This window comes from Cellulomonas sp. URHD0024, from assembly GCF_000426185.1.
Lineage (GTDB): Bacteria > Actinomycetota > Actinomycetes > Actinomycetales > Cellulomonadaceae > Cellulomonas.
The window spans coordinates 57108-113215 of sequence record NZ_AUEW01000011.1 but is presented as its reverse complement, the minus strand read 5'-3'; the positions used below and the strand labels follow the sequence as shown (position 1 = coordinate 113215).

General features: G+C 72.0%; 57 protein-coding genes and 2 riboswitches (2 of these 59 cut by a window edge). Of the genes, 22 read left to right on the top strand and 35 right to left on the bottom strand.

Translation table 11 applies throughout. The features are described from left to right. The 3 genes from I847_RS23615 to I847_RS26230 all read right to left on the bottom strand — a co-directional run. Positions 1–5: the 5' portion of an ATP-dependent DNA helicase gene (locus I847_RS23615; RefSeq protein ID WP_081680910.1), read on the bottom strand. It extends 3586 nt beyond the left edge of the window; only the first 5 of its 3591 coding nucleotides appear in the window; its start codon is at positions 3–5; its stop codon lies beyond the left edge, outside the window. Next, positions 2–3202: an ATP-dependent DNA helicase gene (locus I847_RS0112890; RefSeq protein ID WP_081680876.1), complete on the bottom strand. Its 3201-nt coding sequence runs from the start codon at positions 3200–3202 to the stop codon at positions 2–4. Before I847_RS0112890 ends, I847_RS23615 begins: the two co-directional genes overlap by 4 nt. A gap of 68 nt (positions 3203–3270) precedes the next feature. Next, positions 3271–4122 carry a DUF3152 domain-containing protein gene (locus I847_RS26230; protein ID WP_081680874.1) on the bottom strand — a complete coding sequence of 284 codons (852 nt, stop codon included), beginning with the start codon at positions 4120–4122 and terminating at the stop codon, positions 3271–3273. A 167-nt stretch (positions 4123–4289) separates the two neighbouring features. Here I847_RS26230 and I847_RS0112880 point away from each other — a divergent pair, with 167 nt between their 5' ends. Further along, positions 4290–4958, top strand: a complete 669-nt coding sequence (locus tag I847_RS0112880) for a TetR/AcrR family transcriptional regulator (protein ID WP_028050028.1) — start codon at positions 4290–4292, stop codon at positions 4956–4958. 78 nt (positions 4959–5036) lie between these two features. Beyond that, positions 5037–5267 (top strand): DUF3107 domain-containing protein, encoded by a 231-nt coding sequence (locus I847_RS0112875; RefSeq protein ID WP_369751732.1) that lies wholly within the window; start codon positions 5037–5039, stop codon positions 5265–5267. 69 nt (positions 5268–5336) lie between these two features. Here I847_RS0112875 and I847_RS0112870 read toward each other — a convergent pair whose 3' ends face one another. Further along, the gene (locus tag I847_RS0112870; RefSeq protein WP_028050026.1) at positions 5337–6074 is read right to left on the bottom strand and encodes a ferritin-like fold-containing protein; all 738 of its coding nucleotides are present in this window, start codon (positions 6072–6074) and stop codon (positions 5337–5339) included. Positions 6075–6472: 398 nt separating this feature from the next. On the opposite strand from I847_RS0112870, the gene I847_RS0112865 reads away from it, so the two are divergent. Then, positions 6473–8179 (top strand): DEAD/DEAH box helicase, encoded by a 1707-nt coding sequence (locus I847_RS0112865; RefSeq protein WP_231384215.1) that lies wholly within the window; start codon positions 6473–6475, stop codon positions 8177–8179. 92 nt (positions 8180–8271) lie between these two features. Here I847_RS0112865 and I847_RS0112860 read toward each other — a convergent pair whose 3' ends face one another. Together I847_RS0112860 and I847_RS0112855 are read right to left on the bottom strand one after the other, a co-directional pair. Then, on the bottom strand, positions 8272–8895 hold the full coding sequence (locus I847_RS0112860) for a MarC family protein (protein WP_028050024.1): 624 nt from the start codon (positions 8893–8895) through the stop codon (positions 8272–8274). A gap of 5 nt (positions 8896–8900) precedes the next feature. Then, positions 8901–9743 carry a PHP domain-containing protein gene (locus tag I847_RS0112855; RefSeq protein WP_028050023.1) on the bottom strand — a complete coding sequence of 281 codons (843 nt, stop codon included), beginning with the start codon at positions 9741–9743 and terminating at the stop codon, positions 8901–8903. Positions 9744–9785: 42 nt separating this feature from the next. Between I847_RS0112855 and I847_RS0112850 the strand changes: the two genes are divergently transcribed. Beyond that, a complete protein-coding gene (locus I847_RS0112850; protein WP_028050022.1) occupies positions 9786–11300 on the top strand; it encodes an aminopeptidase P family protein in 1515 nt (504 codons plus the stop codon). Between the two features lie 213 nt (positions 11301–11513). Here the strand turns inward: I847_RS0112850 and I847_RS0112845 are convergent, their stop codons facing one another. Further along, positions 11514–12164: a general stress protein gene (locus I847_RS0112845; RefSeq protein ID WP_028050021.1), complete on the bottom strand. Its 651-nt coding sequence runs from the start codon at positions 12162–12164 to the stop codon at positions 11514–11516. Positions 12165–12273: 109 nt separating this feature from the next. Between I847_RS0112845 and I847_RS0112840 the strand changes: the two genes are divergently transcribed. The 9 genes from I847_RS0112840 to I847_RS0112800 all read left to right on the top strand — a co-directional run bounded on the left by I847_RS0112840 (position 12274) and on the right by I847_RS0112800 (position 21863). After that, positions 12274–13548, top strand: a complete 1275-nt coding sequence (locus I847_RS0112840; RefSeq protein ID WP_028050020.1) for a magnesium transporter MgtE N-terminal domain-containing protein — start codon at positions 12274–12276, stop codon at positions 13546–13548. Continuing rightward, the gene (locus tag I847_RS0112835) at positions 13541–14101 is read left to right on the top strand and encodes a DUF1003 domain-containing protein (RefSeq protein ID WP_028050019.1); all 561 of its coding nucleotides are present in this window, start codon (positions 13541–13543) and stop codon (positions 14099–14101) included. Before I847_RS0112840 ends, I847_RS0112835 begins: the two co-directional genes overlap by 8 nt. A 28-nt stretch (positions 14102–14129) precedes the next feature. Further along, the gene (locus I847_RS0112830) at positions 14130–15260 is read left to right on the top strand and encodes an Mrp/NBP35 family ATP-binding protein (RefSeq protein ID WP_028050018.1); all 1131 of its coding nucleotides are present in this window, start codon (positions 14130–14132) and stop codon (positions 15258–15260) included. Between the two features lie 79 nt (positions 15261–15339). Beyond that, positions 15340–16155, top strand: a complete 816-nt coding sequence (locus tag I847_RS0112825; protein ID WP_028050017.1) for a DeoR/GlpR family DNA-binding transcription regulator — start codon at positions 15340–15342, stop codon at positions 16153–16155. An 8-nt stretch (positions 16156–16163) separates the two neighbouring features. Then, complete coding sequence (gene galT, locus I847_RS0112820) at positions 16164–17345, top strand: galactose-1-phosphate uridylyltransferase (protein ID WP_028050016.1); 1182 nt, start codon at positions 16164–16166, stop codon at positions 17343–17345. Next, on the top strand, positions 17342–18562 hold the full coding sequence (gene galK, locus I847_RS0112815; protein ID WP_051274866.1) for a galactokinase: 1221 nt from the start codon (positions 17342–17344) through the stop codon (positions 18560–18562). The genes galT and galK overlap by 4 nt, the downstream gene beginning before the upstream one ends. 219 nt (positions 18563–18781) lie before the next feature. Continuing rightward, positions 18782–19816: an efflux RND transporter periplasmic adaptor subunit gene (locus I847_RS0112810; RefSeq protein WP_028050014.1), complete on the top strand. Its 1035-nt coding sequence runs from the start codon at positions 18782–18784 to the stop codon at positions 19814–19816. Continuing rightward, positions 19813–20616, top strand: coding sequence for an ABC transporter ATP-binding protein (locus tag I847_RS23605; protein ID WP_051274882.1), 804 nt, complete (start codon positions 19813–19815; stop codon positions 20614–20616). Before I847_RS0112810 ends, I847_RS23605 begins: the two co-directional genes overlap by 4 nt. Further along, on the top strand, positions 20613–21863 hold the full coding sequence (locus I847_RS0112800) for an ABC transporter permease (protein ID WP_028050013.1): 1251 nt from the start codon (positions 20613–20615) through the stop codon (positions 21861–21863). Before I847_RS23605 ends, I847_RS0112800 begins: the two co-directional genes overlap by 4 nt. Here I847_RS0112800 and I847_RS0112795 read toward each other — a convergent pair. Next, positions 21860–22381, bottom strand: a complete 522-nt coding sequence (locus tag I847_RS0112795) for a helix-turn-helix domain-containing protein (protein WP_034610184.1) — start codon at positions 22379–22381, stop codon at positions 21860–21862. The genes I847_RS0112800 and I847_RS0112795 overlap by 4 nt on opposite strands. A 56-nt stretch (positions 22382–22437) precedes the next feature. On the opposite strand from I847_RS0112795, the gene I847_RS23600 reads away from it, so the two are divergent. Continuing rightward, complete coding sequence (locus tag I847_RS23600; RefSeq protein ID WP_231384211.1) at positions 22438–23703, top strand: MFS transporter; 1266 nt, start codon at positions 22438–22440, stop codon at positions 23701–23703. Positions 23704–23744: 41 nt separating this feature from the next. Here I847_RS23600 and I847_RS0112785 read toward each other — a convergent pair whose 3' ends face one another. From I847_RS0112785 to I847_RS0112750, 8 genes are all read right to left on the bottom strand, one after another. Next, positions 23745–24050, bottom strand: coding sequence for an SHOCT domain-containing protein (locus I847_RS0112785; RefSeq protein ID WP_028050011.1), 306 nt, complete (start codon positions 24048–24050; stop codon positions 23745–23747). 117 nt (positions 24051–24167) lie between these two features. After that, on the bottom strand, positions 24168–24830 hold the full coding sequence (locus I847_RS0112780; protein WP_028050010.1) for a response regulator transcription factor: 663 nt from the start codon (positions 24828–24830) through the stop codon (positions 24168–24170). Next, positions 24827–26029: a sensor histidine kinase gene (locus I847_RS23595; RefSeq protein ID WP_051274865.1), complete on the bottom strand. Its 1203-nt coding sequence runs from the start codon at positions 26027–26029 to the stop codon at positions 24827–24829. Before I847_RS23595 ends, I847_RS0112780 begins: the two co-directional genes overlap by 4 nt. Positions 26030–26127: 98 nt before the next feature. Further along, positions 26128–26940, bottom strand: coding sequence for an exodeoxyribonuclease III (locus tag I847_RS0112770; protein WP_028050009.1), 813 nt, complete (start codon positions 26938–26940; stop codon positions 26128–26130). Between the two features lie 60 nt (positions 26941–27000). Further along, the gene (locus I847_RS0112765; RefSeq protein ID WP_028050008.1) at positions 27001–27480 is read right to left on the bottom strand and encodes a VOC family protein; all 480 of its coding nucleotides are present in this window, start codon (positions 27478–27480) and stop codon (positions 27001–27003) included. 63 nt (positions 27481–27543) lie between these two features. Then, positions 27544–28428, bottom strand: a complete 885-nt coding sequence (locus I847_RS0112760) for a bifunctional methylenetetrahydrofolate dehydrogenase/methenyltetrahydrofolate cyclohydrolase (protein WP_028050007.1) — start codon at positions 28426–28428, stop codon at positions 27544–27546. Further along, positions 28428–29711, bottom strand: a complete 1284-nt coding sequence (gene glyA, locus I847_RS0112755) for a serine hydroxymethyltransferase (protein ID WP_028050006.1) — start codon at positions 29709–29711, stop codon at positions 28428–28430. The genes I847_RS0112760 and glyA overlap by 1 nt, the downstream gene beginning before the upstream one ends. Positions 29712–29775: 64 nt before the next feature. Next, positions 29776–29866: riboswitch (ZMP/ZTP riboswitch) on the bottom strand. Positions 29867–29972: 106 nt separating this feature from the next. Beyond that, complete coding sequence (locus tag I847_RS0112750; protein WP_028050005.1) at positions 29973–30470, bottom strand: GNAT family N-acetyltransferase; 498 nt, start codon at positions 30468–30470, stop codon at positions 29973–29975. A 48-nt stretch (positions 30471–30518) separates the two neighbouring features. On the opposite strand from I847_RS0112750, the gene purU reads away from it, so the two are divergent. After that, complete coding sequence (gene purU, locus I847_RS0112745) at positions 30519–31382, top strand: formyltetrahydrofolate deformylase (RefSeq protein WP_028050004.1); 864 nt, start codon at positions 30519–30521, stop codon at positions 31380–31382. A gap of 3 nt (positions 31383–31385) precedes the next feature. On the opposite strand, the gene I847_RS0112740 is transcribed toward purU, so the two are convergent. The 6 genes from I847_RS0112740 to I847_RS23585 all read right to left on the bottom strand — a co-directional run bounded on the left by I847_RS0112740 (position 31386) and on the right by I847_RS23585 (position 37614). Continuing rightward, positions 31386–32111: a cysteine hydrolase family protein gene (locus I847_RS0112740; RefSeq protein WP_028050003.1), complete on the bottom strand. Its 726-nt coding sequence runs from the start codon at positions 32109–32111 to the stop codon at positions 31386–31388. Continuing rightward, a complete protein-coding gene (locus tag I847_RS0112735; protein ID WP_028050002.1) occupies positions 32111–32704 on the bottom strand; it encodes a cysteine hydrolase family protein in 594 nt (197 codons plus the stop codon). Before I847_RS0112735 ends, I847_RS0112740 begins: the two co-directional genes overlap by 1 nt. Positions 32705–32769: 65 nt before the next feature. Further along, entirely contained in the window at positions 32770–33930 is a 1161-nt protein-coding gene (locus tag I847_RS0112730) for a BMP family ABC transporter substrate-binding protein (protein ID WP_028050001.1), read from the bottom strand. A 35-nt stretch (positions 33931–33965) separates the two neighbouring features. Beyond that, a complete protein-coding gene (locus I847_RS0112725; protein WP_028050000.1) occupies positions 33966–34877 on the bottom strand; it encodes an ABC transporter permease in 912 nt (303 codons plus the stop codon). Beyond that, positions 34874–36067, bottom strand: a complete 1194-nt coding sequence (locus tag I847_RS23590) for an ABC transporter permease (protein WP_081680872.1) — start codon at positions 36065–36067, stop codon at positions 34874–34876. Before I847_RS23590 ends, I847_RS0112725 begins: the two co-directional genes overlap by 4 nt. Further along, positions 36064–37614, bottom strand: coding sequence for an ABC transporter ATP-binding protein (locus tag I847_RS23585; protein WP_051274864.1), 1551 nt, complete (start codon positions 37612–37614; stop codon positions 36064–36066). The genes I847_RS23590 and I847_RS23585 overlap by 4 nt, the downstream gene beginning before the upstream one ends. A gap of 165 nt (positions 37615–37779) precedes the next feature. Between I847_RS23585 and I847_RS0112710 the strand changes: the two genes are divergently transcribed. After that, complete coding sequence (locus tag I847_RS0112710) at positions 37780–38415, top strand: alpha/beta fold hydrolase (protein ID WP_028049999.1); 636 nt, start codon at positions 37780–37782, stop codon at positions 38413–38415. A 43-nt stretch (positions 38416–38458) separates the two neighbouring features. On the opposite strand, the gene I847_RS23580 is transcribed toward I847_RS0112710, so the two are convergent. The 3 genes from I847_RS23580 to I847_RS0112695 form a co-directional block, all read right to left on the bottom strand. After that, positions 38459–38887, bottom strand: a complete 429-nt coding sequence (locus tag I847_RS23580; RefSeq protein WP_051274863.1) for a hypothetical protein — start codon at positions 38885–38887, stop codon at positions 38459–38461. 15 nt (positions 38888–38902) lie between these two features. Then, entirely contained in the window at positions 38903–39892 is a 990-nt protein-coding gene (locus tag I847_RS0112700; protein WP_028049998.1) for a malate dehydrogenase, read from the bottom strand. A gap of 105 nt (positions 39893–39997) precedes the next feature. Then, positions 39998–41215 (bottom strand): NADP-dependent isocitrate dehydrogenase, encoded by a 1218-nt coding sequence (locus I847_RS0112695; RefSeq protein ID WP_028049997.1) that lies wholly within the window; start codon positions 41213–41215, stop codon positions 39998–40000. Between the two features lie 299 nt (positions 41216–41514). Here I847_RS0112695 and I847_RS0112690 point away from each other — a divergent pair, with 299 nt between their 5' ends. Continuing rightward, complete coding sequence (locus I847_RS0112690) at positions 41515–42579, top strand: aquaporin (RefSeq protein WP_028049996.1); 1065 nt, start codon at positions 41515–41517, stop codon at positions 42577–42579. An 81-nt stretch (positions 42580–42660) separates the two neighbouring features. Here I847_RS0112690 and I847_RS23575 read toward each other — a convergent pair whose 3' ends face one another. Further along, complete coding sequence (locus I847_RS23575; protein WP_231384210.1) at positions 42661–43179, bottom strand: DUF3017 domain-containing protein; 519 nt, start codon at positions 43177–43179, stop codon at positions 42661–42663. A 35-nt stretch (positions 43180–43214) separates the two neighbouring features. Between I847_RS23575 and I847_RS0112680 the strand changes: the two genes are divergently transcribed. After that, positions 43215–44468, top strand: coding sequence for an NAD(P)/FAD-dependent oxidoreductase (locus I847_RS0112680; protein ID WP_051274862.1), 1254 nt, complete (start codon positions 43215–43217; stop codon positions 44466–44468). 3 nt (positions 44469–44471) lie between these two features. Here I847_RS0112680 and purH read toward each other — a convergent pair whose 3' ends face one another. Further along, positions 44472–46088: a bifunctional phosphoribosylaminoimidazolecarboxamide formyltransferase/IMP cyclohydrolase gene (gene purH, locus I847_RS0112675; protein WP_051274861.1), complete on the bottom strand. Its 1617-nt coding sequence runs from the start codon at positions 46086–46088 to the stop codon at positions 44472–44474. Continuing rightward, positions 46084–46172: riboswitch (ZMP/ZTP riboswitch) on the bottom strand. It overlaps the preceding gene by 5 nt. A 4-nt stretch (positions 46173–46176) precedes the next feature. Further along, positions 46177–46764, bottom strand: coding sequence for a phosphoribosylglycinamide formyltransferase (gene purN, locus I847_RS0112670; protein WP_051274880.1), 588 nt, complete (start codon positions 46762–46764; stop codon positions 46177–46179). Between the two features lie 221 nt (positions 46765–46985). Here purN and I847_RS0112665 point away from each other — a divergent pair, with 221 nt between their 5' ends. Continuing rightward, the gene (locus I847_RS0112665) at positions 46986–47549 is read left to right on the top strand and encodes a hypothetical protein (RefSeq protein ID WP_155856136.1); all 564 of its coding nucleotides are present in this window, start codon (positions 46986–46988) and stop codon (positions 47547–47549) included. Between the two features lie 45 nt (positions 47550–47594). Here the strand turns inward: I847_RS0112665 and I847_RS23570 are convergent, their stop codons facing one another. The 4 genes from I847_RS23570 to I847_RS27565 form a co-directional block, all read right to left on the bottom strand. Beyond that, positions 47595–48926 (bottom strand): DUF6350 family protein, encoded by a 1332-nt coding sequence (locus I847_RS23570; protein WP_196804557.1) that lies wholly within the window; start codon positions 48924–48926, stop codon positions 47595–47597. 106 nt (positions 48927–49032) lie between these two features. Next, complete coding sequence (gene sucD, locus I847_RS0112655; RefSeq protein WP_028049991.1) at positions 49033–49908, bottom strand: succinate--CoA ligase subunit alpha; 876 nt, start codon at positions 49906–49908, stop codon at positions 49033–49035. A gap of 33 nt (positions 49909–49941) precedes the next feature. Beyond that, entirely contained in the window at positions 49942–51117 is a 1176-nt protein-coding gene (sucC, locus tag I847_RS0112650; RefSeq protein WP_028049990.1) for an ADP-forming succinate--CoA ligase subunit beta, read from the bottom strand. Positions 51118–51301: 184 nt separating this feature from the next. Then, positions 51302–51424, bottom strand: coding sequence for a hypothetical protein (locus I847_RS27565; protein WP_255346385.1), 123 nt, complete (start codon positions 51422–51424; stop codon positions 51302–51304). Between the two features lie 28 nt (positions 51425–51452). Between I847_RS27565 and I847_RS0112640 the strand changes: the two genes are divergently transcribed. From I847_RS0112640 to I847_RS0112630, 3 genes are all read left to right on the top strand, one after another. Further along, entirely contained in the window at positions 51453–51665 is a 213-nt protein-coding gene (locus I847_RS0112640) for a DNA-directed RNA polymerase sigma-70 factor (RefSeq protein WP_028049989.1), read from the top strand. Further along, complete coding sequence (locus I847_RS0112635) at positions 51665–52213, top strand: Clp protease N-terminal domain-containing protein (protein WP_028049988.1); 549 nt, start codon at positions 51665–51667, stop codon at positions 52211–52213. Before I847_RS0112640 ends, I847_RS0112635 begins: the two co-directional genes overlap by 1 nt. Before the next feature lie 115 nt (positions 52214–52328). Continuing rightward, on the top strand, positions 52329–52706 hold the full coding sequence (locus I847_RS0112630; RefSeq protein ID WP_155856135.1) for a hypothetical protein: 378 nt from the start codon (positions 52329–52331) through the stop codon (positions 52704–52706). An 18-nt stretch (positions 52707–52724) separates the two neighbouring features. Here the strand turns inward: I847_RS0112630 and pcrA are convergent, their stop codons facing one another. The 3 genes from pcrA to I847_RS0112615 form a co-directional block, all read right to left on the bottom strand. Beyond that, positions 52725–55226 (bottom strand): DNA helicase PcrA, encoded by a 2502-nt coding sequence (pcrA, locus tag I847_RS0112625; protein WP_028049986.1) that lies wholly within the window; start codon positions 55224–55226, stop codon positions 52725–52727. Between the two features lie 61 nt (positions 55227–55287). After that, positions 55288–55770: a DUF456 domain-containing protein gene (locus I847_RS0112620; protein WP_028049985.1), complete on the bottom strand. Its 483-nt coding sequence runs from the start codon at positions 55768–55770 to the stop codon at positions 55288–55290. A 15-nt stretch (positions 55771–55785) separates the two neighbouring features. Further along, positions 55786–56108 carry the 3' portion of a hypothetical protein gene (locus tag I847_RS0112615; RefSeq protein WP_028049984.1) on the bottom strand. Its footprint extends 28 nt past the window's final position, so the window shows 323 of its 351 coding nt (coding positions 29–351); the start codon falls outside the window, past its right edge — the gene reads right to left on this strand; its stop codon occupies positions 55786–55788.

The window sequence follows — 56108 nt, the reverse complement described above, 5'->3', positions numbered from 1 at the left end:
GTCATGCGACCACCTGTCCGCCCTCGCCACGCGCCGGGCACGAGCGCCGGACCGGGCACCGGTCGCAGAGGTCGTTCGCCGTCGCCTCGAACGTCGACGCCGCCATCCGATCGGCGACCTGGTCGACCATCACGCGAGCCCAGCTGGGCTCGTCGGTCTCCGGGCCCAGAGCGGGCTGTACCCGGGTTGCGGCTGCCGCGCCCGTCCCCAGGTAGACCAGCTGGGCCCCACCGCTGGTCACGCCGGGCGGCAGGTCCCCGAACGCCCCTGCGTCCACGGCGAGCTGGTAGGCGCCGAGCTGAGGATTCTCCGCCGCCTTGGCCACGCTCGGCGGGCTGGCACCGGTCTTGAGGTCCACCACGCGCACCGTGCCGTCGTCCGCCTGCTCGATCCGGTCGACACTGCCCCGCAGGGTGGCGCGGTCGGTCTCGAGCAGGAAGGCACCCTCCACCAGGAGCGGCTCGCCCGCGGAGCGCAGGTAGCCGGCGAGCCGGTGCACCATCGCGTCCGCACGCCGCCGCGTCGCGATCGCCGGCCAGCCCGTGCCGAGCCCGAGCTCGCCCCAGCGACGGTCCAGTGCCGCAGAGAGCTCGGCCTCGGTCCCTTGTGGCCACTCCTGCGCGATCGCGTGCAGCAGCGTGCCGAGGTTCTGGCCACCGCTCGCGGACGCGGTACCCCCGGCCGTCTCGAGCGCCCAGCGCAGGGCGCATCGCTGCGCGGTCTCGACCTTCGAGGGCGAGATCGGCACACGCTCGCCGGGCGCCCAGAGCGGGATGTCGCTCGACGGAGCCGCGAGCCCCAGCCACTCCCCCGGGTCGGCGCCCGAGACGCCCGCCGCGGCAAGCCGGGCCAGGGTCGGCGCCGCTGCGGGCTCCGGCTCCGCCCCGTCGACAGCCGACTGCTCGAGGTGCGCCCGCAGCTGGGCGACCAGGCCACGCAGGTCCAGGGGCGCGGGCGCGCTCGTCCGACGGGGATCGGCGTCCTCGTCGTTCGGCTCCACCAGCTCGACGAACAACGACGGCTGCTGGTCGACGTCCTCGACGGCCGTCACGAGCAGCGACGTGCGCGCCCGGGAGCACGCCACCGCGAAGGTCCGCAGCTCGTCGGCGAGCACGGCCCGCCGCGCCTCGGACGCCTGCCGCGCAGGGTCGGAGGACGCGCTCGCTCGCCCCGCGACCACATCCACCAGCGCCTGCGCGCCGAGCAGCGAGTCCCGCAAGCGCAGGTCCGGCCACGTTCCGTCCTGCACCCCGGCAACCACCACGACCTCCCACTCCCGACCGGCCGCACCGGCGGGGGTGAGCACCTGGACCGACGCGCGTCGAGCGCGTGCGGCGAGCGAGTCGGACGGCAGGTCCTGCGCCTGGAGCCAGTCGACGAACGCGGCGGGCGTCGAGCGCGGCATCCGGTCCACGAACGTCTCGGCGGCCCGGAACACCGCCAGGACCGCGTCCAGGTCCCGGTCCGCCCGCTCGCCTGCGGAGCCGCCCGCCAGCGCCGACCGTCGCCAGGCCTCCGCCTGGCCGGCCGCGTCCCAGAGGGCCCACAGCACGGTCTGCGCGTCGGCGTCGGGACGCTCGGCCGCAGCACGTCCGGCGGCGAGCACACGGGCCAGGCGGACGACGGGTCGCGCGGCGAGCGGCAGCTCGTCGGAGGCCTGCCCGCCCAATGCCTCCACCAGCAGCACGTCGCTGGCCCGACCTCCCCCGCCGGCAAGCTCGTGCGCGCGAAGCGCCCGACGGACGCGTCGCAACCCGACCGCGTCCAGGCCCCCGAGCGGCGAGCACGCGAGACGCGTCGCTGCACCGGCGTCCAGCGGCACGACACCCGTGCACGCCCGCATCGCGTCGAGGAGGGGCGCCACGGCGGGCTCGTCGCGCAGGGGCACGTCGCTGCCGAGGACGCTCACGGGGACCGCAGCGCCTGCCAGCGAGCGGCGAAGTGCCGTGACCTGTGCACCCGTCGGTGCGATCACGGCCATGTCACCCCAGGGCACACCGCGCTCGATGTGCGCCGTCCGCAACGCGTGGGCGACGTACGCGGCCTCCTGGGCGGTGCTCGGCAGGAGTGCGACGCGCGCCCCCGTGCCGGCCTGCCCGACGGCGGTAGCCAGCCGGTGCCGGACCACGCCGACCGTCCCGATCCGCTCCGTGATCCGCTCCACCACCTGGCGCATCGCGGCGTCGTGGCGCCACACGGTCGACAGTGTCGAGGTGCGGGCACCGAGCTCGCCCGGACCGGTGCCGGTGACGACCGCACGCCCGACCAGCGACGGCGCGGCGCCACGGAACGTCTGCACGGCAGCATCGGGATCGGCGAGCAGGACGACGCGCGCGCCGTCGTCGGCCAGGGCGCGCACGAACCGGGCCGTGGCGGACGTGCTCTCCTGGTGGTCGTCCACGACGACCAGGCTCCAGCGCGGGCGGACGGCCCCGGCGACCTCGTCCTCCCAGGTCACCAGCGCCTGCGCCGCCTCGTCGACGACGATCGCGGGGTCGAGGCGCGCGCCGAGGTCCGGCGTGCCGGTGCGCAGCTCGACGATGTCCAGGTACTCCTCGTACAGGTGGGCGGCGCTGACCCAGGCAGGTCTGCTGTGCACGCGACCGAGGTCGGCGAGGTCCGCGGGGCGTACGCCACGCTCGGCCGCGCGCATGAGCAGGTCGCGCAGCTCGTCGCGGAACGGGCGCAGCCGCAGGACGTCGGGCCGCACCTCGGCCGGCCAGGCGATCGGAACGCCGTCGCCGGCCGCGTGCCCGGCCAGCAGCTCGCCCAGCATCAGGTCCTGCTCGGCCCCCGAGACCAGCGTCGGCGGGGGTTCACCGAGAAGCGCGGCACGTGCCCGCAGCACGGAGAACGCCGCCGCAGCGGCGGTCTGCACCAGCGGCCTGCCCGAGGTCGCCCGCAGCCGGGCCGAGAGGCGGTCCCGCAGGTCTGCCGCCGATCGCCGGCTCGACGCGATGACCAGCACGTCGTGCGGGTCGGTCCCGGCATCGACCGCTGCGACCACCGACTCCAGCGCGACCGTCGTCTTGCCCGTCCCCGGCGCGCCCAGCACGAGCAACGCCCGGTCGGTGCCGCGGGCCACGGCTGCAACAGCAGCAGCCTGCTCCGCGTCGAGGTGGACCAGCGAGCCCGGCCCGGAGGCGGGGACGTCGGCCAACGCCGGACGCACGAGGCGCAGGGCGGGCGTCGCGGTGGTCACGCAGACGAGTCCATCACGAGCCACCGACAGGCTCGAGCGCGACCCGCGCAGGACAGCGGATCAGCGTCCTACGGGAACGGCCACGCGTTCGGCAGGCAGGGGGCCACCTGATAGCTCTGCTGCTGCATGACGGGCGCGACCTTGCCGGCCCCGCCGCACCTGGCGTGCTGGTGCCCGAGCAGGTGTCCGACCTCGTGGTTCACCAGGTACTGCCGGTACATGGTCTTGTCGGACGCGAACTCCGGCGTCGCCTCGACCCACCGTCGCAGGTTCAGAGCGGCGTGCCCGGCCCGCCCGCAGGAGACCTCCCCGCCGGTCCGCAGCGGGGCGCACAGCGCGTCGACGGTCTTGGGTGAGGCGAGCAGCACGCGGATCTCCGCCTCGCCGTCGGTGCGCGCGAACGACATCGACCCGTCGCCGCCCCAGCTGCGCGGGTCGTTGAGCGTCGACATGACGGTCGCAGCGAACGCTGCACCGTCCACGGCCAGACCCTGCTCGACCTCCACCCGGACGGTCCGGACCGCGCCGATCCCCGGTCCCGGCTCGCTTCCGGGGACGACGACGAACGACCCGCCCGCGACCTCGGGCACGTTCGCCGACAGCAGCCCGGCGGAGACGTCGGCGGCGGTCAGGCCCGGCGGCAGGGCGGCGACGCTCGGTACCCCGTCCACGATCGGGGGGGCCGACGACGGAGCGACGACAGGGTCCGGCTCACCGGACGACCGGCCGGCGGTACGGCCCTGCAAGCCCATCCGGTCGAGCTCCGCGAGCGGGTCGTCCTGGGCGAAGGGCGCAACTGCGTCGAGGCCGTCGGAAGCGTCGGCCGTGGCACTCGTCGACACCCCGAACAGGCTCTCCGTGCGCGGGTCCCCGGCGGCCACGAACGCGGTTCCCGCACCCGCGACGAATCCGACGACCATCGCCAGGACAAGAGGACCGCGACGACGGGTTCGGGCTCGACTGCGGCGCACACGCCTCTGCGCACGGCGGTGCGCGAGCGGTGCTTCGTCGCCTTTCCGGCCTTCGCCGGGGATCGTCACACCACCATCGTCGCATCGTTGACACAACACGTCGCTACCATCACGGGATGACGGCCGGGAAAGACGACTCCACCCCTCGTCCGCGCAGCCCGCGGATGGCCCGAGACGAGCGCCGGGCGCAAGTGCTCCGCATCGCCCAGGAGCTCTTCTCCACAGAGGGCTACCACCACGTCTCCATGGACGACATCGCCGAGCGCGCCGAGGTGAGCAAGCCGGTGCTCTACCGGCACTTCCCCTCCAAGCTCGACCTGTACCTCGCCGTCGTCGACCTGCGCGGCACCGACCTGCTCGTCGCAGTCGACGCCGCCGTGGCCGGCATCGAGCAAGGACCGGTCCGACGAGGTGACGGGCGCGACGTCATCGCGGCGATCGTGCAGGCCTACGTCATGTTCGTGGAGAGCGCGGGTGAGGCGTCCGTCCTGCTCTTCGAGTCCGACGTCACGCACGACGCCGATGTCCGCGCACGCGTCGAGCACGCCTCGTCGCAGGCTGCGCTCCGGATCACGACGGTGCTGTCCGAGGTCACGGCCTTGTCGCTGGAGGATGCCGGCCTCTTGGCCATCTCGCTGATCGCCATGGCGCAAGGGGCGGCGACGCACCGGCTGCGCAAGCCGGACGACGTGGCGCCCGAGCGCACGGTCGAGCTGGTGACGCAGCTCGCCTGGGGTGGGGTGTCCGCGCTCATCCGGCCCGACTTCGTCTACGAGGACGCCTAGGATCGGACGATGTGCCCCGGCGGACCGCCGGTCGGCAGCGACAGCTTGAGTACCGACAGTTCGAGAAGGACGGTAGAGATGACGGTGGAGATCACCATCGGCGTGCAGAACTCGCCCCGCGAGATCAGCCTGGAGTCGGACCAGACGCCCGACGAGATCGGCGCCGTCGTCGCAGCCGCTCTCAGTGGTCGCCCGACCCTCGAGCTCACCGACGTGCGCGGTCGCCGCGTGATCGTGCCGGTCGCGAGCCTCGGCTACATCGAGATCGGTTCGGAGACCAAGGGCCGGGTCGGTTTCGGCAACATCTGACGACGCGACAGCAGCGAGCCCCGGACGGTCACGTCCGGGGCTCGTCGTCTGAGGACGGTCAGGCGCCGGTCAGGCGGTGAGGCCGAGGCGGGCCATCCGGCGGGTGTGCGCCGCGGTGAGCTCCCCGAAGAGCTTGGTCGGCGCGCCGTTGGCGGGCGCCGAACCGTCGACCGGTGTCCGCGCGGAACCGAGCGCGACGAGCCGGACGAGCGCGGGGCGCTGCACGAGCAACCGCTGCACCACGCCGAGCGCCTCTCCGACCAGGCGGCGGCCCCACAGTGCGAGGCGCGCGGTCAGCACACCGTCCGCGGACCCGGCCGCATCGAGCTCGGCCACGGCCAGCTCGGCGTGCGACGCGTCGTCGAGGACCTCGAGGACGATCGCCCGCGACCCCTCGTCGAGACCCTCCGCGGCCATCCTGCAGAAGTCGTCGGCGACGCCATACCCGACGTAGGCCTTGAGCAGCCGCTCCCACCACGTGCTGGGCTGGGTGCGGGCGTCGAAGTCGTCGAGGACATGGTCGTACTCCCGCACGGCCTCGACCGGGTCGCCGCCGATCTCGGTGATCCGGGCCAGGATCCGGTCGCGCCGAACGACGGCGCCGGCAGCGAACCGGCTCAGCTCGAGCCGTTGCTCGATGGTCGGCGCGAGCGCCGCGTCCGCGGCGAGCCGGCCGAACGCGACGTGCTCGAGCTGGGCGACGAGTCCGAGCAGCTCGACCGCGTCGGCGAGCTCCAGGGCGCTGCTCTCCTCGGTGTGACCGGCGGGTCGTCCAGCGGTCTCGGGTCGCGAGGGGATCGTCGTCATCCGAGGATCGTAGTCCGGTCCTGGACGGTCGGAAGGGGCGTCGGCGGGTCCGGGACGAGTCGACGGGTCGGTCAGATAGACTGGACCGGTAATTCGGTTGCCCGGTCGTCTCGTACGCAAGAGTTTGCACAAGAGAACCGACCCACCTCGCTCAGCCCCGGACCCGTCCGGACGACGCTCGCGAGTCGCCTTTCACGATCGGCTGCCGGCCACATCGCGTGGTGAACTCCGCTGTCGCCCGGGACGCTCCGACGAACTTCTCGTCGGCCTCGGACAGCGCGCGGACCACCACCCTTCGCAGTGAAGAGCCTTTGGTGACGACGACCGACATCAGCCCGACCGCGCCCGACGACATGCCCGACCAGATCGCAGACCAGGTGTCTGCCCTGGCGGCGCCCATGTCCCGCCCGCTCAAGAACACCTGGTCCTCCGTGCAGGCCGTCGAGGCCTCGTTCGCGGACTTCGACGTGCGCCCCGAGATCGTGCAGGCGCTGGCCGACGCCGGGATCACCCACCCCTTCCCCATCCAGGCGATGACCCTGCCCGTGGCACTGTCCGGCCACGACATCATCGGCCAGGCGAAGACCGGGACCGGCAAGACGCTCGGCTTCGGCGTGCCGATGCTGCACCGCGTCGTCGCCCCCGGCGAGGAGGGCTACGACCAGCTGCCCGAGCCTGGCAAGCCGCAGGCGCTCGTCGTCGTCCCCACCCGCGAGCTCGCGGTGCAGGTGGCCGGCGACCTCGCCACGATGAGCTCCCGCCGTGCCGTGCGCGTGCTCCAGGTCTACGGCGGGCGCGCGTACGAGCCGCAGATCGCCGCGCTCAACAGCGGCGTCGACGTGGTCGTCGGGACGCCCGGCCGCATGATCGACCTGCTCAAGCAGCGCCACCTCGACCTGTCCCGCGTCAAGGCTGTCGTGCTCGACGAGGCCGACGAGATGCTGGACCTCGGCTTCCTGCCCGACGTCGAGACCCTCCTGAGCGCCACCCCGGCCAGCCGTCACACGATGCTCTTCTCGGCGACCATGCCGGGCGCGGTCGTCGCGATGGCCCGCCGGTACATGACCCAGCCGACCCACATCCGGGCCGCCGACCCCGACGACGACGGCCAGACGGTCAAGAACATCAAGCAGGTCGTCTACCGTGCGCACGCGCTGGACAAGGTCGAGCTCCTGAGCCGGATCCTGCAGGCGAACGGCCGCGGCCTGACCATCGTCTTCGCCCGCACCAAGCGGACGGCCGCCAAGGTGGCCGACGACCTGATCGAGCGCGGCTTCGCCGCCGGCGCGCTGCACGGCGACCTCGGCCAGGGTGCCCGCGAGCAGGCCCTGCGCGCGTTCCGGCACGGCAAGGTCGACGTCCTCGTCGCCACCGACGTGGCCGCCCGCGGCATCGACGTCGAGGCCGTCACGCACGTCATCAACTACCAGTGCCCCGAGGACGAGAAGACGTACCTGCACCGCACGGGCCGCACCGGCCGCGCGGGCGCCAAGGGGACCGCCGTCACGTTCGTCGACTGGGACGACATCCCCCGCTGGGGCCTCATCGACAAGGCGCTCGGCCTCGGCATCCCCGAGCCCGTCGAGACGTACTCCAGCTCGGCGCACCTGTTCGCCGACCTCGACATCCCCGCCGGCACCAAGGGCCGCCTGCCCAAGTCGCAGCAGACCCGCGAGGGGCTCGGCGCCGAGAAGCTCGAGGACCTCGGCGAGACCGGCAAGCGGGGCGGCGGCACGCGTCCGTCCGGCCACGACCACCGGTCGGGCGGTTCCGGCAGCAGCGCTCCTGGCAACGGTGGCTCGCGGGCCGGCTCGTCCACGCCGCGCACGAGCACACCGCGTCCCGAGTCCGCCGACGGCGAGCCCCGCGAGGGCGGCTCGCGGCGTCGCCGCGGTGGCCGCGGCCGTGGCCAGGGCGGCGAGGGTGGCGCGACGACCGACGCGTCGTCGGCTGACAGCACGACCGGTTCGACGGCGAACGTCAGCGGCGAGCCCGGCACCGGCCCGGCCGCGGGTGCCCGTCGCAGCAGGAACCGCCGTCGCACGCGCAGCGGCGCCAGCGCGGGCACGGAGAGCTCGGCACCGGCTCCGTCCACGGACGCCTGACACCAGCACCACGACCAACGGGCACGTGCTCCACAGCGGAGTGCGTGCCCGTTCGTCGTCGCCCGGTGCACGGGAGGGCGCCGTCGCCGCCGCTACGCAGCCTTGATGAACGCCTCCACGGCGTTCGCGATGAGCTGGACCGCGATGGCCGCGAGCAGGAGGCCGGCGATCCGGGTCACCAGGATGGTGCCGCCGTCGCCGAGCACCCGGTGGATCACGTTGGCGAACCGCATGGCCAGGTAGAGGCACACGTGCACGGCGAAGACGCCGAGTGCGATCGCCACCCAGTCGGCAGCGGTCTGGTCGGACTGCTGCACGAAGACCATCGCCGCGACGATCGCCCCGGGGCCGGCCAGCAACGGCGTCCCGAGCGGGACCAGTGCCACGTTGACGCGGCCGTCGCCCGCGGGCTGCGGCTGCTCCATCTTCCCGGTCAGCAGCTCCATGGAGACGAGCAGCAGGAGCAGACCTCCCGATGCCTGCAGGGCGGGCAGCGTGATCTGGAGGTAGTCGAGGAGCTTCTGACCGAACAGCGCGAACGCGACGATCACGCCGAGCGCGACCAGCACGGCCTGCCGGGCGGCCCGGTTGCGCTGCTGGCGGGTCATCGCGGCGGTCAGCCCGAGGAAGATCGGCACGGTGCCAGGTGGGTCCATGATCACGAAGAGCGTGATGAAGACCGAGCCGAACAGCTGCCAGTCGATGACTGTGTCCATGGGCTCTACGACCGTACGACCTTCGTCGTGCCCTGGTCCTCGATCGCCGCGAGCACCTCAGGGTCGGTCAGGTTCTCCCCGAGCCGGTTGGACTTGCCGGACCCGTGATAGTCGCTCGACCCGGTCACCAACAGGCCGAGACGCTGGGCGATCGCCGTCAGGCGGGCACGCTGCGCGGGGCTGTGGTCCCGGTGGGCGACCTCGAGCCCGGCCAGACCGGCGTCGGCAAGGGCGTCGAAGACGGCGTCGGGCACCACCTCCCCACGCGCGTCGGCGCCCGGGTGCGCGAAGACGGGCACACCGCCCGACGCCCGGATCGCCCGCACGGCGTCGACCCCGGCGGGGGCGTAGTGCGGCACGTGGTACGGACCGTCCGCACGCAGGAGGCGGGCGAAGGCGGCGTTCCTGTCAGGCACGATCCCGCGCGCGACGAGGGCGTCTGCGATGTGGGGGCGGCCGAGGACGACTGCGTCGTGGGACTGCGCGACGACGTCGTCCCACGTGATCGGGTAGTCCTGGGCGAGCAGCTCGACCATCGCGCGTGCTCGACCGACACGCGCGTCCCGGGTCTTGTCGAGCTCGGCCGTCAGGGCGCTGTGCGAAGGGTCCTGCAGGTAGGACAGCAGGTGGATGCTGATGCCGTGGGCGCGCGCCGACACCTCGGTGCCGAGCACGAGGTCGATCCCGTGCCGACGCGCCGATTCGGACGCCTCGTCCCACCCGACGGTGGTGTCGTGGTCGGTCAGTGCGACGACGTCGAGGCCTGCGGCGGCAGCGGCCGCGAGCACCTCCCCGGGCGCCTCCGTGCCGTCGGACGCGGTGGAGTGGGTGTGAAGGTCGATGCGCACGACCCCACGGTAGCGGTGGGCCCCGGTGCGAAGATGGAGTCCATGAGCGAGGAGAGCACGTCCGAGCAGCCCCTGGCGGATCGCGGCACGAACCGGTCCCAGCGACCGTCGTCGGCGGAGTTCCTCCGGTTCATCACCTCGGGCTGGGGAGAACGCCCCGCGTCGAGCGTGACGCGCGGCCCGGCCGCGGACGCCACGGCGAGCCGTCGCTCCGAGATCTCCGGCCGTTTCCCCGGCGAGCGTCTGGTGATCCCGGCGGGCACGTTCAAGGTCCGCTCCAACGACACCGACTACCGGTTCCGCCCGCACTCCGCCTTCGCACACCTCACGGGTCTCGGCGTCGAGCAGGAGCCGGACGCGGTGCTCGTCCTGCATCCCGTCGCGGACGGATCGGGCGACGACGGCAGCGGGCACCAGGCGGTCCTGTACATCCGTCCGCTGGCGGGCAGGGACACCGAGGAGTTCTTCTCCGACAGCCGCTACGGCGAGTTCTGGGTGGGCGCCCGCCCGACGCTCGAGGACATCGAGACGCTCACCGGCGTGCGGACGGCCCACATCGACGACCTGCGCGACGCGCTCGCCAAGGACGTCGGCGAGGACGGCGTCCAGCTGCGGGTGGTGCCCGAGGTCGACGAGGCGATCGAGGCGGTCGTCGAGGAGATCCGAGCGGCCGAGCAGGCAGGCGTCCGGGACGAGGTGCTCGCCGAGGCGCTCTCGGAGCTGCGGCTGGTGAAGGACGCGTACGAGATCGAGCAGCTGCGCCTCGCCGTCGCGACGACGATCGACGGCTTCGAGAAGGTCGTGCGCAGCCTGCCGGCCGCGACAGCGCACCCGCGCGGTGAACGCGTGATCGAGGGGACGTTCCTCGGGCACGCGCGCGAGGAGGGCAACGCGGTCGGCTACGAGACGATCGCCGCCGCCGGCGAGCACGCGACGACGCTGCACTGGACGGACAACGACGGCCGGGTGCGCGAGGGCGAGCTGGTCCTGATCGACGCGGGCGTCGAGATCGACTCCCTGTACACCGCCGACATCACGCGGACGCTGCCTATCGACGGCACGTTCACGGAGGTGCAGCGACGGGTCTACCAGGCTGTGCTCGACGCCGCCGACGCCGGGTTCGCGGCCGCGGTGCCTGGTGCCAGGTTCCGGGACGTGCACGCCGCGGCGATGAAGGTGATCGCCGAGCGGCTCTTCGAGTGGGGGCTGCTCCCGGTGTCCGCGGAGGACTCGCTCCTGCCGGAGAACCAGCACCACCGTCGCTGGATGGTGCACGGGACGAGCCACCACCTCGGCCTCGACGTGCACGACTGCGCACAGGCCCGGGCGGAGCTGTACCTGGACGGCGTTCTCGAGTCGGGCATGGTGTTCACCATCGAGCCGGGCCTCTACTTCAAGTCCGACGACCTGCTCGTGCCGCAGGAGTACCGCGGGATCGGGGTGCGCATCGAGGACGACGTGCTCGTCACGGCGGACGGCAACGAGAACCTCTCGGCGGCCCTGCCGAGGGACCCCTCCGCCGTCGAGGCCTGGATGGCCGGACTTCGCTCCGAGTAGTCGAACGGCCCGACCATCGCGCGTCACACCGGCGCAGGGACGATCCGCGTCCCGCTCGCACCGGGAGGCACGTGATGGAAGGACTCTCTGCTCTGCTGTTCTCGAGGATCGCGCACGGCGAGATCCGCAGCGCCCTGCCTGATGCGCCGACGACCGAGCCGCCGCTGACGTACGCAGAGCGTCGGGCCGCGCGCATCCGCCACCGGGCCGCGGCTAGGGCCGTTCGCTCGGCGGAGTCGGTGGTGCGGTCGGCGGCGAGGTCCGCGGCGCGTCGTCGACAGGGGGCGGTGGCCCCGCAGGCGGGAACGCACCCGGTGGACCCGACGGTGCTGTGGTGGTGACGGCGGGGGTGGCGGCGGGTTGCCCGAACCAGCCGCCCTGCACGCCGCCGATCTCGCGCAGCAGGTTGCGTGCCCTGTTCGCCTGCTCCCCCCGGCACAGCAACGCGTACGACGACGCGACGATCTGGCTGGTCGACGTGAAGTCGCGGCGGCGGCGCGTCAGCGAGTACGTCACGACCGAGAAGAGCATGCCGAACCCGCCGCCGATGACGATCGCCGAGAAGATCGGGGTGCCGGACCCCTCGGTGGAGAACAGCGTGAGCAGGAGCCCGACGAACAGCCCGAGCCACGCACCGGTGAGGAACCCCCCGAGGGCGGCGCGCGGGTAGGACAGCCGTCCCGTGACGCGCTCGACCATCCGCAGGTCGGTGCCGACGATCGTGACGAGCTGCACCGGGAAGTCCTTGTCCGCGAGGTGCGCGACGGCTCGCTGCGCCTGCAGGTACGTGTCGTAGGCGGCGACGGTCTCACCCTGTGGCTGCGTCGGGACGCCCGGGGGACGGTTCGAGCCGGAGAACGACATACCGCCATCCTCTCCCCACCGCAGTTCGAGCGACCACCCGGTGACGGTCCGTGGAACACCGGGCGTCGGTGTCAGGTCTATGCCGTGGCTCCGGTCTAGGCTGACCGGCGTGAGCAGCGTCGGGACCAGGGTCTTCGTCGCGCGCCTTGCCGGGACGAGCGTGTTCGACCCCCTCGGAGACCAGGTGGGACGGGTGCGCGACGTCGTCGTGCTGGTGCGCCTCAAAGGCGCGCCCCGGGCCGTCGGGCTGGTCGTCGAGGTCGGCAGTCGTCGCCGCGTGTTCCTGCCTCTCACGCGCGTCACGTCGATCGACTCCGGGCAGGTGATCTCGACCGGCCTGGTCAACATGCGTCGCTTCGAGCAGCGCGCGTTCGAGACCCTCGTCGTCGGTGAGCTGTTGGACCGCACCGTCGAGTTCGTCGACGGAACGGGTGTCGCGAGCATCGAGGACGTCGCCATCGAGCTGCAGCGCAACGGCGACTGGGTGGTCTCCAAGGTGTTCGTCCGCCGTCGCCCCGTGGGCCGTTCCGGCCTTCTGCGCCGGCGCGGCGAGACCGTGCTCGTCTCCGTCGACGAGGTCGTGGGGCTCGCGCAGCCGAGTGCGGCGCAGGGTGCGGAGCTGATGCTCGCGCAGTACGAGGACCTCAAGCCGGCCGACCTCGCCGACGTGCTGCACGACCTCGGCCTGACGCGACGGCTCGAGGTGGCCAGCGCGCTGGACAACGAGCGGCTCGCCGACGTGCTCGAGGAGCTGCCCGAGGACGACCAGGTCGGCATCCTGCAGGGCCTGGCACGCACGCGCGCAGCCGACGTCCTGGAGGCCATGCAGCCCGACGACGCGGCCGACCTGCTCGGGGAGCTGCCCGACGACCAGCAGGCCGAGCTGCTGGAGCTGATGGAGCCCGAGGAGGCTCGCGACGTCCGACGGCTGCTCGCCTACGAGGACAACACGGCCGGTGGCCTGATGACCACCGAACCGGTGATCCTGGGCCCGGAGACACCGATCGCCGCGGCCCTCGCACACGTGCGTCGCCAGGACCTGACGCCCGCGCTGGCCTCGATGGTGTTCGTCGCGCGGCCGCCGCTGGAGACGCCGACGGGTCGCTTCATCGGCGTCGTGCACCTGCAGCGGCTGCTGCGCGAACCGCCGCACGAGGCCATCGGGTCGATCATCGACACCGACATCGAGGCGCTGCCGGTCGGCGCCCCGCTGCTCGCCGTCACGCGGCAGCTCGCCACGTACAACCTGCTGGCCCTGCCGGTCGTCGACGCCGAGAAGCGTCTGCTCGGCGTCGTCTCGGTGGACGACGTGCTCGACCACCTGCTGCCCGAGGACTGGCGCGAGACCGACGACGAGGACCAGCTGGGGGTGAGCCGTGGCTGACCGCCTGGACACCCCACGGGAGACCCGACGCGTCCTGATCCGCCGCCCGCAGATCGACGAGGACGCCTCCGGCAAGATCTCGGAGAGCATCGCCCGGTTCCTGGGCACGCCGCGGTTCATCATCTACCTGACCCTGTTCTGCATCCTCTGGATCGGGTGGAACGTCTACGCGCCGGAGCACCTGCGTTTCGACCAGGCCGCCAACGGGTTCACGGCCCTCACCCTGGTCCTGTCGCTCCAGGCGTCGTACGCCGCGCCGCTCATCCTGCTCGCGCAGAACCGGCAGACCGACCGCGACCGGGTCCAGGCCGAGCAGGACCGCCAGCGCTCCGAGCGCAACCTCGCCGACACGGAGTTCCTGGCCCGCGAGATGGCGGCTCTGCGCATCGCGCTGTCCGAGGTCGCCACCCGCGACTTCGTCCGCTCGGAGCTGCGGGCACTGCTCGAGGACATGCTCGCCGACCGCGACGTCGGCGCGGATCCAGACGCGGAGCCGAGGTCCAAGGACTCGAAGAAGTCGCGTCGGACGCAGCGTCCGAGCGACGGCGGATGAGCGGCGCGGGCCCACCTACGATGGGGGCATGTCCGACCTGTTGACCGACGCGATCCGTGCCGCCCTGGCAGGCGTGCTCGACCCGGAGATCAAACGACCGATCACCGACCTGGGCATGGTCCGCTCGATCGACCTGACCGGCAGCCACGCCCGGATCGGGATCGACCTGACGACCCCCGGCTGCCCCCTCAAGGACACGCTGACCAGGGACGTGACTGCGGCGGCCGCGGCGGTGGACGGCGTCGCCACCGTCGACGTGGTGTTCGGCGTCATGTCTGCGGAGCAGCGCGCGGACCTGCGCACGCTCCTGCGCGGTCCCGGCGCCGAGCCGGTCATCCCGTTCGCTCAGCCGCAGTCGCTGACCAAGGTGTTCGCGATCGCGTCGGGCAAGGGCGGCGTGGGCAAGTCCTCCGTCACGGCCAACCTCGCCGTCGCGATGGCGGCAGACGGCCTGCGTGTCGGCATCGTGGACGCGGACATCTACGGCTTCTCGATCCCCCGCATGCTCGGCGTGACGCGCCAGCCGACCCGGGTCGACGACATGCTGCTGCCGCCGGAGGCGTTCGGCGTGCTCGTCGTGTCCATCGGGATGTTCGTGCCGCCGGGGCAGCCGGTCGTCTGGCGGGGTCCCATGCTCCACCGCGCGCTGCAGCAGTTCCTCGCGGACGTGTTCTGGGGTGACCTGGACGTGCTGCTGCTCGACCTGCCGCCCGGCACCGGCGACATCGCGATCTCCGTGGCCCAGCTGCTGCCCAGCTCCGAGCTCGTGGTGGTCACGACGCCGCAGGTCGCTGCGGCGGAGGTTGCGGAGCGCGCCGGTTCGATCGCGGTGCAGACGCGGCAGAACGTGGTCGGCGTGGTGGAGAACATGTCCTGGCTCGCGCAGCCGGACGGGTCGCGGCTCGAGCTGTTCGGGTCGGGCGGCGGCCAGCGGGTGGCCGACAACCTCTCGAACCTCACAGGGAGCGAGGTTCCCCTTCTCGGGCAGGTTCCCCTGGACCCGCGTCTGAGAGAAGCCGGCGACGGCGGCTACCCGGTGGTGCTGTCGGAACCGGACTCGCCGGCTGCCGAGGTGTTGCGCGGCGTGGCGCGGTCTCTCGCAGCACGGCGTCGTGGCCTGGCAGGGCGGTCACTGGGGCTCTCGCCGGCAGGCCGGTGAGGAAAATCACCCGCCGATCTGACGACGCAGCGCTCGTTGGCACGTTGGGTGCTGTTCGATCTCGTGTGATGATGTTCAAATGCTCGCCTCTCAGCGCCAGGAGCGCATCCTTTCCGCCGTCCGCGCACACGGAGCCGCCCGCGTAGCGGAGCTGGTGGAGAGCCTCGACGTCTCGGACATGACGGTCCGCCGCGACATCGCCGAGCTCGCCCGGGCCGGCCTCCTGCGCCGCGTGCACGGCGGTGCTGTCGCGTCCGACGCGCCCGGACGGCCCACTGACGAGCCCGGCTTCGACGCCAAGCGTGCCTGGGCCAGCGCCGAGAAGACGGTCATCGCACAGGCCGCCCTCGGCACGATCGAGCCCGGGCAGGCCATCGCGATGTCCGCCGGCACGACGACCTACCTGGTGGCGGAGCTCATCGCGCAGGACCCCACGCTGCGCCCGCTCACGGTTGTCACCAACAGTCTGCGGATCGCCGACGTGCTGCACAGCGCCCCCGGTGTCCAGGTCATCCTCACGGGTGGTGTGCGCACGCCGTCCGACGCCCTCGTCGGCCCGGTCGCCGACTCGACACTGGCGAGCCTGCGCGTCGACCGCACGTACCTCGGCGTGCACGGATTCGACGCCTCGGGCCTGACCACCCCCAACCTGGCGGAGGCCGCCACGGACCGCGCGCTCATGTCGTGCGCGGCGGTCACCACCGTCCTTGCCGACCACAGCAAGTGGGGCGTGGTCGGCCTCGCCCGCATCGTGCCTCTCGACGACGTGGACACCGTGATCAGCGACGACTCCCTCCCCTCGGACGCGCGTCGACAGCTGACCGGCGGAGCCACCCAGCTCCGCCTCGTCACGGTGGGGCAGCCCAGCTCCACAGCCCCGGAGGAACAGTCGTGAGCGGGCCCATGCGACCGCCTGTCCGTCTGACGAGGACCCACCTGGCCGACGGCCGCGAGCTGCTCTACTTCGACGACAGCGAGCCCTACGTCTCCGGCAGCAGGACCCGTCGCCTCGACGACCCGCGGCCGCTGCCGGACCGCTTCGCCCCGATCACCGGGCCCGACGGGGTCGTCCACCGCCTCACCAGCCCCGAGCTGCGGCGAGATCCTCTGACCGGTGAGTGGATCCCGATGGCCGCGCACCGGATGGACCGCACGTTCCTGCCGCCGGCGGACGCGAACCCGCTCGCACCGGCCCAGCCGGGTGCCGTCTACCAGGACGGCGAGGTCCCGGCGGAGGACTACGACGTGGTCGTCTTCGAGAACCGGTTCCCGTCGCTGCTCGCCGTGCCGGACGTCCCGGACACGCCGACCCTCCGCTCGCACGAGCCGCTGTGGACCGTGCGGCCGGCCGCCGGGCGCTGCGAGGTCATCTGCTTCTCGTCGGACCCGACGGCGTCCCTGAGCACGGTGGGCCCGCACCGCATGCGCACGATCATCGAGGCCTGGGCGCAGCGGACCGAGGCGCTCAGCGCGCTGCCGGGCATCGAGGAGGTGTTCGTCTTCGAGAACCGCGGCAAGGAGATCGGCGTCACGCTGCACCACCCGCACGGGCAGATCTACGCCTTCCCGTACGTCACCCCGCGGACGCAGGCGAAGCTGGCCGAGGCCCGTGCCTACACATCGCGCACCGGACGCCTGCTCGGGCGTGACGTGCTGGACGCCGAGCTCGAGCACGCCGAGCGCATCGTGATCGAGTCGGAGCACTGGGTGGCCTACGTGCCGTTCGCTGCGCGCTGGCCCGTCGAGGTGCACCTGGTCCCGCGCCGGGACGTGCCGGACCTCCCGTCGCTCAGCGACGACGAGCGCGAGGACCTCGCCGGCACCTACCTCGCACTGCTGCAGCGTCTCGACCGGTACTTCGTCGGCCCGCAGGGCGAGGCGATCGCGCTGCCGTACATCTCGGGCTGGCACCAGGCGCCCGTCGGTGACGGCCGCGACGTCTCACGCCTGCACCTGGAGATCTTCTCGGTCCTGCGCGCACCCGGCAGGCTGAAGTACCTGGCCGGCGTGGAGTCGGGGGTCGGGGCCTGGATCAGCGACACGACGCCCGAGCGGATCGCGGCCCGGCTGCAGGAGCTCGCGTGAGCGCAGCTGCTGCGGTGCGTTGGATCGAGGCCTGGACGCCCGAGCAGGGCAGCGCGCGGGTCCGGAGCCTCTTCGAGGCGCGCTTCGCCGACGGCGCCCCCGACGGCACCTGGTCGGCTCCCGGCCGGGTCAACCTGATCGGCGAGCACACCGACTACAACGGCGGCCTGTGCCTGCCGATCGCGCTCCCCCACCGCACGTACGTCGCCCTGCGGCGTCGCGACGACGACCTCGTCCGGCTCGTGTCCGCCCAGGAGCCCGACGGTGTGCGCGAGGTCGCGCTCGGGGCGGTCGCTCCCGGCACGGTGGACGGCTGGGCGGGTTACGTCGTCGGCGTCGCCTGGGCGATGCGCGAGGCGGGGCTGGCGGTCGGCGGCTTCGACGTCGCGGTCGACTCGTGCGTTCCTTACGGCGCCGGGCTGTCGTCGTCGGCGGCGCTCGAGGCATCGGTCGCGGTCGCGCTCGACGCCGTGTTCGGCCTCGGCCTGGCACGTCCCGGGGACGACGCGGGCCGCACGCAGCTCGCGACGATCTGCGTGCGCGCCGAGAACGAGATCGCCGGCGCCCCGACCGGCGGCATGGACCAGGCGGCCGCCCTGCGCGCACGCCCGGGACACGCCTTGCTGCTCGACTGCCTCGACGGGTCGGTGCGGCAGGTGCCGTTCGACCTGGCCGCGCACGACCTCACGCTCCTCGTCGTCGACACGCGCGCCGAGCACGCGCTCGTGGACGGCCAGTACGCAGCCCGTCGGGCGTCGTGCGAGGCCGCGGCCGCCCGCCTGGGCGTCGAGACGCTCCGCGAGATCACCGTCGATCCCCGGGGCCTGGAGTGGGCGCTCGACAAGCTCGACGGCGAGGAGCAGGTGCGCCGCGTCCGGCACGTGGTCACGGAGATCGACCGTGTGACCTGGTTCGTCGCCCTGCTCGACGCGGGTGTGGTGGACGCGGTCGGCCCGCTGATGAACGCGTCGCACGCCTCGCTCCGCGACGACTACGAGGTGTCCTGCCGCGAGCTCGACGTGGTGGTCGGCTCGGCGATGGCGTCGGGCGCGATCGGTGCCCGGATGACGGGGGGCGGCTTCGGAGGATCGGCGATCGCGCTCGTGCGCACGGACGCCGTCGAGCAGGTCGCGCAGGCCGTGGCGGAGGCCTTCGCCGACGCCGGGCTCCACCCTCCCGCGTTCCTCGTCGCCACTGCGCAGGCGCCCGCCGCCTGAGGCGGCACGCCGTTCGACCCGATCGCGCTACTGCGTACTGCACAGTAGTGCTCGAAGCGTGGTTGCCCGGTCGAGGAATCATCCCGCGGACGGATCCACCGCCACCTGCGCGGGCAGTACGGTCCGTGCAGTCGTCCGCATTCCAGCACTGACGCCAGCACCACCCCGGGGGAAGCTCCGGCGCGCCCGCAGCACCTAATCGACGCGAGGAGCTTGACCGTGGGGGTCACCCGCAGGATCGTCTTTCCGACCATCCGACTGCTCGTCTGGGCGGTCATCGCGATCGCCCTGGTGAAGATCGCGTTCACCGGCGCGGACATCGGCACCGTGGACACCTCCCTCAAGCCGACAGGCGTCTCGGTGGAGCCCACCGTCCAGGTGGCGACCGGGGACGTCACCAACGCGGTGACGATCCAGGCGACCGTGGTCGCCGACCCTGCCGTCCTCGTCAAGGCGACGCTCGCCGGGAAGGTCAGCAAGCTGCTCGCCACGGACGGCGCCGTCGTCGCGGTCGGCACACCGATCCTGGAGATCCGCAAGGAGACCCCTCAGGAGCCGCGGGTGACGACGAACCCTGAGACGGGAGAGACGACGACGACCGAGGTCAGGCCCAAGGTCGAGACGGTCGTCGTGCAGTCGGGCGTCGCCGGGACACTGTCGCTGCCGACCCTCAAGGACCAGGAGGTCGCGGTGGGTGACCAGGTGGCGACGGTCGCGCCCGGAACCCTCTCGGTGACCGGCACGCTGACGCCCGACCAGCAGTACCGGCTGGTCGGGGCACCGACCCAGGCGTCCGTGGCGCTCAACGGCGGACCGGCACCCTTCGACTGCACGGGCCTGCGCGTCGGCGCCGCTCCGCAGGCCGAGGGCACGGCACCGGATCCTGGGGACGGCTCCGTCGGGACGCCGCCCTCGAGCGGAACCGTCTCGTGTGCCGTCCCCGCGGGCGTGACCGCGTTCGCCGGACTGGGCGCCAGCGTCGAGGTCACGAACGGGTCGGTGCAGGGCGCCGTCGTCGTGCCCATCTCTGCGGTGCAGGGGACCGTCCAGACGGGCAACGTGTGGCTCGTCGGCGCCGACGGCACGAACACGAAGAAGGCCGTGTCGCTCGGCCTCACCGACGGCAAGGTCGTCCAGGTCACGGCCGGGCTCGCCAAGGGCGACTCGATCCTCGAGTTCATCCCGGTGCCCGGTGGTCAGGGCCTGCCGGTCGACTGTGCCGTGAACTACGACCCGAAGGTGTGCGGCGGATGAGCCTCCTCGAGCTCACGGACGTCACCCGCTCGGTACGGCTGCCCGACGACCGGATGCTGCACATCCTGCGCGGGGTCACCGTGTCGGTCGGTGCGGGCGAGCACGTGGCCGTCGTCGGACGCTCCGGCACGGGCAAGTCGACCCTGCTCAACATCCTCGGTCTGCTCGACGCACCCACGACGGGCGAGTACCTGCTCGAGGGTGTGCCGATCGGACGCCTCTCCAACGGCACGCGCACCCGACGCCGCGGGCGGGACTTCGGGTTCGTCTTCCAGCAGTTCAACCTCCTGCCCGGCCGGACGGCGCTCGAGAACGTCACCGCTCCCCTGCTCTACGCGCGGGGGAAGCAGTTCTGGAACCGCACCAGGCTCGCGCAGCAGATGCTCGAGCGCGTCGGCCTGGGTGACCGCGTCGACACCATGCCGGACAAGCTCTCCGGTGGCGAGCAGCAGCGCGTCGCCATCGCCCGCGCCCTCGTGCGCGGACCGCGTGTGATCCTCGCCGACGAACCCACCGGGGCGCTCGACGTGGAGACCGGCGGTGCCGTGATGGACCTGCTCGACGAGATCGCGTCGCAGACCGGAGCGGCACTCGTGACCATCACGCACGACCTCGCCGTCGCGGCGCGGGCCGAGCGGCAGTACCGGCTGGCCGACGGCGTCCTCGTGCCGATCCAGCTGGACGCGCAGACCGACTGGGTGGGCGACGTGCCGACGCTCGTCGCGGACCGGTCGGGTGCGACGGAGCGGCGCCTGCTCGAGCCCGGCCCGCGCCTTCCCGAGAACGGGCTCCTCGCGTGACGGGCATCGTCGGGGCGATCGTCGAGGCGTGGGACGAGCTGCGGATCCACAAGCTGCGGGTCCTGCTCGCGCTGATCGGGGTCGCGTGCGCGGTGACCGCGATCACGAGCGTGACCGCCGTCATCGCGATGCTCAAGCAGGCCACCCAGGAGCAGAACGACAAGCAGAGCGGACGCCAGGTCACGCTGATGGTCAGCGCCTACCCGATGGACCAGTCCGCTGCGACACCCACCACGTGGGACGACGCGTTCACGAACCTGCTCGACCGCTACTCGATCACCTACGCGAGCCGCGACGAGTGGATCCAGGCACCGGTGCGGCTGCCCGACGGCAAGCGGTCGGTCCAGGTCCGGACGGTGGACGTGGACCTGGGCACGATCGACCGCATCGTGCCCGCCGAAGGGCGCTGGTTCGCGGAGGTCGACGAGTCCGCGTACGCGCCGACGCTCGTCGTCAACAAGGCCTTCCTCACAGCGCTCGGGCTGCCCGACCTGTCCACCCACCCCACCGTCGAGGTCGGCGACCAGGCGCCGGTGACGGCCTCGATCATCGGCGTGCTGAACGACGACTGGCCCGGGGCCGACCCGGCCGTGATGGTGCTCTACGACCAGTACCACCGGTGGATCGGCGACGACGGCTCCGGCATCAGGTCAGGCGGCGCCGCGCCCGCCGCGGGGACGGCGGCCGCCAACATGGCCATGCAGGTGCCGACCGTGTACCTGTGGGTGCCTGCCGACCAGGTGCACGCGCTGAAGCGTCAGATCGCGCAGGACATGCAGGCCGCCACGCCCGGTTGGCAGGTGGACGTCCAGGGCAACAACCACGGCGACGGCGGGCTCGGTCGTGCGACCACCTACGCCGGCATCGGGATCGGCGGGCTCGCCCTCCTGCTCGGCGGGCTCGGGCTGGTCAACATCGCCCTCGTCACCGTTCGCTACCGGATCCGCGAGATCGGCATCCGGCGCTCGTTCGGCGCCACGTCCGGTCGCGTGTTCTTCGGCGTGCTGCTCGAGTCGGTGGTCGCGACGTTCGTCGCAGGCCTGGTCGGCGTCACGCTGGCGGTCGCGATCATCAAGAACATCCCGGTCGACACGCTGTTCGGCGGCGGGATCCAGGACATGCCGCCGTTCCCGGTCTCCGCCGCGGTGATCGGCATGCTCTGCGCGACGGCGGTCGGGGCTCTGGCAGGGGTCATCCCGGCGAGCGTCGCGGTACGCGTCAAGGTGATCGACGCCATCCGGTACTAGCCGGCTGCCGCGCTGCCCGGGGACGCCTTGCGGGTGGCGTCCTCGTGCAGCGCGAAGAACAGCGAGTAGGGCATCCCGCCGGGTGTCGGGGGTCGGCTCGCGAAGTCCTCGAACACCGCGCCGACCCGTTCGGCCAGCTCGGCGTACCCGGCGGCGTCGAGCCGTAGGCCGAGCCGGATAGCGATCACCTCGGCCGGGTCGACGAGCGCGACCTCCTCGAGGAACGTGTCGACGAGGATGCGGGACGAGGACGACGGTCCGGGCGTCCGCCACGACTTTCCCGTGGCGAGATAGGGCACCTCGCGGGACCCGCGGGCTCCGCGTCGGACCGGTTGGGCGGTCAGGAAGCCGCGGTCGGCCAGGGTGCGGACGTGATGCAGGATCGTCGCAGGGTTGCGGTCGAGGCATGAAGCGATCTCGCGGTTGGTCAGCGGTTCGTCGAGACACAGCCGCAGGATCCGGAGCCGCAGCGTGCTGGCAAGCGCCCGCGCGTCCGCGTCGACCTCCTTCTCGCTCACGAGGCGATCGTCCCACACCGATTGACTTTTCCGAATCAGTTGTCGATCCTGTGGCCGTGAGCGAGTCCCTCGTGCACCACGCCGAGTTCCGTCGCCTGTGGACCGGCGACGCCCTCGGGCAGTTCGGCGCCCAGCTGACCGGGTTGGCGCTCCCGGTCTACGCGGTCCAGGAGCTGGCCGCGAACGAGTGGCAGATGGGCATGCTGACCGCCGCCGAGACTGCGGCGTTCCTCGTCATCGGCCTGCCGGCGGGCGCCTGGGTGGACAGGATGCGCAAGCGCCGCGTCCTGGTCACCTCCGACCTGGTGCGCGCCGGCGTGCTCGCCGTCGTCGTCTCCGCCGCCGTCTCCGGGCACGCATCCGTGCCGATGCTCATCGTCGCCGGGCTGGTGATCAGCGTCGCGTCGGTGTTCTTCGACGTCGCACACCAGAGCTACGTGCCAGGGCTGGTCGGGCTGGAGCACATCGTCGAAGGCAACTCGAAGCTGCAGGCGACCCAGTCGGTCGCGGCGGTCGCGGCCCCGGCGGTCGGCGGGCTGCTGCTCAAGGTCATCACGGCGCCGGCCCTGATCGGGGTGAACGTCCTGACCTACCTGGCCTCGTCGTTCGCCGTCTGGCGCATCCGGCACGTCGAGGCTCCGCCACACCCGTCGACCCACCGTCCGCTACGCACGGAGATCGGGGAGGGGCTCTCGTTCGTCGTGCACCAGCCGATCCTGCGCCGGATCGTCGCGACGACCGGCCTGGCAAACTTCGCGAACGCGATGTCGAACGCGGTGCTGGTCATCTACGCGCTGCGGGTGCTCGACCTCGGTACCGGAGCCTGGGGCACGGTCGTCTCGGCCTCCGCGATCGGCGGGCTCGTCGGTGCCGTGGGCGCAGGCCGGCTCGCCGAGCGCGTCGGCGAGGCACGACTCGTCCCGCTCTCGATGCTCGCCGCGGTTCCCGCGACGGCGCTGACACCGCTCGCGTGGGTGCTCCCGTTCCCCCCGGCCCTCGTGCTGATCGTCGGCGGAGCGACGTTCTCGTTCACGGTCGTGCTCTACAACGTCGCCCAGGTCAGCTTCCGCCAGCGGGTCTGCCCGCCCGCCCTGCTCGGGCGGATGAACGCGTCCGTCCGGTTCATCGTGTGGGGCACCATGCCGATCGGCGGACTGCTGGGCGGCTGGCTCGGCACCCACCTGGGTGTCCAGGCAACGCTCTGGATCGCGGTCGCAGTCACCGCCGTGTCGGCGCTGCCGGTGCTGATCTCGCCGCTTCTGCGCATGCGAGACCTCCCGACGGCGCCCGCCGTCGCGACGGACGCCGTGCGGAACCCCTGACACGGCGTCCGGGCGACGGTCCGTCGGGAGGCTGCCGTGCACTAGTCCCTCGGCTGCGGGGCCGTGGCGAGCAGCACCTCGAGCCGCGCGCGGTACTCGGCCTCGTCGAGCTCGCCGCGGGCGTACCGCTCGGCGAGCACCGCCCGGGCGCTCTGCGTGCCGCGACCCTGCGGACCCCAGCCGCCGTTCTCCGCCCAGTACGCGCGACGCCGACGCCCGCCGAAGACGATGCACAGGGCGATGACGCCCAGCCAGAAGAACGGGATGAACAGGAACCACGGGCCGGGACCCCAGCCCCATCCCCAGCCGACGGGGTGTGCCGCCACCGCGGCGAGCGAGCTGAACATGAGGACCTCCGGGTCGTGTCGGGGCGGCCGTCCGTCGACCGCACCACCACAGTCGCTTGCCGCACCCTCCGCCGTCGTCGTCCGGCCGGAGCGTCCGACGTACTCCGTACACACCGCCTACGCCCAGCCGGGCCGCACCACCCCGGACTCGTAGGCGACGACGACGAGCTGCGCCCGGTCCCGCGCGCCGACCTTGGCCATCGCGCGCAGCACGTGCGTCTTGACGGTCAGCGGGGACAGGAACATCCGGGCGCCGATCTCGTCGTTGGACAGTCCTTCGGCGACGAGCGCGAGGACCTCCCGCTCGCGTGGCGTGAGGTCGCCCAGGCCTGGGACGTCGACGGCGTCGCGGGTCGCGCGCGCGACCGTGGCGAGGAGCCTTCGCGTGACCGTCGGCGAGAGCAACGCGTCACCGGCGGCGACGACGCGCACCGCGCGCAGCAGGTCCGCCGGCTCGGTGTCCTTGACCAGGAAGCCGGACGCGCCGGCGCGGATCGCCTCGGCGACGTACTCGTCGAGCTCGAACGTGGTCACGACGACCACCCGGACGCCACTCGCTCCTGGGTCCTCGACGATCCGCCGGGTCGCGGTCAGGCCGTCGCTCCCGGGCATGCGGATGTCCATGAGGACGACGTCAGGCAGCAGCTCCGTCGCCAGCCGCACCGCCTCGTCACCGGTCGACGCCTCGCCGACGACGGTCAGGTCCGCCTCCGCGTCGATGAGGGCACGGAACCCCCCGCGCACGAGAGCCTGGTCGTCGGCCAGGAGCACCCGGATCATCGCGCGGCCGCCCACGGGATCTCGACGCTGACCCGGAACCCGTCGGTGTGCTCGACGACCAGCGAACCACCCAGCCCCTCGACCCGCTCGCGCATCCCTCGCAGTCCGTACCCTTCCAGCACCGGCTCTTGTACCTCACCGTCGTCACGCACGGACAGGCCGAGCGATCCGCCCTCCACCAGGAGCCTGACCTGCACCGATGTCGCCGGTGAGTGGCGCCGGACGTTGGTCAGCGCCTCCTGCAGCGCGCGGTGGACCGCGACCCCGGCCGCCTCGGGGACGACTCCGCGCACCGCGTCCACGGCCTCCGCCAGCCCGTCGTCGTCCACGGTCAACCCGTCGTCCCGCGCCATCCGGACGAGGTCGAGCAACCCGTCGAGGTCACGCACGGCGGCCGGTTCCCGGGGTGCCTCTCCCTGCGCCCGCAGCACCCCGAGGACCTCACGCACCTCGTCCAGGGCGTCCCTGCTGGTGTCCCGGATGGCGCCGAGCGCCTTGCGCGCCTGCTCCGGCTCCCGATCCATCAGGTGCAGTCCTACGCCGGCCTGCACGGTGATCGCGGACAACGAGTGGGCGAGCACGTCGTGCAGCTCGCGCGCGATCCTGAGCCGCTCGGCGGCCACCGCGGCCTCCTCCCGTGACTCGCGCGCCACGGTCAGCGCGCGCATCCGCTCGCGCCGCCCGCGCGCCCCCTCGCCCAGGACCATCGCGACCGCCAGCCCCACCACCGTGAACGCCGCGTACACCGCGCTCGGCTCCCCCGTCGCGACGGCGACCGCGACCACCCCGAGCACGCCCGCGAGCCCCACGCCGAGCGACAGCGCACGCTGCCGCGTCGCTCCGGCGGCGACGATGACGAAGCCGAGCGGCACCACCGCCGGACCGCGCGGGTAGCCGAGGGCGAGATAGGCGACCGGGCCGAGGACCGCGAGCACACCCCCGACGACGGCCCACGCTCCCCGTCGGACCACGAGCAGGATCGACGCGGGCGCCAGAACCAGCAGCAGGGCAGCACCGACGTCGAAGGACCGCTCGTAGGTCTTCCACAACGACGCGAAGACGCAGCCCAGGAGCGTCACGGTCGCGAGCGCCGCGACCGGGACCACCAGCCAGGCCGAGCGCGGGCGTCCGCCCGACCAGTGGCGGCCGGCCCACGGAGGCCCTGCGCCCCAGGCGCCTCCGGGCACGGGTTCGGTCATCCGACCACGGTAGCCACGGCCGCCGGTCGACCGCGTCCTCCGCACGGAGCGGACCGACTCGTCCGCACGGAGTCCGCCGGACCAGGAGCGGGCTCCGCTCAGACGTCGTACTGCACGACCACGGGCGCGTGGTCGCTGAACCGCTCGGCGTAGGTCGCGGCCCGGTCCACGGTCGCGCTGACGGCGGCGTCCGCGAGGTCCGAGGTCGCCAGCTGGTAGTCGATGCGCCAACCGGAGTCGTTGTCGAACGCCTGCCCGCGCCACGACCACCACGTGTACGGCCCTGGACCCTCGCCGCCGAGCTCTCGACCGAGGTCGTGCCAGCCGAGGTCGTCGAACCAGCGGTCCAGGTAGGCACGCTCACGCGGCAGGAAGCCCGCGTGCTTGAGGTTCCCCTTCCAGTTCTTCAGGTCCACCTCGCGGTGCGCGATGTTGACGTCCCCGGCGACGACCGCGTACCCGCCGCCCTCGGCGAGGTCGGCCAGCCGGGACGTGACGTGGTCGAGGAACGCGTACTTCTCGTCCATCGACGGCTGCCCGGCCGTGGCCGAGTGCAGGTACGTCGACACCACCGTGATGCTGCGCGCGGGCGCTCCCTCGTGCGCGGGCAGCGCCAGGTCGGCCTCGACCCACCGCCCGGAGTCGCTGGTCACGCCGGTCTTCAGGCCGATCCGCACCGCAGTCATCGGCAGCCTCGACGCGATCGCGACACCGGCCCGGCCCGCAGTCTCGCTCGCCTCGTGCGCCAGGTGCCACTCCCCGGACGGGAGGTGGTCGGCGAGGATCTCGTCGGACGCCCGGACCTCCTGCAGGAGCACCACGTCAGGCTTGCGCGCCTCCAGCCAAGCCCCCATCCCCCGCTTGTAGGCCGCGCGGATCCCGTTGACGTTCACAGAGGCGATGGTCAGCACCGGACCATCCAACCCCACGCCGTCGGCGCTCCTCGCACGCGCTCGCCCACCGACGCCCGTTCAGTCCCCGCGGTAGGCCGCCTCGAGCGCCGCCACGTCCAGCTTCGTCATCTGGAGCATCGCTGCCATCGCCCGCGCCACCCCCTCGGTGTCCGGGCCCGACATGACGTGGTCCAGCTGGGCGGGCACGACCTGCCATGAGACGCCGAACTTGTCGACGAGCCAACCGCACTGCCCCGGCGAACCGCCGTCGGCGGTCAAGGCGTCCCAGTAGTGGTCGACCTCGCTCTGGTCCTGGCAGTCGAGGACGAACGAGAACGCGTCGTCGAGCTTGAGCACCGGGCCGCCGTTGAGGAACGTCGCCCGGAGGCCGTCGATGGTCAGCTCGATGATGAAGGCCGCTCCCTCGGAGATCCCGGGCGTCCCCGGCGGTGCGGTGACGACCGAGTCGATCGTCGTACGCGGGATCACGTCGGCGTAGAACCGTGCAGCCTCCTCGGCCTGGTCGTCGAACCAGAGGTGCGGACGGACGATTCCCATGAGCGGATCCCTTCGAGACATGACAGAAGCGCCCCGGGTCTCCCCGGGGCGCTTCTGGGTCGTTCAGGCTCCGAGCAGCCGTTCGGCGGTGTCGACGACGTTGCTCAACAGCATCGCCCGCGTCATCGGCCCCACGCCACCCGGGTTCGGTGAGACCCAGGAGGCGATCTCGAGCACGCCGGGGTCCACGTCGCCGACGACACGGCTCTTGCCGGTCTCCGGGTCCACGGCCCGCGAGACGCCGACGTCGACGACGACCGCACCCGGCTTGACGATGTCCGCCGTGATGATCCCCGGAACACCGGCCGCCGCCACGATCACGTCCGCGTTCCGGGTGTGCTCGGCCAGGTCGTCGGTGCCCGTGTGCGTGAGCGTGACGGTCGCGTTGATCTCCCGCCGCGTGAGCAGCAGCCCGATCGAGCGCCCGACCGTCACGCCCCGGCCGACGACGACGACGTCCGCGCCGTGCAGGTCGATCCCGTGCCGCAGGATCAGCTCGATGATGCCGCGCGGAGTGCACGGAAGCGGCGAGGTGACCGGCTCGTTGACCCGCAGGACCAGGCGCCCGAGGTTGGTCGGGTGCAGGCCGTCGGCGTCCTTGTCGGGGTCGACCAGCTCGAGCACCCGGTTGGTGTCGATGCCCTTGGGCAAGGGCAGCTGCACGATGAACCCGGTGCAGGCCGGGTCCTCGTTCAGCCGTCGAACCGCCGCCTCGATCTCGTCCTGGGTCGCCGTGTCGGGCAGGTCCTCCCGGATCGAGGCGATGCCGACCTCGGCGCAGTCCTTGTGCTTGCCGGCCACGTACCACCGCGAACCCGGGTCGTCGCCGACCAGGAGCGTGCCGAGGCCGGGCGTGACCCCGCGGGCAGCCAGGGCGGCCACCCGCTCGGTCAGCTCCGCCTTGATATGCGCTGCAGTGGCCGTGCCGTCGAGAAGCTCGGCCGTCATCAGTACTGCTGCAGTCCGTCGTAGAGCGGGAAGCCGTCGGTGAGCTTGAGCACCCGGGCCTTCAGCGCATCGAGGTCCGTCGAGGCGCCGTTGATCAGGGCGGTCGCGATGATGTCCGCCACCTCCGTGAACTCCGCGTCGCCGAAGCCGCGCGACGCGAGGGCGGGCGTGCCGATGCGCAGGCCCGACGTGACGCGCGGGGGGCGCGGGTCGAAGGGCACCGCGTTGCGGTTGACGGTGATGCCGGCCGAGTGCAGGAGGTCCTCCGCCTGCTGGCCGTCGAGGTCCGAGTGCCGCAGGTCGACGAGGACGAGGTGCACGTCCGTGCCGCCCGTGAGCACCGAGACGCCGGCCTTGGTGACGTCCGGCGCGGACAGCCGCTCGGCGATCAGGCGCGCACCGTCGAGCGTGCGCTGCTGGCGGTCCTTGAACTCCTCGGTGCCGGCGACCTTGAACGCGACGGCCTTGGCGGCGATCACGTGCATGAGCGGGCCACCCTGCTGGCCCGGGAAGACGGCCGAGTCGATCTTCTTGGCGTACTCCTCCTTGCTCAGGATGAAGCCCGAGCGGGGGCCGCCGATCGTCTTGTGCACCGTGCTGGAGACCACGTCGGAGTGCGGGACGGGGCTCGGGTGCAGGCCCGCGGCGACCAGGCCGGCGAAGTGCGCCATGTCGACCCAGAGCTTGGCGCCGACCTCGTCGGCGATGGACCGGAAGGCCGCGAAGTCGAGGTGACGCGGGTAGGCGGACCAGCCACCGATGATCACGTCGGGGCGCTGCTCGAGCGCCTTGGCCCGCACCACGTCCATGTCGACGAGGAAGGTGTCCGGGTCCACGCCGTACGCGCCGACCTGGTAGAGCTTGCCGGAGAAGTTGATCTTCATGCCGTGCGTGAGGTGGCCGCCGTGGGCCAGCTCGAGGCCGAGGATCTTGTCGCCCGCGTTGATCAGGGCGTGCAGCACGGCCGCGTTGGCGGTCGCGCCCGAGTGCGGCTGGACGTTGGCGTGCTCCGCGCCGAACAGCGACGTGGCGCGGTCGATCGCGATGCTCTCGGCGATGTCGACCTGCTCGCAGCCGCCGTAGTAGCGGCGGCCGGGGTAGCCCTCGGCGTACTTGTTGGTCAGCACGGAGCCCTGCGCCTGCAGAACCGCACGTGGGACGAAGTTCTCGGACGCGATCATCTCGAGGGTGCCCTGCTGGCGTGCCAGCTCACCGTCGAGGACGGCGGCGATCTCGGGGTCGAGCTCGGAGATGTTCTGATCGAGGATCGGGGTGTTGCTCATGGCACTCCCTGGCAGTCAGCGCGCACGGTGTCACCGCGCACTCGGTAGTCGGACCGGTGGGGTGACCGGGGGCCCAGGCGTCCGACCCATGGTCTGCTGCTGCTGCGTCGCTCCCCGGTGGTGACCCACCCGTTTCGCCAGTCGCGACGCCGCACAGAGTAGCAAGTGCGAAGGCGTCCCGTCCCACCGCCCGGATCGCGACCACAGGATTCAGAGGATGTGCCGACGAATCGTCGGCCAATCCTCTGATTCCCGGCCGGCTCAGCTTTCGGCGTGCTCCGCGTCGCCCAGGATCTTGCGCAGGTACGCGTACGTCAGGTCGCCGGCGGTCTGGTCGTGCTGGTGCTCGTAGCCGTGCTTGGCGTAGAGGGCGATGTTCTGCACCGAGTCCCGGCCCGTGAACACCCAGACCTCCTCGATGCCGTCAGGCAGGAACGGGAGGATCGCCATGAGCATCTGCGTGCCGAACCCCTGGCCCTGCAGGTCGGGGGCGACCGCGAACCGGCCGAGCGTGGCCTTCGAGCCCTCGATCAGCACGCGGATCGACCCGACGAGCCGGTGCCCGTGCCAGCCGCCGAGAGTGATGACGCCGTCCGCCTCCAGGTCCTCGCGCAGCTCGTCGAGGGTCTGCGTCAGCGGCGGGATGTGCGGGTCCCCGTACTGCTGAGCCTCGGTCACGAATGCGGCCCGACGGAGCGTCAGGAGCTCCCCGGCGTCGTCGAGGGTCACCGAACGGATGTCGAGGTCGGCGGTCGTCATGGCGCCCATCGTGTCAGCCGATCGCCGCGACCACTACTCTCGGAACTCGTGTCCTCCGCCACCATCGAACCGACCCACTGGGTGCTGTCTCTGTCCTGCCCCGACCGCCCCGGCATCGTGCACGCCGTCGCCGGGCTGCTGGCCGAGCACGGCGGGAACATCACCGAGTCGCAGCAGTTCGGCGACCCGCTGTCGGGCCTGTTCTTCATGCGCGTGCAGGTCACCGCGTCGACGCCGCGCGACGTCCTGACGTCCGCCCTCACGTCCCTGGGTGGCGCCTTCGACATGCAGTGGACGCTCGACGTCGTCGGTCGCCCCGTCCGGACGCTCGTCATGGGCTCCACGGCGGCGCACTGCCTCAACGACCTGGCGTTCCGGCAGCGGTCGGAGAACCTGCCCATCGACCTGGTCGCCGTCGTCTCGAACCACACGGCCCTCGAGCCGCTGGCGAGCTTCTACGGGATCCCGTTCCACCACGTGCCGGTCACCTCGGCGACGAAGGCGCAGGCGGAAGGACGGCTCCTCGAGCTCGTCCAGGAGCTCGACGTCGAGCTCGTCGTCCTGGCGCGGTACATGCAGATCCTGTCCGACGACCTCTGCCGGGCGCTGCAGGGCCGCGTGATCAACATCCACCACTCGTTCCTGCCCTCGTTCAAGGGCGCGCGCCCCTACGCCCAGGCCCACGACCGCGGGGTCAAGCTGATCGGCGCGACGGCGCACTACGTGACCGGCGAGCTCGACGAGGGCCCGATCATCGAGCAGGACGTCGAGCGCGTCGACCACTCGAGGGCAGTCGAGGACCTGGTCGCGCTCGGTCAGGACGTCGAGCGGCGCGCACTGGCGCGGGCCGTGCGCTGGCACGCCGAGCACCGCGTCCTGCTCGACGGCCACCGCACCATCGTCTTCAAGTAGCGGTCAGAGCGGGTTCTCCCAGGACGCCAGCAGCGCGGCGGAGTCCGCCACGGCGCCGAAGACCCCGCCCTGCATCTTGACCATGTTGAGTGCGGCCAGGTAGTTGCCGTAGTCGGTCGCGCCCGTGCAGTCGGACAGCAGCAGGCACTCGTAGCCGCGGTCGTTGGCGTCGCGCATGGTCGTGTGCACGCAGACGTCCGTGGTGATGCCGGTCAGGATGATGTGCGTGACCCCCTTGGAGCGCAGGATCAGGTCCAGGTCCGTGGCGTAGAACGAGCCCTTGCCGGGCTTGTCGATGATGACCTCGCCGGGCAGCGGTGCGACCTCCGGGACGATCTCCCAGCCGGGCTCGCCGCGCGTGAGGATGCGACCGCACGGGCCCGAGTCGCCGATGCCCGCGTTGATCCGTCGCGACCGCCAGAGCTTGTTCGCGGGCAGGTCGGACAGGTCCGGGCGGTGGCCCTCACGCGTGTGGATGACGTGGAAGCCCAGCTCGCGGGCCACCTCGAGCATCGCCGCGGTGGGCGCCAGACCGGCGCGTGTGAGGTTGAGGTCGTAGCCCATGGCGTCGACGTAGCCACCCGGACCGCAGAAGTCCTGTTGCCAGTCGATGTTGATGATCGCCGTCGTCGACGGGGAGAAGCTGCCGTCGTACGGCCACGGGTACGGCTCCGCCTCGACCGGCCCGAAGGCGACGTCCGTGGCGGTGGTGAGCTGGTCGGTCGTCATCACAGGTCTCCAGGGGTGAGCGCAGGAACAGGGATCAGGGCGGCGACGACCTCGGCGGTCAGGCCGACCGCACCGAAGATGCCGCCGGACATCTCGATGCTGGACACCGAGGCACCGGTCAGGGAGGGGTCGATCGGCACGCAGGCGTCGACGACCAGCAGGCACTCGTAGCCGCGGTCGTTGGCGTCGCGCATGGTCGAGTGGACGCAGGTCTCGAGGCCGACGCCGGCCAGGATCAGCCGGCGATACCGCCCTGTGCGGAGCACGATGTCCAGGTCGCTGGCGTAGTAGCCGTCGACTCCGCCCGCCACCATGTCGATGTCCGGGACCAGCAGGCCGGGCAGATCCTGGGACGCCGTGACCGGCTCGCGCAGGCGGGAGCCGCCGGGCGGCGGCGCGGTGGTGCGCACGACGATCACGGTCCCGCCGGCCGCACGGACCGCGTGGGCCAGGGACTCGAGCTGCGCGGCGATGTCCTGGGAGGCGGCACCGGCGTCCGCTGTCAGGACGACCAGCAGCGCCGTCTGCGCGCCGCCGAGGTCGCCGTCGTAGGGCCACGGGTACGGCGTCGTGGCGTTGACGTACGGGCTCATGGTTCCCCTCGGGTCTGGGAGAAACCCCGGGGCCGACCTCGACGAGGCCGACCCCGGGGCGGTGGTCAGGAGATGGTGCCGGTGACGCCCTTGACGAAGTAGTCCATCTGCTCGATGGTCTCGATCGGCGGGGTGACGCCGGCTTCCACCTTGACCGTGCCGTCCTGCGCGGTGATCGGGCCGGTGAACGGGCTGCCGCCGCCCTCGATCTTCTTGGCGGCGTCGGCGATCAGGGCCTTGGTCGCGTCCGTGACGCTCGGTCCGAACTTCGAGGCGACGAACGGGTTCTTGCCGCTGGCCATGTTCGCGCGGTAGTTCGCGTTGTAGTCGCTGCCTGTGAAGTCACCGGCGACCGCGGTCTTGACGATGTCCGAGTAGAGCGGGCCCCAGTTCCACTCGGAACCCGTCAGCCAGCCCTTCGGCGCCAGCGACGACGCGTCCGCGTGGTAGCCGACCGTGTAGGCGCCGGCGGCCTCGGTGGCCTCGATGATCGTCTTGGTGCAGTCCTGGTGCTGCGTGACCACGTCGACGCCGGAGCCGAGCAGCGACTGCACGCGGTCGGCCTGCGTGGCCGGGTCGCACCAGCTGGTCGTCGAGACGGCCGTGACCTCGACGTCGGGTCGCACCGACTGTGCGCCCAGCGTGAAGGCGTTGATGTTGGCCAGCGTCTGCGGGATCGGGATGGCGTAGACGTAGCCGAGCTTGCCGGTCTTCGTGGCGGCGCCCGCCGCGATGCCGGCCAGGTACACCGGCTCGTAGACGCTGCCGAAGTACGAACCCATGTTGGCCGGCGCCGGGTCGTCGAGCAGACCGCCCTGGTGGACGACGACGACGTCAGGGTGCTCCGCAGCGACCTGCTTGGCCGCATCGAGGTGCCCGTAGCTCGTCGCGAAGATGATCGTCGCGCCCTGCGCGATCATGCTCTCCATCGTCGTCGCGGCCGTGTCGTCCTCGGGGATGTTGTAGGCGTCGAGGACCTTGATCTTCGGGAAGTTCTTCCGGAGCGCCTCGACACCCTGGTACACGGCCTGGTTGTACCCGAAGTCGTCCTTCGGACCGACCGCGATGACGCCGACCGTCGTCGCGTCCTTGCCCGGTGCCGCGTCGGAGGACGTGGCTGCCGACGAGCTGCCGGGGTCGTCGTCGGAGACCGCGGGGCTGCAGGCGGCGAGGATCGCCACCACCGCCGCGGCGATCAGGGCGCCTGCTGTACGTCGGATCCGCATGGTGAACCTTCCGGTCGAGGGGACTGATGAGGGGGTCAGGCGGTTCGACTGTTGTCGAAGACCTTGGAGAGCTCGTCCGGGGCGGCGAGCATCGTGCGCTTGCCCAGGACAGCGAGGACGACGAGGGTCAGGACGAACGGGACCGCGGCCAGCGCGAACTGGTTCACCGCGTAGCCGGCCGTCTGGAGCACCGAGGCCAGGGAGAGCGCGATACCGAACAGGTAGGCGCCGGCCATGATGCGCAGCGGGTTCCACATCGCGAAGATCACGAGGGCGACGGCGATGAACCCCCGGCCGGCGATCATGTTCTCGAACCAGCTGTTGGCGTAGGCGATGGAGATGTGCGCCCCGCCGATCCCGGCGAGCGCCCCACCGGCGACGGTCGACCAGTACCGGACGGCCTTGATCGAGTAGCCGTTGACGCCGAGGGCCTCGGAGCGTTCGCCGGCGGTCCGGACCAGCAGGCCGACCCGTGTGCGGAACAGCACCCACCAGATGATCGGTGCCGCGACGAACGCGATGTAGACGAGAGGGTCGTGGTCGAACAGGATCGGCCCGAGGCCCGGAATGTCCGACAGCCCCGGTACCGCGTACGGCGTGAACGAGTTGATCTGCCGGCTGACGTAGTCGACGCCGAAGAGCGCGGTGACGCCCAGCGCGAGGAAGTAGAGCGTCAAGCCGCTGGCGAACTGGTTGGCTCCGCGGCTCACGACGAGGACCGCGTGCACGAGGCTGAGCAGCGCACCGGCCATCGCGCCGCCGAGCACCCCGAGCCACGGGTTCCCGGTGTGCGCCGTGACCGCGTAGCCGCCCAGCGCGCCGAGAAGCATCGACCCCTCGGTGCCGAGGTTGATGATGCCGGCACGCTCGGAGATGGTCTCCCCCAGGCCCGCGTACATGATGGACGTGCCGCCGCGGACGGCTCCGGCGAGGAGATCGATGATCATGATGTCGCCTTTCGCGGGCTCGTCCAGCCGAGGACGGCGACGAGCAGGAGGCCCATGAGGATGTTCACGCTCGCTGCCGGCAGACCGGAGTTGATCTGCAGGCTGTTCCCGGACACCGCGATGGCGGCGAGGACGACCGAGGCGAGGAGCAGCGGCAAGGGTTTGTGCCGCGACAGCCAGCTGGCGAGGAACGCCACGTAGCCGATCGTCAGGCCGAAGGTCGGCCGCAGCTTGTACTCCATGCCCGCGAACTGCACGAAGCCCGCCAGCCCGGCCAGCGCGCCGCCGAGGAGCAGCGCGGTGAGGATCAGGGTGACCACGGGCATGCCGGCCCGTCGGGCGGCCTCCCCGTTGCCACCGACCACCGACAGGCGGAAGCCCCAGGTGGTGCGCGTGAGGGCGAACCAGACGGCGAAGGCCGCGACGACCGCGATGATCACGCCGATGTGGATCTGGGTTCCTGCGATCACCGGGAGCTTGGCGGCGTCGTTCAGCTCGACGCTCGTCGACTGCCCGAGCGCCTTCGGGTCCTTCCACGGGCCCAGGATCAGGAACAGCATCGTGTAGAGGGCCACGTAGTTCAGGAGCATCGTCGTGACGGCCTCGTTGACCTTCACCACGAGCCGCATGGCTGCCGCGATCCCCGCCCAGAGCGCCCCGGCGACCATCGCGAAGAGCATCATCGCGATCACCACGACCCACGGCGACATCAGCGGCGTCAGCCACAGGGCGGCCGCGGCCGCGCCGATCCCACCGATGATCAGCTGCCCCTCGCCGCCCACGTTCACGAGACCCGCCCGGGCGGGGACGACGACCGCGAGGCCCGCGAGGGCGATCGGCGCGGCCCGCAGGATGATCTGCTGGAACTGGCCCGACTGGGTGAGGGTCGAGGTCCAGATGTCCGCGTAGACCTGGATCGGGTCCGCACCGTTGGCGAGCACGAAGGCGCCGAACAGGATCAGCCCGGCGAGCAGCGCGACGAACCACCGCAGGCCGGTGGACCATCCCGCGCTGATCTTGGGCCCTCGGTCGGTCGGGACCTCGGCGGGCAGTGCCGTCGCGACGATCGCAGCGGCCACGGCCGCGGTCTCGTCGGCAGACACGGTGCTGACCTCGGTGTCCGGCTCCGGGATCGTCCCGGCGCCCGTCTCCGTGCCGGTGCCGCTCGTTCCCTGCGCCTCCTGGGTCATGCGACGCCTCCGAGCATCAGTCGGCCGATCGACATCCGGTCCGCACCGGCGGTCTCGATGACGCCGACCAGGTGACCGTCGTGCATGACGGCGATCCGGTCGGCCACAGAGATGAGCTCGTCCAGGTCCTCGGACACCATCAGGACGGCCGCGCCGCGGGCACGGTGCTCGAGCAGCACCTCCTGCGTGCGGCGCGTGTTCGCGACGTCGAGCCCGCGGCTCGGGTAGGCGGCGACGACGAGCGTGGCGTCCTGGCCGAGCTCTCGCGTCAGGAGCACCCGCTGGATGTTGCCTCCGGAGAGGGACGCGAGCGTCCGCTTCTTGGGCGCCATGCGAAGACCGACCCGCTCGTCGAGCGCCGTGGTCCGGGCGTCGACGGCCTGCCAGTCGATACCGAAGCCGCGGCGTGGGACCTCGCGACCGTCCAGCACCATGTGCTCGAGCACCGAGAGCCCAGGCACCACGGCGTCCGCGACCGGGTCCTCCGGGATCGCAACGGCCCCGGCGGCGATCGCTTCGCTCGGACCGAGCCCCGACGCCGGCGAGTCGCCGACCCTCACCGACCCTGCGGAGACCGGTCGGAGCCCGAGCGCGACCTCGCACAGCTCCTTCTGGCCGCTGCCCGCGACGCCCGCCACGCCGACGAGCTCGCCCGGGTGCACCTCGAGGTCCACCCCCTTCAGCGCGACGTACCCGCGGTCGCCGAGCGCGGTGGCGCCCTGCAGCTCCAGGACCGCGCGCTCGCTCGCCGGGACGGGCTGACGCACACGCGACAACGGCGGAACGCGCCGACCGACCATCGCCTCGACGAGCTCCTCGTCGGAGAAGTCGTTCGGGTCGGCGGACGTGAGGACCGCCTGGCCACCGCGCAGGACCGTCACCTGGTCGGCGATCGCCCGGACCTCGTTGAGCTTGTGCGTCACGAGGACGATGCCGAGCCCCTGGTCGCGGAGCGAGGCCACGACCGTGAGCAGCGCCTCGACCTCCTGCGGTGCGAGCACGCTGGTGGGCTCGTCGAGGATCACGAGCCGCGCCCCGGTCATCAGGACCTTGAGGATCTCGGCGCGCTGCCGCTCCCCGATCGACAGGTGCCGCACCTTGGCGGTCGGGTCCACGGCGAGGCCGAACTCCTTGGACGCCGCCTCGATCTTGGCGGACAGCGCCCTGAGCTTGAGGGTCGGGCCGTCGGGGAGGGCGAGGGCGATGTTCTCGGCCACGGTGAGCGCGGGGACGAGCCTCAGGTCCTGGAACACCATGCCGATGCCGAGGCCGCGGGCGTCGGCGGGGTTCCCGGGGGCGACCAGGTTGCCGTCCACGAACATCCGCCCCTCGTCCGGGGTGTAGACGCCGTAGATCATCTTCAGGAGCGTGCTCTTGCCGGCCCCGTTCTCGCCGATGAGGCCGTGCACGGTGCCGGGCATGACCGTGAGGTCCACGTCCGAGTTCGCCAGCACCTCGCCGAAGCGCTTGGTGAGGCTGCGCACCTCGAGGAGTGCCGTGGGCTTCCCGACGCGGGACTCCGCGCGGGCGACGGCATCCGAGGTCATGGCTGCGACCTACGGCCCGGACGGGCCGGATCCAGCAATGTATCCGTGGGTGTATCCATGCCTGGAGGCTAGGAGCGCGATGTTTCCGGAGGGGACGGGACACGTAACGCTCTCGTGTCCGCCTGAGCACGATTTGGTGCGAGAACACCGCTTACGCTTCGCGCCATGACCCGCGTTCTCCTGGTGCACGGCGCCGCCACCACAGCCCGCGTCTGGGACCTCCTGCGACCCCTGCTCCCCGACGTCGAGCTGGTCGTTCCCGACCGCCCCTCCAGCGGCGATCTCGCGGTCGAGCTCGCCGCGCTGGCACCGGCCGCACGCGGTGCAGTCGTCGTGGGCGTGAGCGGTGGTGCGACGCTCGGACTGGCGCTCGCCTGTGCATCCTCGCACCTCGCGGGCGCGGTGCTCCATGAACCGGCGGTCGGATCTCTGGCGCCCGGACTGCTGGACCACGTCGTGGCGGGCTGGACCTCCGGGGGCGTCCCGGGCTTCGGCAGTGCGCTGTACGGCTCGTCCTGGGATCCGACGATGGCGCCCGGCGATCCCGACGCCGTCGCACGCGATCTGGCCATGTTCCGACGCTTCGAGCCGTCCCCTCTGGTCGACGGCAACGGCCGCACCGTGGTCACCGTCGGTCAGGACTCGCCCCCCCTGCGTCACACCGCGGCAGCGGCCCTGCACGCCCACCTCGGCGTCGAGCTCGCGGTCCTGCCGGCCAGCGGCCACTTCGTCCAGCACGACAACCCGGCGGCACTCGCCGCTGTCGTGCGGTCGGTGCTCGACGGGCTGTCGCACAGCTGACCAGCATCGTCCGTCCGGGGAGGCACCGGCCGAGCGTCAGGCGTCACCTCGTCCGACGCGTCCTGGTCGGCGGCTCGATGAGCCGGGGTGCTCGTCGCATGCGCACGAAGAGGACCACGCCCAGCACGACGAGCACGACGCCGACGACCACGAACGGCACCGGCGACATCGACGTGCTGCACCGGGACACGGGCAGCGAGGGGGCGCAGGACGCGTCGGGCCAGTTCCGGTTCTTCCAGGCGATCGAGAACGGCAGCGCGCTCAGACCCGTCAGGATCCCCCACTGAGCGGGCACCAACCCCTGCCGCGCCACGAGTACCCCGCCGAGCAGCAGGGCAGCAACCCCGGCCACCAACCCGATCGCCGCGGGGAACCCGAAGCCCGCGCCGACGCAGACGCCGAGCAGGACCCAGCCCAGGAACGCCGGCAGGCTCGTGCCACGACGCGGAACGGCGACGTCCTGCGCCCACACGTCGGCTCGGGCCCGTCAGATCAGACCGAGGGCCCGTACGGCGTCCCGCTCCTCGACGAGCTCGGCCACCGAGGCGTCGATCCGGCCGCGAGAGAAGTCGTCGACGTCGAGGTCCGGCACGATGTGCCACGCGCCGCCCTCGGACGTCACGGGGAACGACGAGATCAGGCCCTCGGGCACACCGTAGGAGCCGTCGGAGACGATGCCGGCCGAGGTCCAGTCGCCTGCCGGCGTGCCGTTGACCCACGAGAACACGTGGTCGATCGCCGCGTTGGCCGCCGACGCTGCCGACGACGCACCCCGCGCCTCGATGATCGCCGCACCGCGCTTGGCGACGGTCGGGATGAAGGTGTCACGGACCCACGGCTCGTCGTCGACCACGGCCAGCGCGGGCCGGCCGGACACGGTCGCGTGCGAGAGGTCCGGGTACTGAGTGGCCGAGTGGTTGCCCCAGATGGTCAAGCGCGCGACGTCGGCCACCGCGGATCCGGTCTTCTTCGCCAGCTGCGCGACCGCGCGGTTGTGGTCCAGGCGGGTCATCGCCGTGAACCGCTCGCTCGGGACGTCGGGCGCGTGCGAGGCCGCGATGAACGCGTTGGTGTTGGCGGGATTTCCGACGACGAGGACCCGCACGTCGTCCGCTGCGCCCGCGTTCAGTGCCTCACCCTGGGGCTTGAAGATGCCGCCGTTCGCGGACAGCAGGTCGCCGCGCTCCATGCCGGCCGTGCGGGGTCGGGCACCCACCAGCAGGGCGACGTTGACGCCGTCGAACGCCGCCGTCGCGTCGTCGTAGATCTCCACGCTCTCCAGCGTCGCGAACGCGCAGTCGTCGAGCTCCATCGCGGTGCCCTCGGCCGCCTTGACGGCCTGCGGGATCTCCAGGAGCCGCAGCCGGACCGGGACGTCGGCGCCGAGCAGCTGGCCCGAGGCGATCCGGAAGAGCAGCGCGTAGCCGATCTGTCCGGCGGCTCCGGTGACGGTCACGGTGACGGGCGAGCTGGCCACGAACGGGCTCCTTCGATCGGCGACGTCGGCGTCCTCACGCTACCCCGCGCACGAGCGACGGCGCCCACCCTGCGTGCAGGTGGACGCCGTCGGTCGTCCAGGTGGTCAGGCGAGCTTGGCCGCCAGGTTGGCGTCGAGCGTGGCCAGGAACTCCTCGGTGGTCTGCCAGCTCTGGTCCGGGCCGACGAGGGCCGCGAGGTCCTTGGTCATGGCGCCGGACTCGACCGTCTCGATGACGACCTGCTCGAGCGTCTCGGCGAACTGCGTGACCTCGGGCGTGCCGTCCAGGAGGCCACGGTGCTTGAGGCCGCCGGTCCAGGCGTAGATCGACGCGATCGGGTTCGTCGACGTCGGCTTGCCGGCCTGGTGCTGGCGGTAGTGGCGGGTCACCGTTCCGTGCGCCGCCTCGGCCTCGACGGTCTTGCCGTCGGGGGTCATCAGCACGGACGTCATGAGGCCGAGCGAGCCGAAGCCCTGCGCGACCGTGTCCGACTGCACGTCACCGTCGTAGTTCTTGCAGGCCCAGACGTAGCCGCCCTCCCACTTCATGGCCGCGGCGACCATGTCGTCGATGAGGCGGTGCTCGTAGGTGAGGCCCTTTTCAGCGAACGCGGCGGCGAACTCCTGGTCGAACACCTCCTGGAAGATGTCCTTGAACGAGCCGTCGTACGCCTTGAGGATCGTGTTCTTCGTCGACAGGTAGACCGGGTAGTTCCGCTGCAGGCCGTACGCGAACGAGGCGCGCGCGAAGTCACGGATCGAGTCGTTGAAGTTGTACATGCCCATGGCGACACCGCCGCCGTCGGGGTAGGTGACGACCTGCTGCGTGATCGGCTCGGAGCCGTCCGCGGGCGTGTACGTCATGGTCAGCGTGCCGGCGCCGGGCACCTTGAAGTTGGTGGCGCGGTACTGGTCGCCGAACGCGTGACGGCCGATGATGATCGGCTTGTTCCAGCCGGGCACCAGGCGCGGGATGTTGCTGATGATGATGGGCTCGCGGAAGACGACGCCGCCGAGGATGTTGCGGATCGTGCCGTTGGGCGAGACCCACATCTTCTTCAGCCCGAACTCCTCGACGCGCGCCTCGTCCGGAGTGATCGTCGCGCACTTCACGCCGACGCCGTGCTCCTTGATGGCGTGGGCGGCGTCGACGGTCACCTGGTCGTCGGTGGCGTCGCGGTTCTGGATCGACAGGTCGTAGTAGCGCAGGTCGACGTCGAGGTACGGGTGGATCAGGCGGTCCTTGATGAACTGCCAGATGATGCGCGTCATCTCGTCGCCGTCGAGCTCGACGACCGGGCCGACAACCTTGATCTTCGCCATGCGGGATCTCCTGTGCTGGGACGGGTGGGGGCACGGCACGGGGGATCTTCGAAAGAGCACGGTGCCGGCGCGGGTCCGCGGCCAAGATTACTCGACATCGAGAGACTTGCGTCAGGGCTCCGTCGCGGATGGGGAGGTTCTGCGCATAGTCCGCATCGGCGCGCACCGTGACCTACGCGGGCCCCGACTGGCATGCTGGCCCCCGACGGGGCCAGGCGTCGGCCGCACGCTCGCACAGCCGGGCGTGGCACGCTCCGCGCACCTGCCCAACATCTCCGGATTCTCACGACAGGAACGACATGTCACAGGACAACGCAGACAAGGCCACGGCCCTGCCTGAGCCCGAGCCCGACGCACCGCAGGACGCCACGACGGCACCCGCAGCCGCCACCGACGCCGAGATCCCGGCGGAGCCCGCCGTCGAGGCACCCACGGAGACGCCCGGCGCGCAGGCCCCGGCGGCCGACCCGACCACGGAGACCTACGAGGAGGAGGCCTACGACGCGTACTACGTGCCCGCGGGCACGGTCGTCTCCACGGGTCCCGGCCTTGTCGCCCGCCTCGGCGCCGAGCTGTTCGGCACGTTCTTCCTCGTCGCGGCGGGCTTGGGTGTCGCGCTCTACGCGGCGATCAACAACAGCGGGGCCCTCGGAATCGCCCTGGCGTTCGGCGTCGCCGTGCTCGCCGGTGCAGCCGCGGTCGGACACGTCTCCGGCGGTCACTTCAACCCGGCCGTGACCCTCGGTGCCGCGATCGGCGGCCGGACGGCGTGGCGCGACGTGCTCCCGTACTGGCTGGCGCAGCTGGTCGGCGGCGCCGTCGCGGCGGCCGTCGTCTTCATCACCATCCCGAAGACCCTGCCGGAGCTGCTCCAGAAGACAGACGCGCGCGGGTTCTTCTCCAGCGTCGCCAACGGCTTCGGCACGCACTCGCCGCTGTACTCGACCGTCCAGACCGCGACCCAGGGACAGCAGTCGTCCGAGTTCGGTCTGACGACGGCGCTGATCGTCGAGATCATCGTCACCGCGGTCTTCGTCGGCGTGATCCTCGGCGTGACGGACCGTCGCGCGAACAAGGCGTACGCACCGTTCGCCATCGGTCTGGCGCTGACCGTCCTGATCCTCTTCGCGATGCCCGTCACGAACGCCTCGCTCAACCCGGCCCGCTCCACGGCCGCGGTGATCTTCTCCGACGGCTGGGCGCTGAAGCAGCTCTGGGTCTTCTGGGTCGCGCCACTGTTCGGCGCTGCCTTGGCGGGCCTCGTCTACCGCGCATTCGCCGCCGAGCCGCCCGAGGACAACCTGCTCGAGGAGGACGACGAGTTCGTCACCACCGAGGACACGCTGGTCGTCACCGAGCGCTGACCTGCTCGTTCCACGACGAGAGCCCGGGACCGTGAGGTCCCGGGCTCTCGTGGTTCCACCGAACGTGCGCCCGGTCGGCGCTCAGAACCAACCGTCGGGCAGCAACGCGGCGAAGAACGCGAGACCGACGGCGAGGGTGAACAGCACCGTGACGTCGATCGACCGGGCACGGACGGACAGTGCCACCGGGCCGGGGGCGGACACCACCAGCCGCACGACGCCGCAGGCGGCGACGACCCCGGCGAGCACGAACGCGCCTGCCTGCGTACCCACGACGAGCGACACCAGGATCGCCGCGCCGATCCCCGCGCTCACCCACCACAGCGAGGCGTTGCGCCCGGCTGCCAACGACGCACGGGCTATGGCGCGCGGGTCCAGGGGCGCCTCCTCGACCGGGATCGGCCCGGTGCTCATGGGCGGCTCGGTCACCGGCTCGGGCGCAGGTGCGAGCTCGGTCACCGGCTCGGGCGCAGGTGCGAGCTCGGTCACCGGCTCGGCCTGAGGTGCCAGCTCGGCCACCGGCTCCGGCTTCGGGGTCGTGGCACGCTGCGGACCCGCAGGGCGAAGCCCAGCAGCACTGCTCGTCCGCTCGTGCACCATCGATGTGCCTCCCGTCCGGAGACTACCGTTGCCGGGTGAGCGACCAGGAATCCACGACCCGCCTCGCGCGCGTCGTGCGCACGTTGCTGGTCGTCGGAGCTGGGCTCGCGGCCACCCGCACGGTCGCCGAGCTGCGGGAACGGGGGTTCGACGGACGGATCGAGGTGCTGGGCGCCGAACCGCTGGCACCCTACGACCGGCCGCCCCTGTCCAAGCACCTCCTGGACCGGCCCGAGCCCACCTGGTTGCGCGACGAGATCGGCGCCGACCTGCCCGCGCTCGCCGACGAGGTCCGGCTGGGGACCCCCGCGCACGGCCTCACCCTCACCCGTTCCGGGGTGGACGTGCACACCGGCGACGGGGTCCGCACGGCCGACGTCGTCGTCGTGGCGACCGGCGCTCACGCCGTCCGCCCACCCGGCTGGGAGGCGGCGCTGACCCTGCACACCGCGGCGGACGCGGCGGTGCTGCGTGCAGCACTCGTGCCCGGCGCCCGGCTCGTCATCATCGGGGCAGGGTGGATCGGCGCGGAGGTCGCCACCGTCGCCTCGGCCGCAGGCGTCGACGTGACCGTCCTGGAAGCGACCGGGGACCCGCTCGGTGCGGCACTCGGGCCGGTGGTCGGGGCCCTGACCGCACCCTGGTACGCGTCGGCCGGCGTGCGCCTGCGCCGGGGTGCGCACGTCGTCGAGCTAGGCGGCAACGGCGTCGCTCTGGCCGACGGCACCCTGGTCCAGGCGGACGTCGTGCTCGCCGCGATCGGCGCCCGACCCACCACCGCCTGGCTCGGCGCGGCGCTCCCCCAGGAGCCGGACGGGTCGCTGCGTGTCGACGAGCACCACGTGGTCATCGGCGCGCCCAGGAGCGTCCGCGCGGTCGGGGACGTCGCCCTGCGCAGATCGCCGCGGCACGGCTGGGTGCCGGGCGGTCACTGGGACGGCGCCCTGCGCGGGCCGACCGATCTGGTCGCGGACCTGCTCGGTTCGGGCGAGGCCGTCGTCGACCCGGCGCCCTACGTCTTCTCGACGCAGCTGGGCCACGAGCTCGCGCTGTTCGGTGTGCGCCATGTCGACGACGAGGTCGTCGTGCGCGGTGACCCCGCAGGCTCGGACGGCTGGGGTGCACTGTGGTTCCGGCCCGGGACCGACCAGGCCAGCGCGATCTTCACCGTCGACCGCCCGCACGACGTCGGGGCTGCCCGGCGGCTGTTCACCGCCGCCGGGCTGCCCTCTCTCGACCGGGCGCGCGTGCGCGACCCCTCCGTCCCCCTGCGGGACGCGGCACGCTAGGCGTCAGTGCGCGAAGTGCCGGGTACCCGTGAGGTAGAGCGTCACGCCTGCGGCCTGCGCCGCTGCGACGACCTCCTCGTCGCGCACGGAGCCTCCCGGCTGGACGATCGCCCGCACGCCGGCGTCGATGAGCACCTGGGCGCCGTCGGCGAACGGGAAGAACGCGTCGGAGGCTGCGACCGCCCCGCGGGCCCGCTGGACGTCACCGGTGTTCGCCCGGGTCACGGCGAGCGCGCACGAGTCGACCCGGTTGACCTGTCCCATACCGACCCCGACCGACGCGCCGTCGTTCGCGAGCAGGATGGCGTTCGACTTCACGGCCCGGACGGCCCGCCACGCGAAGACGAGGTCCGTGAGCGTCGCCTCGTCGGCCGCTGACCCCGCGGCGAGCGTCCAGGTCGCCGGGTCGTCGCCCGCGGCGTCGATCCGGTCGAGCTGCTGCACCAGCAGGCCACCGGTGACCGAACGCTGCTCGATGCGCTGGGCGTCCAGGCCGGTGACCTTCAGCAGGCGGATGTTCTTCTTCCGGCTGAGGATCTCGACCGCCTCGGGCTCGAAGTCCGGGGCGACGACGACCTCGGTGAACACCGGTGCGATCTGCTCGGCCGCCGCTGCGGTGAGCGTGCGGTTGGTCGCGATGACGCCCCCGAACGCGGACACCGGGTCGCAGGCGTGCGCCTTCGCGTGGGCGTCGGCGACGTCGGCGCCGACCGCGATGCCGCACGGGTTGGCGTGCTTGATGATCGCGACGGTCGGCGCGTCGTGGTCGTGCGCGGCACGCCAGGCGGCGTCGGCGTCGACGTAGTTGTTGTAGCTCATCGCCTTGCCGTGGAGCTGCTCGCCGCCGGCGAGCCCGCGTCCGGCCGCGCCGTCGGGCGTGAGGTACAGAGCGGCCTGCTGGTGCGGGTTCTCGCCGTAGCGCAGCACCTCGCCACGCTCGTACGTCGACCCCGCGAACGTCGGGAAGCCGCTGTCGTCGTCGGGCGCGTAGGAGCCGGCGAACCAGGACGCCACCGCGGTGTCGTAGGCGGCGGTGTGCGCGAACGCGTCGGCGGCGAGCAGTCGGCGGGCCTCCAGCGTGAACCCACCCGCGTCCACGGCTGCGACGACCTCGTCGTAACGAGCAGGATCGACCACGACGGCCACGCTGGGGTGGTTCTTCGCGGCGGCACGCACCATGGACGGGCCGCCGATGTCGATCTGCTCGACGCACTCGTCGGGAGAAGCGCCGGAGGCGACGGTCGCGGTGAACGGGTACAGGTTCACGACGACCAGCTCGAACGGCGCGATGCCCAGCTCCTCGAGCTGGTGCAGGTGCTCGGGGAGCCGCGTGTCCGCCAGCACGCCGGCGTGCACGCGCGGGTGCAGCGTCTTGACCCGGCCGTCGAGGCACTCGGGAAATCCGGTGAGGTCCTCGACGCGGGTGACGGGCACACCCGTTGCGGCGATCGTCGCGGCGGTGGAACCGGTGGAGACGATCTCGACGCCCGCGGCGTGCAGCGCGCCGGCCAGGGCGGTCAGGCCCGTCTTGTCGTAGACGGAGACGAGGGCACGGCGCACAGGCCGAAGGGTCGAAGACACGGCAGCTCCCGGAGAGATGGGTCGGAACAGCGGACCCATGCACCCAGGCGGGCGGTGCGTGGCGGGGGCGATGCGGCCGCTTCCCGGTGGTTGAACCCACCTGCGCCAGTCACGACCGGGGTCGAGTCTAGCGGCCCGCCTCGGCGTGGCGGCCCTCGACCCGCAGACCGTCGCGCGCGATGCGGCCCACCCACTCCACCAGGAGCGACCGTTCGACGACCTTGATCCGCTCGTGCAGCGTCGCCTCGTCGTCGTCCGGCTCCACGGTGACGGCCGCCTGCGCGAGGATCGGACCCGTGTCGATGCCCTCGTCGACCACCATCACGGTGCAGCCCGTCACCTTGGCGCCGTACCGCAGCGCGTCCCGCACGCCGTGCGCGCCGGGGAAGGCCGGCAGCAGGGCCGGGTGCGTGTTGATGATCCGCCCACCGAACCGCTCCAGGAACGTGGCGCCGAGGAGCTTCATGAACCCGGCGAGCACGACGAGGTCGGGCTTGAACACGGCTACCGTCTCGGCGATCGCCGCGTCCCACAGGCGCCGGTCGTCGAAGTCCTCGACCGAGACGACCGCGGTCGGGATGCCCGCCTCGGCCGCGATGTCCAGGGCGCGGATGCCCCGCCGGTCCGCGACGACCGCCACGACCCGTGCACCGTAGGCGGGGTCCTCGTGCGCGGCGATCAGGGCCGCGAGGTTGGAACCCGTGCCGGACACCATCACGACGAGCCGACCGGAGCCGCGGGTGGACGGGGAAGGACGCTGACCCAGGGTGCTCACTGCGCGACCGCCGCCTCGACGAGCCGACCGGGACCGGGGTGCGCGCAAGGCTGGGGCTGACTCACGGGCCGACCCTACCGGTGCGAGCCGGAGCGTCCCGGCGACCGCCGCGGCCGTGGAGCCCGGTCCGCGTGCTTGTGTTCGTGGGCGAGAATGCAGGCGTGAGCAATCCGTACGGGCCCCCCGAGGACCGCCCCCACCAGCCCGCGGGCGACCAGACGGACCCGCCCGGGCAGGACCTGCAGCAGCAGCCGCACCCGCAGTACCCGCCTGCATGGCAGCAGAACGCGCCGGGCCCGCTGCCCCGACCCGTACCCGCACCTGTGCCGACCGATCCCGCGGGTGCCGCGCGCGCAAGCCGCCTCGCCCGGTACTTCGCGCTGGCTGTGCTCACCTCCGTGCTGGTCAGCGTCATGCGGCTGCCGTACTCCCTCGTTGCCTCCGTCGTGGGGCTGGCGGCGATCGGCGTCGGGCTCTGGGCGCTCGTCGTCGCCGGTCGGGCGCACGTCCGCGGGGGCCTGCCGGCGATGCTCGTCGCGGGCCTCGTGATCGCGTCGCTGTGGTCGATGGCGACGGCGTTTCCGCTGCTCGCCCTGCGCGCCGAGCTGGACCGGCAGGCGTGTCGTGACGGTGCGCTCACCGTGACGGCGAAGACGGCGTGTCAGGCCGAGTACGAGAAGAACTCGTTCAACGAGCTGCGCGACAGGCTCAAAAAGCGTTCCTGAGCCTGAGCCTGAGCCTCAGCCTCAGCCTCAGCCTCAGCCTCAGCCTCAGTCGAGGGCGTGCTCGTCCTCGTGCTCACGCGCGTGCTCCTGCGCGTCGTGAGTCCCCGACCGTGACGCCCGGGCGACGAGCCGACGGACCTGGTGACGAACGAGAGGGTCGCCGGGCACCGCGACCACCACGGCACCGAGCAGAACCATGGCGCTCCCCAGGAGCCCGACGAGGAGCGCGTTCGCGCCGACGTGTTCCAGGCGCCCCGGGCCGACGCTGCCGCTCGCGAGCGCGACGAGGATGCTCAGCAGCGCACCGAGGACGAGGGCAGCCGTCCCGGAGGCCGCGAGCACGTGCCACCAGCGCGTGGCCCGCAACCGGTTGTGCACGTACAGGCCCGTCAGCGCCCCGATGCCGACGAGGACGATGGGCACGATGCTGGTGGCCGGACCTGCGACGTCGGGCGTCGGGAGCGCGCCGAGCAGCGGGACGGCCGGCAACGGCCCACCGACCACCGCGTCCGGCGCGAAGAGCGTGCCGGACCCGACGGAGAACCCGTCGCCGGTGAGCCACGCCGTGGCCCAGACGACGAGATTCGGCACGAAGGCCAGCTCGGCGAACGCCAGCACGATGCCGCCGATCCCGTCGATGCCGAGCCCGCGCACGACGTCGCTGATGGTGGCCCGCCCGGCGACGACCCAGAGCGTGGCGACGGCCGCCGCCACGACGACCAGCAGGGCGAGCGCGAACAGACCGCCGGTGGAGCCGGTCCGGACCGGGTGCGGGACGCGGGTCCACAGGGGTCGGGTCAGCTCGCGCCAGGCCGGCGCCTCGGGTCGGGCCAGCAGACCGGATCCGAGGCCGAGGCCGGACACGACCACTCCCCCGACGACAGCGCGCACCAGCCCCAGACCGTGGACGTGCACGAGCAGTGCAGCGCCGACGGCCACCAGCACGTACGCAGCCACACCCGCACCGAAGCCCGGCCAGGTGGCCAGGCCCGAGCGACGAGCCGAGGCGTAGCAGGTGAACAGCGCGAGGAGCGTCACACCGAGCGGCACGATCGTGATCGACACGGACCCCACGACCACGGGCACGCCGTGCCCGAGCAGCCAGATCGACGTCCCGACCCCGACCGACCTGTACCAGCCGACGCCGTCGTTGGACGGGTCGGCAGACGTGGCGACGTACGCCGCGACCGCCGGCAGCACCAGCACGAGGAACGACAGCAGCGCCGCCTGCAGGGCCGCGAGGACCCCGGCGACCCAGCGCGGCGCCCCGTCGAGCGCACTGGTGAAGAACTGCTCGGTCCCGTCCGGTCGGCGCCGCCCCCGCGTGCGCGAGGACCGCGGGCGGGTGCGGTCGAGGACGCTGCGGGTGACAGTCACCGTGCCATGGTCGCTGCCGTTCGCACCGCTCGGGCGTACCTCGCCCGGCGCGTCGGACGAGAAGAGGCGCCGACCCGACCGGGTCGACGCCTCCTCGTCGGAAAGCTCAGGCGAGCAGCTCGCGCGCGAGCGCAGCGGTCTCGGACGGCGTCTTGCCGACCTTGACGCCGGCCGCCTCGAGGGCCTCCTTCTTCGCCTGCGCGGTGCCGGACGAGCCGCTCACGATGGCGCCGGCGTGCCCCATCGTCTTGCCCTCGGGGGCGGTGAAGCCCGCGACGTAGCCGACGACCGGCTTGGTCACGTGCTCCTTGATGTAGGCGGCGGCCCGCTCCTCGGCGTCGCCACCGATCTCACCGATCATCACGATGACCTCGGTCTCGGGGTCCGCCTCGAACGCGGCGAGCGCGTCGATGTGCGTGGTGCCGATGATCGGGTCGCCGCCGATGCCGATGGCGGTCGAGAACCCGAAGTCCCGCAGCTCGTACATCATCTGGTAGGTGAGCGTGCCGGACTTGGAGACCAGGCCGACGCGGCCGGGCCCCGTGATGTCCGCGGGGATGATGCCGACGTTCGACTTTCCGGGGCTGATCAGACCCGGGCAGTTGGGGCCGATGAGTCGCACGCCGTTCTCCTGGGCCAGCGCGAAGAACTCGGCGGTGTCGGCGACAGGGACGCCCTCGGTGATGATGACGACGAGCGGCACGCCGGCCTCGATCGCCTCGACGACCGCGGCCTTGGTGTGAGCGGGCGGCACGAAGATCACGGAGACGTCGGCGCCGGTCGTCGCGACGGCCTCCGCGACGGTGCCGAAGACGGGCACCTCCACGTCACCCAAGGTGACGGACGTGCCGGCCTTGCGCGGGTTGACGCCGCCGACGACGGACGTGCCGGACGCGAGCATGCGGGTGGTGTGCTTCTGGCCCTCGGCACCCGTCATGCCCTGGACGATGACCTTGGATGCCTCGGTCAGGAAGATCGCCATGGTGTGTGTCAGCTTCTCTCTAGTTCAGGCGCGTCAGGCGTTGGCGAACTCGGCTGCCTTGTCGGCGCCGCCGTCCATGGTCTCTGCGAGCGTGACCAGCGGGTGGCCGGCCTCGGCGAGGATCCGACGACCCTCGATCACGTTGTTGCCGTCGAGGCGCACGACGAGCGGCTTGGACGCCTCGTCGCCGAGGATCTCGAGCGCGGCGACGATGCCCTTGGCGACCTCGTCGCACGCAGTGATCCCGCCGAAGACGTTCACGAACACCGACTTGACCTGCGGGTCCGTCAGGATGATGTCCAGACCGGCCGCCATGATCTGCGCGTTCGCGCCGCCGCCTATGTCGAGGAAGTTGGCCGGCTTGACCCCGCCGTGCCGCTCACCGGCGTACGCCACGACGTCCAGGGTGCTCATGACGAGCCCGGCACCGTTGCCGATGATCCCGACCTCGCCGTCGAGCTTGACGTAGTTGAGGTCGGCTGCCTTGGCGCGGGTCTCGAGCGGGTCCGTCTCGCCGGTGTCCTCGAGCGCCTCGTGGTCGGGGTGCCGGAAGCCGGCGTTCTCGTCGAGCGTGACCTTGCCGTCGAGCGCCACGACGTCGCCGTCCTCCGTGAGGACCAGCGGGTTCACCTCGACGAGCGTGGCGTCCTCGGACTTGTAGACCGTCCACAGCGTCTGCAGCACGGCCGCGACCTTCGGGGCGATCGCAGCGTCGAAGCCGGCGGTCGCGACGATCTCGTCGGCCTTCGCCTGGTCGATGCCGGTGCGGGGGTCGACGGCCACGCGGGCCAGCGCCTCGGGACGCTCGACGGCGAGCTGTTCGATCTCCATGCCGCCCTCGACCGAGCACATGGCGAGGTAGCGGCGCTCCGCGCGGTCCAGCAGGAGCGAGAAGTAGAACTCGGTGGCGATCTTGGCGCCCGCGGCGATCATCACGCGATGGACCGTGTGCCCCTTGATGTCCATGCCCAGGATCGCGTCGGCCTGCTCGGCAGCCTCGTCCGCGGAACGCGCGAGCTTGACGCCGCCTGCCTTGCCGCGGCCGCCCACCTTGACCTGCGCCTTGACGACGACCACACCGGGCTGGCCGCCCAGAAGCTGCTCCGCGCCGGCGCGGGCCTCCTCGGCGGTCGTGGCGACGACGCCACCCAGCACGGGGACGCCGTGCTTCTCGAAGATGTCACGTGCCTGGTACTCGAACAGGTCCACCTGGTCTGGGTCCTCTCATCACCGGCGCTCGACGGCCTCGGTACGCCCCGAATCGCCCCCGTCGATGGTAGCGGCCGGTCAGAGATCGCTCGACGTCGAGAGATGTGTCGTGCGTGACGTTCACGCGCAGCGCGCGCGAGCCGGGGTCTCGTGACGGACGGCGCCGACCACGTGGACCTGGCGCTCAGTCCTCGGTCACGGGGACGTCCGTGAGGCGGAACGGCGCACCGCCGTCGTCGATGACGGTCCCCCCGGCCACGTGGAAGGCGCCCGGCCACCCGGTTCGCGTGTCAACCCAGGTTGACACGGTAGCGGCGTCAACGTAGGTTGACACCATGTCCGAGGAACTCATGACCGCAGCGGCCGGAGCATCCGAGCCCGCGGAAGGCTTGCGCGCCGTGCGTGCACTGCGCGCACTGGCTGACCGGCTCGAGGCACTGCACGTCCAACGCGCCCGCGAGATGGGCTGGTCGTGGCAGGAGATCGCCTCCGAGCTGACCGTGTCCCGGCAGGCGGTCCACAAGAAGTACGGAAAGAGGTTCGGCTGATGTTCGAGAGATTCACGAGTGAGGCCCGCGCCGCCGTCGTCCTGGCGACCGAGGAGGCACGTGGCGCTGAACGAGTCGGGGCCGAGCACATGCTGCTCGGGATGGTGGCGGCGCCCGCCGCGGTCGCCTCCCGGGCACTGGGCCGGCTCGGTGTCGACGAGGCGCAGGTGCGAGCGGCGGTCCACGCGCTCCCGTCGGAGGGGCTGGACGCAGGTGCGCTGGCGGTCGTCGGCATCGACCTCGACGCCGTACGCAACCAGGTCGAGTCCGAGTTCGGACCCGGTGCGCTCGACGACATCGCACTGACGCCCCGACCCGCCGGCAGGAAGGCGCTCGACGGCGACGGCCGCAAGCTGTTCGAGCTGTCCCTCCGCGAGGCCATGCGGTTCAAGCACCGGCGCATCGACACCGGCCACCTGCTGCTCGCCGTCGTCCGGCTCGATGACCCGCGGGCAGCCCGGGCGCTGGACTCGCTCGGCCTCGCCGACGAGGACGTCCGGCACGCGGTCGGTGCGGCGTGGGCGGAGACGCCGGAGGACCGGCCATGATCTTCCTGCCGTCGTCGGGCACGCTCCGGCCCACCACTGTGCCGTCGGTCGCCCGCCCTTCTGAGCGGCCACCCGAACCGCCCGCTCGACCACAGGAGCGACGTACGCTCGGCTCGTGATGGCACAGACGAACCCGACGGAGTCGCGACGCGCGACGCGCGCCCCCCGCCGGAGCGTGATCGTCCTGGGGGTCGGCGTCCTCGCGCTCACGTTCCTGGTCTACAAGTCGACCTACAACCGGGCCGCGACCCTCTGGACGGCTGTGATCCTCGTCGCCGTCCCGCTCGCCGCCTGGGCGCTGACGGCGGCCGGCGATCGGCGACGCCGCCAGCGCCGGCCCGGTCCCCTCGACGAGGCCCGCAGATCGCTGGACGTGGAGCGCGTCCGCACGGCGCGCACGGAGCACGGCGAGTCCGCGGGGATCACCGAGATCCGCCGGCAGGTGCCGACCCTGACCTACGAACAGGCCGTGGAGCTGCACCGATACGTCTGAGCGCGCCCCTCGCGGCCGTCAGAGCTTGGTCACCGGGGAGAAGCGGAGCAGCAGCCGCTTGATGCCGTCCGTCCCGAAGTCGATCTTGGCCACGGAGTTCGGACCGGCGCCCTCGATCGCGACCACGGTCCCGAGCCCGTACGAGTCGTGCGTGACACGGTCGCCGACGCCCAGCTGCGGGATCGCGGAGTCCGGACGCGGTGTGGCCGAGCCGAACGTCGCGCCGGTCGACGGCAACGTCGGACGCGCCTCCCGCTCGGACTTTCGGTATCCACCACCCGTCGACTGGTTCCGGTACCCGCCGCTGGTCCCGTACCCCGACCCCCACCCGCCGCGCAGCTGCGACGTCGAGGACTCGCGCCGACGCCAGTCGATGAGCTCGTCGGGAAGGTCGTCGAGGAACCGGCTCGGCGGGAACTCGTTGGGCACGCCCCACGCCGTGCGCACCGCGGCGCGCGAGATGTACAGCCGCTCCCGCGCCCGGGTCAGCCCGACGTACGCGAGCCGCCGCTCCTCCTCCAGCTGGTCGGAGTCGGACAGCGAGCGCAGGTGCGGGAAGGTGCCGTCCTCCATGCCCGTGAGGAACACGACGGGGAACTCGAGGCCCTTGGCCGTGTGCAGGGTCATCAGGGTGACCACGCCCGGATCCGGCCGGTTCGCCGCGCCCGGGTCCGCCTCGTCCGGCGTCGGGATCTGGTCGGAGTCGGCCACCAGTGAGACACGCTCGAGGAAGTCGGCGAGGTCACCGTCGGGGTCGCTCGCAGAGAACTCGGCCGCGACCGCGTGCAGCTCGGCCAGGTTCTCGACGCGAGAGGCGTCCTGGGGGTCGTCGCTCCCCCGCAGCTCGGCGAGGTAGCCGGAACGGTCGAGCACCGCACCGAGCACCTCGGCGGGACCCGCCTCGGCGGCCAGAGAACGCAGCTCGGACATCATCTCCGCGAAGGAGCCGAGCCCGACGATCGCGCGGGTGCCCAGCCCGGGTACCTCGTCGAGACGCTCCAGCGCCGCTCCGAACGAGATGCGCTCGCGCTCCGCGAACCCAGCGACCATCGCCTCGGACCGGTCCCCCAGCCCGCGCTTGGGCACGTTCAGGATGCGGCGGACGTTCACGTCGTCGTCGGGGTTGGCGATCGCTCGCAGGTACGCGATCGCGTCCTTGATCTCCTTGCGCTCGTAGAACCGCGTGCCGCCGACCACCTTGTACGGCAGGCCGACGCGGACGAGCACCTCCTCCAGCGCTCGGGACTGCGCGTTCGCGCGGTAGAAGATCGCGACGTCGCCCGGTCGCACGTTGTCCGAGTCACCGAGCCGGTCGATCTCCTCGGCGACGAACCGCGCCTCCTCGTGCTCGGTGTCCGCGACGTACGCCACGATCTGCGCACCCGCCCCCGAGTCCGTCCACAGCCGCTTGCCGGCACGGCCGGGGTTGCGGCTGATCACGGCGTTCGCTGCCGAGAGGATGTTCTGCGTGGAGCGGTAGTTCTGCTCGAGCAGGATGGTCCGGGCGTCCGGGTAGTCGGCCTCGAACTCGAGGATGTTCCGGATCGAGGCGCCACGGAACGCGTAGATCGACTGGTCGGCGTCGCCGACGACGGTCAGCTCGCCCTGCGGCACCTCGTCGTCGGGCCTGCCGGAGCCCACGAGCTCGCGGACCAGCACGTACTGCGCGTGGTTGGTGTCCTGGTACTCGTCGACGAGCACGTGCCGGAACCGCCGCCGATAGTGCTCCGCGACCGCCGGGTAGGCCTGCAGGAGGTGCACCGTGGACATGATCAGGTCGTCGAAGTCGAGCGCGTGGGCCTGCTTGAGGCGCGCCTGGTAGCGCGTGTAGACCTGCGCCAGCGCGGCGTCGAAGTCGTTGGTGGCGCCGTTGCCGTTGGTCGCCGCGAACGTCTCCGGGTCCACCAGCTCGTCCTTGAGGTTCGAGATCTTGTTGGCGAGCGCCTTGGCGGGGTAGCGCTTGGGGTCCAGGTCGAGCTCGCGCGCCACCAGCGTGAGCAGTCGCTGCGAGTCCGCCGCGTCGTAGATCGAGAAGCTGGACCGGAGCCCGAGGGTGCCCGCCTCCCGCCGCAGGATCCGGACGCAGGCCGAGTGGAACGTGGACACCCACATGCGACCGGCTGCCGGACCGACGAGCTGCTCGACCCGCTCGCGCATCTCGGCGGCGGCCTTGTTGGTGAACGTGATCGCGAGGACCTCCCCGGCCCGCGCCCTGCGGGTGGCCAGCAGGTACCCGATGCGGTGCGTCAGGACCCGCGTCTTGCCCGAGCCCGCGCCCGCGACGATCAGCAGCGGTCCGCCGTGGTGCAGGACCGCCTCACGCTGCTGCGGGTTGAGCCCGTCGACGAGGGCGTCGGCCTTCGCCTGCTGACGAGCCCGGCGCTCCTCCGCGTCGGCCTCCGCCTCGTCGTCGGCCGTCCGTGGTGCCAGACCGGAGGGAAGGACGGCGGACGCGTCCCGGGGCGGCCGTGAGGGCACGCCGGGGACGGAGAGCGAGAGGGAGTCGAAGAGCGAGGTCATGGCACTCCCAGAGTAGGCGCCGCCGCCCACATGGACGGCCCGCGCTGTGGACGCCGGGGGCTCACGTCAGGACGAGTCCGAGGATCCACGCGGCCGTCGTGACGAGCGCCCCCGCGAGCTCGACGAGGATCGTCAGCCCCGTGGCCTGCAGCGCAGCGACCGTCGAGCGCCAGCCGACGCGAGGGTCTCGCGAGCGCAGCCACTCCGTGAGGAACACCCCGAGCACGAAACCCACGATCAGCCCCACGACCGGGATCACGAAGAAGCCCACGACCCCGAGGATCCCGCCGACCACCGTCGTCGTGAAGGGAACGCCCGCCCTCTTCAGATGGCGCCCGGCGAGCACGTACTGACCGACCCACGCGAGCCCGGTCGCCAACGCCGCCACGGCCACGACGGTCCAGCCGACCGGCCCGCCCGTCACGACACCCCAGGTGATGACGGCCGCCGCCACCAGGAGCAGCCCGGGCAGGATCTGCACGACGACGCCGACAAGGCCGACGAGCACGGCGAGCCCGACGACGACCTCTCCCGTTGATCCCACGGAGAGGACCTTAGATCAGTGCCAGATGACGGCGATTCCCACGTTGACCACGACGAGGCCGGCGATCGCACCGAGGTATCCCGCGGTGACGACGGCGGGCTTGCGCACCCCACGCACCACGAGGAACGTCGCGACGAGGGCGATCACCAGCTTGACGGCCAGCTTGGCGCTGGGCGGCTCGTGGTCGGTCCCGACCTTGGCCGACGCGAGCCCGGCGAGGACGATCCCGGTCACGAGCGCCGTCAGCATGCCATGCAGGACGCCGGGCGCGATCCGTGGCTGGCGCAGGCTCACGAGCGTGCCGCCGAGCACGATGGCCCAGCCGAGGAGGTGGAGGA

What these genes read in the sequence shown, in the direction of transcription:
- purN (WP_051274880.1), bottom strand. Translation starts at nt 46,764, where the DNA reads ATGGTGTCCGGCACGGGTTCCAACCTCGCGGCCCTGATCGCCGCGCAC.
- sucD (WP_028049991.1), bottom strand. Translation starts at nt 49,908, where the DNA reads ATGGCGATCTTCCTGACCGAGGCATCCAAGGTCATCGTCCAGGGCATG.
- I847_RS26230 (WP_081680874.1), bottom strand. Translation starts at nt 4,122, where the DNA reads ATGGTCGTCGGATTCGTCGCGGGTGCGGGAACCGCGTTCGTGGCCGCC.
- I847_RS0112760 (WP_028050007.1), bottom strand. Translation starts at nt 28,428, where the DNA reads ATGACGGCCGAGCTTCTCGACGGCACGGCCACTGCAGCGCATATCAAG.
- I847_RS0112785 (WP_028050011.1), bottom strand. Translation starts at nt 24,050, where the DNA reads ATGTTCAGCTCGCTCGCCGCGGTGGCGGCACACCCCGTCGGCTGGGGA.
- I847_RS0112725 (WP_028050000.1), bottom strand. Translation starts at nt 34,877, where the DNA reads ATGATCATCGATCTCCTCGCCGGAGCCGTCCGCGGCGGCACGTCCATC.
- I847_RS0112780 (WP_028050010.1), bottom strand. Translation starts at nt 24,830, where the DNA reads ATGATCCGGGTGCTCCTGGCCGACGACCAGGCTCTCGTGCGCGGGGGG.
- I847_RS0112860 (WP_028050024.1), bottom strand. Translation starts at nt 8,895, where the DNA reads ATGGACACAGTCATCGACTGGCAGCTGTTCGGCTCGGTCTTCATCACG.
- I847_RS0112865 (WP_231384215.1), top strand. Translation starts at nt 6,473, where the DNA reads ATGTCCCGCCCGCTCAAGAACACCTGGTCCTCCGTGCAGGCCGTCGAG.
- I847_RS0112740 (WP_028050003.1), bottom strand. Translation starts at nt 32,111, where the DNA reads ATGACGACCGACCAGCTCACCACCGCCACGGACGTCGCCTTCGGGCCG.
- I847_RS23595 (WP_051274865.1), bottom strand. Translation starts at nt 26,029, where the DNA reads ATGACCGAACCCGTGCCCGGAGGCGCCTGGGGCGCAGGGCCTCCGTGG.
- I847_RS23585 (WP_051274864.1), bottom strand. Translation starts at nt 37,614, where the DNA reads ATGACCTCGGATGCCGTCGCCCGCGCGGAGTCCCGCGTCGGGAAGCCC.
- glyA (WP_028050006.1), bottom strand. Translation starts at nt 29,711, where the DNA reads ATGAGCAACACCCCGATCCTCGATCAGAACATCTCCGAGCTCGACCCC.
- I847_RS23575 (WP_231384210.1), bottom strand. Translation starts at nt 43,179, where the DNA reads ATGGTGCACGAGCGGACGAGCAGTGCTGCTGGGCTTCGCCCTGCGGGT.
- I847_RS0112765 (WP_028050008.1), bottom strand. Translation starts at nt 27,480, where the DNA reads ATGGGAATCGTCCGTCCGCACCTCTGGTTCGACGACCAGGCCGAGGAG.
- I847_RS0112825 (WP_028050017.1), top strand. Translation starts at nt 15,340, where the DNA reads ATGCTCGCCTCTCAGCGCCAGGAGCGCATCCTTTCCGCCGTCCGCGCA.
- I847_RS0112750 (WP_028050005.1), bottom strand. Translation starts at nt 30,470, where the DNA reads ATGACGACCGCCGACCTCGACATCCGTTCGGTGACCCTCGACGACGCC.
- I847_RS23605 (WP_051274882.1), top strand. Translation starts at nt 19,813, where the DNA reads ATGAGCCTCCTCGAGCTCACGGACGTCACCCGCTCGGTACGGCTGCCC.
- I847_RS23590 (WP_081680872.1), bottom strand. Translation starts at nt 36,067, where the DNA reads ATGACCCAGGAGGCGCAGGGAACGAGCGGCACCGGCACGGAGACGGGC.
- I847_RS0112710 (WP_028049999.1), top strand. Translation starts at nt 37,780, where the DNA reads ATGACCCGCGTTCTCCTGGTGCACGGCGCCGCCACCACAGCCCGCGTC.
- I847_RS0112730 (WP_028050001.1), bottom strand. Translation starts at nt 33,930, where the DNA reads ATGCGGATCCGACGTACAGCAGGCGCCCTGATCGCCGCGGCGGTGGTG.
- I847_RS0112690 (WP_028049996.1), top strand. Translation starts at nt 41,515, where the DNA reads ATGTCACAGGACAACGCAGACAAGGCCACGGCCCTGCCTGAGCCCGAG.
- purH (WP_051274861.1), bottom strand. Translation starts at nt 46,088, where the DNA reads ATGGGTCCGCTGTTCCGACCCATCTCTCCGGGAGCTGCCGTGTCTTCG.
- I847_RS0112845 (WP_028050021.1), bottom strand. Translation starts at nt 12,164, where the DNA reads ATGTCGTTCTCCGGCTCGAACCGTCCCCCGGGCGTCCCGACGCAGCCA.
- I847_RS0112830 (WP_028050018.1), top strand. Translation starts at nt 14,130, where the DNA reads ATGTCCGACCTGTTGACCGACGCGATCCGTGCCGCCCTGGCAGGCGTG.
- pcrA (WP_028049986.1), bottom strand. Translation starts at nt 55,226, where the DNA reads ATGACCTCGCTCTTCGACTCCCTCTCGCTCTCCGTCCCCGGCGTGCCC.
- I847_RS0112880 (WP_028050028.1), top strand. Translation starts at nt 4,290, where the DNA reads ATGACGGCCGGGAAAGACGACTCCACCCCTCGTCCGCGCAGCCCGCGG.
- I847_RS0112695 (WP_028049997.1), bottom strand. Translation starts at nt 41,215, where the DNA reads ATGGCGAAGATCAAGGTTGTCGGCCCGGTCGTCGAGCTCGACGGCGAC.
- I847_RS0112640 (WP_028049989.1), top strand. Translation starts at nt 51,453, where the DNA reads ATGTCCGAGGAACTCATGACCGCAGCGGCCGGAGCATCCGAGCCCGCG.
- I847_RS0112635 (WP_028049988.1), top strand. Translation starts at nt 51,665, where the DNA reads ATGTTCGAGAGATTCACGAGTGAGGCCCGCGCCGCCGTCGTCCTGGCG.
- I847_RS0112735 (WP_028050002.1), bottom strand. Translation starts at nt 32,704, where the DNA reads ATGAGCCCGTACGTCAACGCCACGACGCCGTACCCGTGGCCCTACGAC.
- I847_RS0112870 (WP_028050026.1), bottom strand. Translation starts at nt 6,074, where the DNA reads ATGACGACGATCCCCTCGCGACCCGAGACCGCTGGACGACCCGCCGGT.
- galT (WP_028050016.1), top strand. Translation starts at nt 16,164, where the DNA reads ATGCGACCGCCTGTCCGTCTGACGAGGACCCACCTGGCCGACGGCCGC.
- I847_RS0112850 (WP_028050022.1), top strand. Translation starts at nt 9,786, where the DNA reads ATGAGCGAGGAGAGCACGTCCGAGCAGCCCCTGGCGGATCGCGGCACG.
- I847_RS0112875 (WP_369751732.1), top strand. Translation starts at nt 5,037, where the DNA reads ATGACGGTGGAGATCACCATCGGCGTGCAGAACTCGCCCCGCGAGATC.